The sequence below is a fragment of the Nocardia sp. IBHARD005 genome, from assembly GCF_052814245.1.
This window is the reverse complement of record NZ_CP199935.1, coordinates 4,517,116-4,574,786: the sequence shown is the minus strand read 5'-3', so window position 1 is coordinate 4,574,786 and position 57,671 is coordinate 4,517,116. Positions and strand designations below refer to the sequence as shown.

Sequence of the window (57,671 nt, the reverse complement as noted above, 5' to 3'; positions counted from 1 at the left end):
GCGGCATCACCTGGTTGAACATGCTCAACGACCAGTCCGCCGGCCTGTCGGCCAAGGTCGTATCCGGGACGCCGCGCGACTCGTTGAATTTCATCGATGTCGTGCAACTCCAGCAGGGCGGGAAGCGGCCTGACGACATCATTACCGATACTGGTTCTTATTCCGACATCGTGTTCGGTTTGGTGCATTTGATCGGCAAGCGGTACCGGCCGCAGTTGGCGAACCTGCCCGATCAGCGGCTGTGGCGGTTCGACCCGGGTGCCGACTACGGGCCGCTCAACCAGGCGGCACGGGGCCGGATCGATATCGACAAGATCGCAGCCCACTGGGAGGACATGTGCCGGGTCGCGGTGTCGATCAATGAATGTGAGGTCTCCTCCGCCCACGACGTCACCCGCATGATCTCCCGCGACGGGAACCCGACCCCATTGGGGCAAGCGATCGCGCATTACGGGCGGATCTTCAAAACCCTGCACATCCTGCGCCTGGCCGACGACGAACCGTACCGGCGCGAAGGCAAAGTCCAGGCCAATCTCGTCGAGGGCCGCCACGACCTGGGGCGCCGTATCTACCACGGCAAGAAGGGAGAGATGACCCGCACCTACTACGAGGGCATGGAAGACCAGCTCTCCGCGCTCGGGCTCGTCCTCAACTGCACCGTTCTGTGGAATACGTTCTACACGAACCGAGCCCTGGAACAGCTACGCACCCACGGCTATCCGGTGCTCGACGCCGACGCGGAACGGCTCTCGGCGTTCATCCGCACACACATCGGCATCGACGGCCACTACGCCTTCCACCTGCCCGATCTCGGCGGAATGCACAGACCGCTACGCGATCCCGATGCCCGCAACGACGAATGATGCGGTCGGCACTGCCAGCTCCCTGAACGGCCGAGCCCGGCCTCACGCGCAGGGCGCGAGGCCGGGCTCGGCGGTAGTCGGTGATGTCAGTGCGGTGCGGTGGGCCAATTCTGCGGTAGATCCAGTGCGGCGCCGATGATCTGTATTGCGCTGATCAAGGCCTGAACTTCATCGAGCCCAGGTGCTGAACCGCCCCGACGGCCTTCGATGCCATACGGGCAGACGAAGTTCCGCGGTCGCTGCGGATCCGGACCGGGGCGGCCGATGACGACACGTACCGGTCCGTCGGCAGTGAGGACGGTGCGGGAGGCCACCGGGTGATCGATGTCGTCGATGTTCATCGGCTGACCCCCGAACCCGACGACGCGACCGGAAATCCGAGATCGCTTTGCCCGAAAACCGTGAAGTTCGCGCCAGCAGCGTTGGCGCGCTCGAGTTCGGCGCCGACCTCGGTCAAAGCCGAGTACAGGGCCGCGAGAGCATCCGTTCCCGATGCCGAGGAGGTGCGCACACCCTCGATGCGGAACCCGCATCTGAAGCCGTCGCCGGATGGCGTGGGTGCGCCGAATTCGATCAGCACGGGCCGATCTCCGTCGGCCACAGTCCGCGACGCGATCACTTCACCGATCTCTTCACTCACCAGCGTCTCCCTCGAAAGGTCGTCGGAGCTCAGATGTTTCCCAAGCACTGTTGGTACACGATCCAGGCGTTCTCCCGGCAGAACTGCGTGAGCTGTTCGTCCGGAATGCCATAGCAGTAGTTCATTTGGTCGTTGTAGAGGGCGTCGCAGTTCTCCTTGGGACCCGCTGCCAGCACCAACAACACCCGAAGTGGGTCCGGCTCGGCAGCAGCGGCGGCCGGAGCGGCCGACAATCCGGTCAGCGTCGCGGCGACCACGGCGAGCGCACTGAATCCGACGAACAACCTGGTAATCATGAAATCCCCCGATCATGTTGAGCTGCTATCGCAGCTGAGTGTACGGGTCTCTGGGCATGACGGTCATGAGTTCCAGCGCCTTCCGGGCATGTCCCGCGCCCCGCCGCGTTCGATCCTGGGAATCAGTGGCCACGGCGTCGGCGCGCAGCCGGGTCACTGTCGGCTTGGAACTTCCGCAGCCCCTCGTCGGACACACGCGCATACTTGGCGAGGCTCCGCACCGAGGTATGTCCGGACAGTTTCATCAATACGGGTGTCGAGGCACCGTCCTCCGCGGCATGGGTGAGCCGGGAATGGCGCAGCTGATGCAGTGTGTACGGGCCACCGTCGAAGACGGCGGTGTGTTCCTCGAACAACTCGGCCGCGCGCCGGTAGGACAGCCTCGCCCGACCGGTCGACGGATCGACATCGTTGGCCGCCACTGAGGGTCGCGCCTTGCGGTCGGTGAGAAACAGCGGTCCGGTCTTGCGCCCGGCCAGCATCCGCGGGAGCAACCTCGCGGTGCCGGTCTGCCACGCGATGACTTCGCGGGCCCCACCCTTCCGGGTCACCACCGCGCACCGGTTGCCGGCATCGAGTTCGGGTATGTCGAGCGTCAATGCTTCCTCCGCGCGGGCGGACGATTCGTAGAGCAGATGCCACAGCACCCGGTCCCGCAGTGGTACATCCGATCTCAGGATCTGCGCGACCCGCTCCCGGCTCAACGCCTTGCTGGTGTCCGGCGGCGCGGGACGGGCCCGCAACCGCATCAGCGGATCACCGTTCAGCCAGTCCTGCTCACGCCAGTAGCCGAACGCCGAACCCAGCGCGGTCAATCGGATATTGAACGTCTTGGCGGACTTGGCGCCCCACACGTAGGTGAACCAGCCGCTGACCCGATCCGGTTCCGAACCCAGCACCGCCACATCAGTATCGGCACCGAAATCGGCGACGAGGCGATCCAACGCCGCCGCGTACGTCGCGCGGGTGTTGGACACGGAGATGGTGTCGAGATAGATCCGCGCCGCATCGGCCAGCCGCACACCCGTCACCGGCCGCGGCAACGTCCGAATCCGCCTCATCATGCCTCTCCATCTCGATATCGCACATAGTTTCCCGAGTCGCTGGCGTATGGAACGCGCATCGCACCAGGACGACTCGGGAGTTAGCGCACATAGTATGTCACTATCTGCGGTAACTCCTTAGCGCCGGATTGAGCAGATTTGCTCCTCGACCCCCGATGACCGGCGGGGCGGTGCGCGTCGTCGTCGGGGCGGGGCAAACAGATTTCGTCCCGAGCGGGATGGACAAGGGCACCGGTCTGCGCGCACTGTCGGCTCGGCTCGGCGGTCATGTCGCGCTGGCTGTCGGTGACACCGGCGAAGACCTGCCGGTCTTCGCCGGGGCCGTGATCTCACGAGCGCCACGCAACGCGGACGACGCGGTGCGCGCCGCCGGGATTCCGCTGACCAGGGGCTCCTACCAGTCCGGACTCACCCAAGCGTGCGCCGCGCTGCTCGGGCACCGTCCCGGCAGCTGCCCGCTGTGCCGCCTGCCCGTCCTGGCTCCACGGACTGCCGCGCTGTGCGGGGTGCTCGGGCTGCGGGAGAACGGTGTGCGCGGGCTGGCCACCCGCACGGCTCTTCTGACCGCTGCCACGGCCACTCACAATCGCAGATGACGTTCGACGATCGCCCGCGCCACCGCCTGCACGGTGACATGGTTGCTGCGGGCATGGTTGCGGATCAGCGCGAACGCCTGGTCCATATCGATGGTGTTCTCGTTGGCGAGGATGCCCTTGGCCTGCTCGATCACGATCCGGGTGTCCAGGGCGCGCTGAAGCTGCTCGGTGAGCTGGCGCTGGTGGTGCTGGACGGCGAAGTTGACGAGATACCCGCCCGCGATATCGGCCAGCGCCCGTGCTGCTTCGAGGTCGGCTCTGCACCATGTTCGCTGTTGGGCGGCGTAGAGGTCGAGCACTCCGACCCCTTCGGTGCCGTGGGTGATCGGGATGGCGGCCACCGCGGCGATACCGACTCGGCGTGCGGCGGCCACGTAGCCCGGCCACCGCACGGTGTATTCCCCCACATCGGTGACCGGCACCGTCGCATGGGTCGTGTGCGCGACGCAGCACGGCCCCGACCGCAACTGCTCCTGGCATCGCTCCAGCTCAGCGGCGGGTTCGGAAGCCGCGGTGACGTAACGCAATTGTCCGTCGGTAGCCAGATTGACGCCGGCTCCCGTCAGGTCGAGAAGCCCGGTGACGGTCTGGGTCAAGTCGAGCAACACCGCATCGGTGTCGTTCGAGACAGGCAGGCGGGCCAACCGTGACACCGCCCCGATCAACGATTCGATGTCATACACGCGCACTGTCCTCAGCTCGCACAATCAGCTATCTCACCGTTACCATCGGCGAGCGCGGGAACCCCATTACATCGGCTGTGTCGCCGAAGGCTGCCGCCGATCGCTGTACCGCCGACCCGCACGCCCGGACCATGCCGGTCAGCTGTTGCTGCCTGCCGCGCCGGTGTGCAGGTCGAGGGTCCAGTTCTGGCCGACGAGATCGTGGCCGAAGCTGCGGTGATGTTCCTCGTCGGCGAGGGTGAAGCCAATGCTCTGGTAGATCTTGCGGGCCGCCACGAGCACGTCGTTGGTCCACAGCGTCACCTGCTCGTAGCCCGCCTCACGGGCGAAGGACAGGCACTCCTCGACCAGGCGCGTCCCGAGACCGAACCCCCTGCCCTCCGGCATGACGAGCAGCAATCGCAGCTTGGCCACCGTCGGGCGGTCGCCGGCGACCAGGAAGGTGCAACCCACACGCCGGCCGTCGAGTTCAGCGATCCATGCCGCCTCGCGGGCCGGGTCGCGCTTGGCGCCGTAGTCGGCGACGATCTCGGCGACCAGGACCTCGAAGTCGCTGTCCCAGCCGAACTGCTGGTCATAGCTCTCGCCGTGGGCCATCACCACCCATCCCAGGTCGCCGGGACGGTCGGCGCGGCGCACGACGACCTTCTTCTGATGTTGCTGCGACATGAACCGGTCTCCCGTCTTCCCGTGATCAATCACTGAAACGACTGTTTCAGTTAGGCTAGCCGCATGCCCCAGCAAGCGCCAACCCCCTCCACCCGGCAGACCGAGCTGCTGGAGGCGGCCTACCAGTACGCCCTTGACCACGGCCTGACGGACCTGTCGCTGCGTCCACTGGCGCAGGCCATCGGCTCCAGCCCGCGGGTCCTGCTGTTCCTCTTCAAGAGCAAGGACGGCCTGGTGCGGGCGCTGCTGGCGCGGGCCCGCGCCGAGGAGCTGGCGTTCCTGGACCGGGCCCGGCAGCCCGATCGCCCCGCCGGGCTGGTCCCGGCCGTCGAAGGGGTCTGGGCGTGGCTCGCCGCGAAGGAGCACCGGCCACTGCTTCGGCTGTGGGCAGAGGCGTACGCGCGCTCTCTCGTCCAGCCCGACGGGGTCTGGGCCGGGTTCGCCCGCGCGACGGTGGAGGACTGGCTCGGCGTCCTGGCCGGCTGCCAGCCGCAGGCCGAACGCGACAGCGAGGACGGTGCCGCCCGCCGCACCCTGGCCCTGGCCGTACTGCGAGGTGCCCTCCTCGACCTCCTCGCCACGGATGACGAGAAGCGGATCACCGCCGCCGTCGCGCACCAGCTCGCCCTGCTGCGCGACTGAAACGGTGCCTGGTACGCGGGTTCGGGCCGCGCGTGCGGGGGGCTGACCCGGTTATCGACCCGCTGTGCGGCACGCACAAACCACCTGGACTCAGATTGTCCGAGTCAGGATGTGGCGGTACCAGCGGCAGACGCCCAAGGCGAAGCGTAGTTCGAAGGTGTCGGTGTCGACCGCGATGCCGTAGCGGCCGGTGACCTGCTGGATGCGGTATTGGACGGTGTTGCGGTGGACGTCGAGGACGCGGGCGGTGCGCGAGTAGCTGGCACCTTCGGCGAGGAACACGTCGAGGGTGTTCCGCAGTAGCTCCACCTTGGCACCATCGCCGGCCAGTGGGCCCAGAACGCGGTGGACGAGGCCGGCTAGTTCGTCCGGGTCGTCGGACAGCAGCGCGAAGGGTGCGATCGTGTCGTAGTCGATGACCGTAGGTGCGGCCTCCCCGGCCGAAATGACCAGCGCCTTCGTTCGTGCCGCACTGCGGGCCGAGCGCCGGAACCCGGGCAGCCCGTCGCCGACCGGGCCGAGAGCGACGCGCACCGGCAAGCCGGAGGCCTCGACCTGTTCGGTGAGTTCGCCGAGCACGCACGGCTCCTCGACCGGGAACCAGATACACATGGCGCGGTCCCCCGACGCCGCGACCAACTCGGTGCCACCGGTCCGCATCGCCGTGGACAGCAGCTGTCGTGCCTGCTCGAGCGCGCGCACAGCGTCCGTGCCGGTGACCGTCGACCACACTTCGGCCGCGTGGTGGCGCTGGTCGAGTCGATAGTCGAGCACTTCCTCGGCCGCCGCGACGTCGACATCGTCGTTGTCGAGCAGTCGTGCGATCCACTGCTGGCGAGCGGCTTGGCGACGGCTGAGCCAGCGATCGCGTTCCGCCTCGTAGATCCGGCCCATCGACGAATTGAGCCGATCCAGGTAGGTCCCCGCGAATTTGAGCAACTCCGCGATCCGGGCGGGTTGGTCAGGGCCCGGAACGGCGAGGATCAGCCCGATCGCCGCGTCGAGGACCCGGTACTGCCCCAGCCCGTAGGCGCGCAGCAGAATCGTCAGCGGTACACCGCGCCTGGCCAGGCGTTGGGCGTAGGCGGCAGCACCGGCGGGCGGGTCGACGGTGGCCGGGTCGACACTGTTCGCCAGGACGTACTGCACGGCGGCGATGTTCTCCGCGATGCTGGCGGCCCGCATCTCGGCCAGGTCGGCGGCGACGTCGTTGAGCGGGATCATCTGCTCGGTCACCCGGATGAGGTCGTCGGTGATGGCGTCGACCCGTGGACCGAGGGCCTGTCCCACCCACACCAGAGATCCGTACGCTGCCACGGCCGCTTCCATTTGTTGAACAAAAACTGTCGAGAGCATTGTGCCATCAGCACAAATTTCTGATGGATTAGGTCTGGGTGTCGGTAAACAAACCGGTCATGTGGTCGTGACAGCGTGACATGTGGTGTCATGGTCGCCGAACGCCCCGATATCGACTCCTTCTTGCTTGTTCGACACTGGTCCGCCCCGGTAGGCCGAATCCGACAGGGTTCGTGGGTCATCGCAGAGCTGTGGGCCGGATAGACGAAGGATGTTGTACTCGAATGCGTGAAGTGCGCACCTCTCCACGTGAAGCTCGTCGTGCGCCGCGCGGTCGAGGCAACCGAAAGTCGAGTACTCCTCTCTTCACCCAGCTGCTGACCGCGGCGGTCGACACCGCGGGCGACGCCGTCGCCGTGTCCTACTCGCCCGTCGACGGTGAACGCCGCGAACTCACCTACACCCAGCTCGACGAGTACTCCTCGCAACTGGCCAGAGATCTGCTCGAGCGCGGGATCGGCCCCGGCGATGTCGTCGCGCTCGGATTCACCCGTTCGATCGAATCGGTGGCGGCGGTGTGGGCCGTGGCCAAGACCGGTGCCGCCTACGTCCCCGTCGATCCGGCGCTGCCCGCGGAGCGGATCGCCTACCTCCTCGAAGACTCCGCCACAATCCTCGGACTCACCTGCACGGCACATCGGGACACCCTCGGCGAATCCGTGGAGTGGCTCGATATCGACGCCACGGCCCACCGCGACCGCATCGCGGCGCACCCCGCCCACCCGATCTCCTACCTCGACCGAGTCCGCCCGCTGACCGATCAGCACCCGGCCTATGTCATCTACACCTCGGGTTCGACGGGCAGGCCCAAGGGTGTTGTCGTCACCCACACCGGTCTGGGCGCCCTGGTCGCGGCCGCCAGGCAACGCTATGGGGTCGACAGCGGCGACCGGGTCCTGCACGTGTGTTCGCCGAACTTCGACGTCTCCGTACTCGAGCTGCTGCTGACGTTCAATTCCGGTGCCACGCTGGTGGTTTCACCGCCGACCGTCTTCGGCGGCCCCGAACTCGCCGAGCTGCTCCGCCGCGAACGGGTGACCCACCTGCTGATCACCCCGGCGGCGCTGGAATCTGTCGACGCGCACGACCTCGAAGCGCTGCGGGTGGTAGTCGTCGCGGGCGACGCGTTCGGCCCGACCCTCGTCGACCGCTGGGCCGTGAACCGCGCCTTCTTCAACGGCTACGGCCCCACCGAGGCCACCATTCTCGCTACCGGCACGACAGAACTACTGCCGGGCCAGCTCATCACGATCGGTTCGGCCTTCGCCGGCGTCGGTGCGACAGTGCTGGATTCGCGCCTGCGCCCGGTCCCTGTGGGCGTGGCCGGTGAGCTGTATCTGTCCGGTCCGGCACTGGCCCAGTGTTACCAGGGCAGGCCCGCTCTCACCGCCGAACGATTCGTCGCCTCACCCTTCAGCAGTTCCCGCATGTACCGGACCGGCGACCTGGTCCGGCGCACCGTGGACGGCGATTTCGAGTACCTGGGCCGTTCCGATTTCCAGGTGAAGATCCGCGGTTTCCGTGTCGAACTCGGCGAGATCGACGTCGCCCTCACCGCCCACCCCGACATCGAGTACGCGGTCACCCTTGGCACGAAAGCAGACTCGGGCGCGACCGTCCTGGTGTCGTACATGCTTGCCCGGCACGGGCTTTCGATCGACACCGAGGAAGTAGCCCGCTTCGTCGGCACGTCGTTGCCCAGCCATATGGTGCCGACGGTCCTGATGACCCTCGACGAAATCCCGTTGACCCCCAACGGCAAACTCGACCGAAATGCCCTGCCCACACCGGTTTTCGGTGCGGTCGGCTCCCGTGCGCCCGAGGGGCCGGTCGAGACCGCCATCGCCGAACTGTTCGCTCAGATCCTGGGTCTGGAGCAGATCGGTGCCGAGGATTCGTTCTTCGCCGCAGGCGGCGACAGCATCCTGTCCATCCAGCTCGTGTCGCGAGCGCGCACTGCCGGCATTTCCTTCACCCCACAGGCGGTGTTCGAGCACCGGACCGTTGCCGGGTTGGCGCGGGTGGCGGTGCTGGGTGCGGAGTCCGCGCCCACCTTGACCGAACTCCCCGGCGGTGGTGTCGGTGAGATGCCGTTGACGCCGGTGCTGGCCGCCTCGCTGGCCGGTGGTCGTGTGTTCGGCCGGTTCACCCAGCAGATGGTGTTAGCCCTGCCTGCCGGTATCGATCGAGACGCCCTGGTGGACACCCTCACCGTGGTGCTCGATCACCACGACATGCTCCGTGCCGGTCTGCGCCGGGTCGAGGGAAAGTGGGAGCTGCACGCACTGCCGCCAGGTGCGGTGGATGTGAACGACCTGCTCATCCGCGTCGATGTCCCGTCAGGCACCGACCGGCTCGATGACATCGCCGACAGCGCGATGGATTCGGTGCTCGCGTCGCTGGATCCGCAGGCGTACCGGATGATCGGCTTCGCCTGGCTCGCCCGCGAGGACGGCCCGGACGGGCTGATCGTCGCGGCGAACCACGCGGCGATCGACGGCGTTTCGTGGCGAATCCTGTTGTCGGACTTGGTCGCCGCGTGGGCCCAGGCCGGTCAACGGGTCGTCTTGCCCCCGGTCGGCACGTCGTTCCGTCGATGGGCGCACGGGCTGACCGACGCGGCGACGAGCAGGCGCGAGGAACTGGACCACTGGCAGCAGACATTGTCGGTGCCCGACCCGCTGCTGGGCGATCGTCGGCTCGGCCCCATCGATACCGCGTCCACGGTGCGATCCATCAGCGTCGAAGTGCCCGCCGACATCACCCAGGCGGTCCTGACCGACCTGCCGACGAGGTATCGCGCCGGCGCCGAGGACGGCTTGCTCGCCGCCTTGGCCATGGCCGTGCGCACGTGGCGGGCCCGACGTGATGTCGACGCACCCGCGACACGAGTCCGTCTGGAAGGTCACGGCCGCGAACAATCCGCGGTCGACGGTGCCGATCTGACCCGCACGGTCGGCTGGTTCACCAGCATGTATCCGGTCGCGCTCGATCTGAGCGGGGTCGACAACGAAGCCGCCTGGCACGGTGGCGATGCCACGGCCGCCGTGATGAAGGCGATCAAGGAACAGCTCCGCGCGGTGCCGCACAAGGGCATCGGTTTCGGCATGCTGCGCCAGCTGGACCCGGATTCCGCCGCGCTGCTCGATGGCTCCCTCGGCCAGGTCGGCTTCAACTACCTGGGACGTGTTTCCGCCGGCGAGGTGGCCGGCGCCGACCACAGTTGGCTACCCACCGCCGACTGGGGCGAGCCCGTCGCGGAACAAGACCCCGCCCTGCCCGCTGCCGCCGTCATCGACATCAACGCCCTCGCCACCGGTACCGACACCGGGCTGCGACTGCGCGCGTCGTTCTCCTATGCCGCCGGGATCATCGACGAGGCGTCGGTGCGGGAACTGGCCGACTGCTGGACAGCGGCCTTGTCGATCCTCGCCGACCACCTGCGCGATCCGGCAGCGGGTGGGCTGTCCCCGGCCGACGTGCCGCTGGTCCAGGTCACCCAGGCCGAACTCGACACCTGGCATCGCGAACGCCCGCGCTTGACCGATGTGCTGCCGTTGGCACCATTGCAGCTCGGGCTGATGTTCCTCGCGCAGGTGTCTGCGGCCGACCCGTATCTGGTCCAGCTCGCGGTGGAGCTGACCGGCGAGGTCGACACCGGCCGCCTGCGCCGAGCAGCCCAAGCGGTCCTCGACCGCCACGCGATTCTGCGCACGGCCTTCGGCTCGTCGGCCACGGGTACTCCGGTCGGTTTCGTGGCCGAGGGTGTCACGGTGCCGTGGCGGATCGTCGACACCGACCGTGCCGACGCCGACGAGTTCCTGGCCGCCGAAGCGCGGATCGGTTTCGAACTCTCCGTCGCGCCGCTGCTGCGTTTCACCCTGTACCGCCGCGCCGACGGCATGCACCTGGTGTTGACCGCGCACCACCTGCTGGTCGACGGCTGGTCGATGCCGCTGCTGATGCGCGAACTGCTCCTCTGCTACGCCACCGACGGCGCCCCCGCGGTGCTCCCGCGCGTGCGCCCCTACCGTGACTACCTCGCCTGGCTCGCCGACCAGGACCGCTCCGCCGCGGTGCGGAATTGGCGCGAAGCGCTGTCCGGACACGAGCCGAGCCTGCTCACCGCCGCGGTCACGGCACCGGCCGAGACGACCGAGGGGCACGGGATGTGCACCGTCGAGCTGTCACCGGCCGAGGCCGAGGAATTGGCGGTCTGCGCCGCGGCCAACGACGTCACGGTCAACACCCTGTTCCAGGCGGCGTGGGGTGTGGTGCTGGCCGGTGTGTTCGGTCGCGGCGATGTCGTGTTCGGTGCGGTGGTCTCGGGCCGCCCACCGCAGCTGGACGGTGTCGACGGCATGGTCGGACTCTTCGCCAACACCATCCCCGTCCGAGTCCACTTCGACAAAACCGAACCACTGCGCAACATGTTGTCGCAGCTACAGTCCGAACAAATCGCCGTGCTGGACGGTCATCACCTCGGCCTCGCCGAGATCCAGCGGGCCGCAGGCACGGGCGAGCTGTTCGACACGCTGATGGCCTACGAGTCCTACCCCGTCGACACCGAGGGAATGCGGCGGGCGCACGGCTCTGTCGACGGCCTCGAGATCGTCGATGTCCGAGCGGCCAACGCCACCCACTATCCGGTGGCAGTCGGTGTCGAGGTGGGCGACGGGATCCGCGTCGGTGTCCAGTACCGGCTCGACCTGATCGACCGCGGCATAGCCGAAGCCCTCGCGCACCGCCTGCGTGCCACCCTCGACGCCTTCGTCCACACACCGGACCACACCGCCGCGCGGCTGCTGGACACCCTCGACCAGCGCAACGACCCGATCGCGGAGTCGACCTATTGGCGTGCTGTCCTCGCGGACCTCCCTGCGGAACTGAACCTCCCGACAGATCGCGCCCGCCCCGCGACTCCCGTGTCAGCCGACGCCCGCGTCTGCTTCGAGATCCCCACCGAACTCCATCACCGAATGCGGGCCTTCGCCGATTCCCGCGACACGACAGTCTTCAGCCTCGTGCACACAGCCTTCGCGGTGCTGCTGGCCCGACTGTCCAACACCGAAGACATCGCGATCGACACCCCGTGCCCGCGGTCTCCGGATGCCCACCGGGTGTTGCGACTGCCGGTGTGCGGCGCCACCCCGGTCGACGAACTGCTGGCCGAGGCGACCACCGTTGCCCAGCGGGCATTCGCGCGAAACAGGTTGTCGCACAAGATGTCGAGTGTCGGGGCTGTCGGCGATGCGGCGCAGCCATTGGTGCGGGTCACGCTGGTGCCGGACGAATGCCCGAACCTCCTGGAGCGCGACCTCGTGCTGTCGCTGCGCGCCCCGAGCTCTGCCCGCGCCGACTGTGCAGGTGGCAGCCATCTCGACCATCGACGATCGGGCGCCGCAGCTGACCACCGGCCCGGTGTCGCCGCTGTGGGACGAGCCGACAGCGACAGCCCTACCGGTGCCATTACCGCCGAGTTCGTCTACGCGAGTGCGCTGTTCGACCGGGCAACGGTCGAGTTGTTCGCACAACGGCTGGTTCGCCTGCTGACGAATGCGATCGAGCACCCCCGTTGCCCTGCCGGTGACCTCACGGTGCTCAGCGCCGTGGAAGCAGCGAGCATCACCGTGCGCGACGCTGACACCGTCACCCCCACCGCGTTGTTCCCCGACCTGGTCGCGCGTGGCAACGCACTGGGCCATGACCGGATCGCCGTGCGGCACGCGGGCCGTTCGATCACCTATCGGGAACTGACCGAGCGGACCGCCCGATGGGCCCGCGCGCTGATCTCCCGTGGCGTCGGTCCCGAAGTCGCTGTCGCCGTTGCCCTTCCGCGGTCATACGACATGGTTGCCGCCGCACTCGCCATCGCCGCCGCAGGTGGGGTGTACGTGCCGATGGACCCACGCAATCCCGCGCATCGCCTCCAGCACCTGGTCAGCGACTCGGGTGCGACACTCGGCATCACCGCCGGCGCGTACCTCGAAGACCAGCCCGACGATCTGGCCTGGCTGACACCCGACGACCTCGACCGCGTTTCCGCCACCCACCCGACGACGCCGATCACCGACGCCGACCGCCTCTCGCCCCTGCGCATCGACCATCCCGCCTACATCATCTACACCTCCGGCTCCACGGGTCTGCCCAAAGGCGTCACCGTGACCCACGCCGGTCTGGCAGCGCTGGTCGACGAGGCGATACACCGCTACCACCTCGAGTCCGGCCACCGCATCCTGCACATCTGCGCCCCCTGGTTCGATCCTTCCGTCCTCGAATGGCTGTGCGCCTTCGCCACGGGAGCGACGCTGGTCGTCGTCGCGTCCGATATCGCGGGCGGCGTCGAACTCGCGGACCTGCTGGCCGCCGAGTCCGTCACCCACGCCATCATCACCCCCGCCGTCCTCGGCACCCTCGACCCGGCCGGACTGGACGCACTGGAGTCGTTGTCTGTCGGCGGTGACGTGACCACCCCGGAACTGCTCGCGAAATGGCAGCCCGGTCGCCGCTACCTCAACGGGTACGGTCCCACCGAGACCACGATCATCTCGTCCTACGCCGAACTCACTGCCGGACAACCCATCTCGATCGGCAAACCCGTGCGGGGCACGCACGCGATGATCCTGGACGCCCGCCTGAACCCGGTGCCGCCGGGCGTCACCGGTGAGCTGTATCTGACCGGTCGCGCGCTGGCACGCGGCTACCGCAATCAGCCGACGACGACCTCGACCCGATTCGTCCCCGACCCGTGGGGTGCGCCCGGCACCCGCATGTACCGCACGGGCGACCTGGTGCGCCTGCGCGACACCGGCGACATCGATTATCTCGGCCGCGCGGACACCCAGTTGAAGGTGCGCGGTTTCCGGATCGAACCGGGTGAGATCGATGCCGTGCTCGTCAGTCACCCCGACGTCGAGTTCGCGGTGACCGTGGGCAGGCAGACCCCCGCCGGATCGACAACGCTGGTGTCCTATGTGCTCGCGGCACAGGATCATTCGGCCGACCCCCACGCGCTCACCGAGTACGCCACAGACCGCCTGGCCGCGCATGCGGTGCCGTCCGCGATCGTGGTCCTCGACAAGCTGCCCCTGACCTCCAACGGCAAACTCGACCGCAATGCCCTGCCCGAACCGGCCATCGCAACGGAGCCCGCCGCCGCGCCGACGGGCACGATGCAAACCCTCCTGGCCGAGCTGTTCGCCCGTGTCCTCGGCGTGCCCCGGGTCGGTGTGCACGATTCGTTCTTCGCGATCGGCGGCGACAGCATCTTGTCGATCCAGCTGGTTTCGCTGGCCCGCACGGCAGGCATCGTCTTCAGCACCCGTGACGTGTTCGAACACCGCACGGTGGCAAAGCTGTCCGATATCGCCGCCCTCGACAGCCCGAACGCGCCCGTGCTGGCAGAACTGCCCGGCGGCGGCATCGGCGAGGTCGCGGTGACGCCGGTACTGGCCGAGTTCCTGACCACCGGTTCGAGTGACCGCTTCGCCCAGACCATGGTCCTGGCACTACCCGAAAACATCGATCGTGCGGGCCTGAAGACAACCATCGCCGCGGTCCTGCGCCACCACGACATGCTGCGCTCGCGCCTGCGACGCGACGGCGACGGTTGGCGGTTGGCGGTCCTGCCACCCCACGCGATCGATGTGGACTCGCTGATCACCGAGATCGAAGCCCCACAATCAGCGTCGGACGCTGGTGCCCGAACGGGAAGCGCGGCAACGAACTCGGCGTTCGAGGCCGTAACATCACTCTCCCCCGGCGACCCTGCGACCGCGCCGGATGCGCTGACCCGAATCGGCAGCACCGCTTTGGATTCAGCTCTCTCAGCGCTGGATCCTGCCGAAGCCCGGATGATCGCCTTCACCTGGATCCGCAGGAACGGCGCACGCGATGTTCTCGCGGTGGCCGCCCACCACTACGTGATCGACGGCGTCTCCTGGCGAATCCTGCTACCCGACCTCGTCGTGGCGTGGGCCCAGCACGCGGCAGGTCAACAGGTCGCCTTGCCGCCGGTCGGCACCTCGTTCCGCCGTTGGGCGCACGGTCTCGCCACCGCCGACCGCACCGCCGAACTCGACCACTGGCAGCAGGTCCTGGCCACCCCCGACCCGTTGCTCGGCGCCCGCGCGGTCGACAGCCGCTTCGACACCGAGGCGACGATGCGGTCGATCACGGTGCAGATACCGACCGAGATCACCGAAGCCCTCCTCACGACCCTGCCCGCGCAATACCGGGCGGGCGCCGACCACCCCCTGCTCGCCGCGCTGGCCTTGGCCGTGCGCGTCTGGCGTGCGCGTCGCGGTATCGACTCTCCCACGCTGCGACTGCGACTCGAAGGCCACGGCCGCCAGGAGGACGCCGTACCCGGTGCGGACCTGACCCGCACCGTCGGCTGGTTCACCACCGTCTACCCCGTCGCCCTCGATCTCAGCGCCGTCACGCCGGCGACCTTCGACGACGAAGCCCTCGCCGCGACAGTGCGCACCGTCAAGGAGCAGCTCCTGGCTGTGCCCGGCAACGGCATCGGCTTCGGCCTGCTGCGCCGCGACCCGCAAACCCGAAACCTGGTGTCCGGCAACATCGGCCAGATCGGTTTCAACTATCTGGGTCGCGCGACCACCGCAGCCGAACCCACCGGCGACGCCGCGTGGCTCCCCACCGCCGATCTCGGCGATATCGAAGTCGACTACGACCCGGCCCTGCCCGCGCACACCGCGCTCGACATCAACGCGATCGCCGTCACCACCGACACGGGTCTGCAACTGCGGGCGAATTTCCGCTACGCCACCGGCATCCTCACCGAGTCCGAGGTCGAGGAACTGGCCGAGGACTGGACGAGCTGGCTCACCGCCCTCGCCGACCACACCCGCCACCCGTGCGCGGGCGGGCTCACCCCGTCCGACGTTGCGCTGGTACAGGTTTCGCAAACCGACCTCAACACCTGGCGCCGAACCCATCCGGGCCTGTCGGAGGTGCTGCCGCTATCGCCGTTGCAGCACTCGCTGCTCGCGCTGGACGACATGCTGGACGAGTCGGTCCACGCCTACGTCATCCAGCTCATGGCCGAACTGACCGGCGAGCTCGACACCGACCGGCTACGCCACGCGGCCGCGACCGTGCTGCACCGGCACGCCAACCTGCGCTCGGCCTTCGTCACCGCACCCGATGGCACCCCGGTCCAGCTCGTCGCCGATGCCGTGGAAGCGCCGTTGCGGATCGTCGAAGCCGCCGATGCCGAGCTGCCCGCCCTGCTCGCCGCCGATCAGCAAGCCGGCTTCGACCCCACGATCGCGCCGCTGCTGCGATTCACGGTGTACACCACCGGTTCCGGGCACAGCCACCTCGTCCTGACCTGCCATCACATCCTCCTCGACGGCTGGTCCATGCCGCTGCTGATGAAGGAACTGCTCGTCCTCTACGCCACCCACGGCGACGCGACCCCGCTACCGCCGGTGCGTCCCTACCGCGACTACCTCGAGTGGCTCACCCGCCAGGACCGCCCCGCCGCCGAGCGCGCATGGTCGGAGGTCCTCGACGGGGTTCGCACCACCATGATCGTCCCCGAGCTGACCTGGCCACCCGCGACCGGCAACGGCTACGGCCTGTGCGAGTTCGACCTCGACGCCGCGCGCACATCGGAACTGACCAGCTTCGCCGCGGCCGCCGAGGTCACCGCGAACACCGTGTTCCAAACGGCCTGGGGCCTGGTGGTCGCCGCGAGCACCGCACGCGACGATGTCGTGTTCGGCGCCACCGTTTCCGGCCGCCCGCCGCAGCTCGACGGCGTCGGCGACATGATCGGCCTGTTCGTCGACGCGGTCCCGGTGCGTGTGCGCATCGATCCCGCAGGCAACGTCGGTGACCTGGTCCGCGCCGTCCAGGCCGAACAGGCCTCCCTGCTCGACCACCACCACCTCGGCCTCGGTGCTATCCAGCGCGTCGCAGGACTCGGCGAACTCTTCGACACCATGCTCGCTTTCGAGTCCTACCCCGTCGACGTCGAAGGCCTCCAACAGGCAGGCGGCGCACTCGACAATCTGAGCATCGACGACCTGCAGGGCGCCGACCACACCCACTACCCGATCACGGTCCTGGTCTTCCTCGGTGCCCGCACCCAGGTACAGATCAAGTACCGCCGCGACCTCGTCTCCGACGCTGTCGCGCAGGCGATCACCGACCGGCTCCGCACCGCCATCGACCACCTCGTCGCGACGCCGAACACCCCCGCCGCCACCATCGCCGAACAACTCGCCGCCGACCCCACCGACCCGATCACGCGTTCCCGGTTCTGGCGCCGAACCCTGGCCGACCTACCCACCCGCTTGACCCTGCCCACAGACCACCCAGTGTCGCCCACACAACGCGACCGTGGGCCCGCGAGCTCGCTCGCCCCGGCCGATCGCCGCGAAAACGACCAGACCAATCCGCACAGTCGCACCCAGGTCGCGATTCCCGCGACGGTGCACCGCGACCTTCGCCGACTCGCCGACACCGCGAACGTGAGCTGGCAGTCACTGGTCCGCACAGCCTTGGCCGTGCTGCTCGCACGACTCACCGCTTCCGACGACATCGTGATCAGAACCTGCACTCCTGATCTGTTGCTACGCAACGCCATCGATCCCACGGCACCGTTCCTCGAGCTGCTCACCCAAGCACACGAGTCCGAGTCCCGGGCGCTGGCCCATGCGGGAATCCCGCTCGCGGACTTCGCCGACCTGCTCGGCGTCGAGCCCCATTCCTTGGGACAGGTGTCGCTGGAGATCCACTCCGGCAACTCGGCGACGCGCGAATCCGCCGGCTCATCGGCGAGTTCGGACACCCACCTGCCCGACGGCGTCCTCGCCATGGCGGTGACCGAGGCCGGTTCCGATGCACGGCGTCGCCTGCCGGGCGATGACGCCGAGTCCGCCGGCGAGCTCACCGTGACGGTGGTCGAGGCAAGGTCGAGCATGACAATCGAGTTGTCGTTCGCCCGAACCCTTTTCGATGACCACGAGGCCGGTACCTTCGTCCGGCGCCTGGTCCGGCTGCTCACCGCCATCGCGGCCCACCCGCGCACCCCGGCGGGCGACCTTCCCCTGTCCGACCACGCCGAGTACACCTTCCTCACCCACCTCGGCGACGGCACAACCTCCTCGACCACTTGCACCCTGCCCGAGCTGCTCGTGCGTGGCACCGGCTACGGCCAGCATCGAATCGCCGTGCGCGACAACGCGAACAGCTACACCTACGGCACCCTCGACGCCGACTCCTCACGCCTGGCCCGGGTCCTCGTCGCCGAGGGGATCGGCCCGGAAACAGTGGTCGCCTCGGCCATCCCGCGCTCCTACGAGTCGATCCTGGTCTTCTGGGCCGTCGCCAAAGCCGGTGGCGTGTATCTCCCGGTCGATCCGAACTACCCCGAAGACCGTGTCCGTCACATGCTCGACGACTCCGGCGCGACCATCGGCCTCACCGTCGCGGCCAGGGCGAACGGACTCCCCGGATCCCTGCGCTGGTTGATCCTCGACGAGCCGACCGTGCGGGGCCGCATCGCCGCCTGTTCGTCGACCCCGGTGCGTGATCGCGACCGCCGAGCACCCCTGCGCCGCGACAACATCGCCTACGTGATCTACACCTCCGGCTCCACCGGCACCCCCAAAGGCGTTGCAGTCACCCATGCGGGACTGGGTGCCCTCGTCGCCCACTCGGCAGCCCTGATGCGCCTGCGTCACGACCACCGCATGCTGCACGTCTGCTCGCCCAGCTTCGACCAGTCGATCGAGGAACTCGGCACCGCCTTCCACCGTGGCGCCACTCTGGTCATCGCACCACCGGACACCTTGGGCGGCACTGACCTCGACGACCTGCTGCGCACCGAACAGGTGACGCACACGATCATCACCCCCGCCCTGCTGAGCACCCTGGATCCGGCCGCCCTGCCCGACCTCCAGTGCGTGTCGGCAGGCGGCGAAGCCACCACCCCCGAACTCCTCGCCACCTGGCAACCGGGCCGCAGCTTCCTCAACGGCTACGGTCCCACCGAAGCAACCATCGGCGCGACCTACTCGGCATTGCGTGCCGGGGACCGCGTCACCATCGGTCGCCCCGTGCCGGGCATGCGTGCCGTCGTCCTCGACGCCCGCTTGCATCCGGTTCCGGTGGGCGCCACCGGTGAGCTGTACCTGGCGGGTCCCGCACTCGCACGCGGGTACCGCGGCCGCAGCGCCGCCACCGCCGACCGTTTCGTCGCCTGCCCGTGGGCCGGCCCCGGCGAACGCATGTACCGCACCGGCGACCTCGTCCGCTGGGTGCACGGCGACACCTATGAGCTGGAGTACCTGGGCCGCACCGACTTCCAGATCAAGATCCGCGGTTTCCGGATCGAACCCGGCGAGATCGACGCCGTCCTGCTGCGGCACCCGCAGGTGAGTTTCGCCCTCACCGTCGGCGCCGAGAATCCCGCCGGTGACACCGCGCTGGTGTCGTATGTGACGGGCCGCGACATCGATCCCGGCGCCATCGCACGGTGGTCGTCATCGATGCTGCCCGCGCACATGGTCCCGGCAGCCGTCGTCGTCCTGGACCGCATCCCGTTGTCGGCCGCCGGAAAGATCGACCGAAATGCCCTTCCCGCACCGGAATTCGCGACGCGCACCTACCGCGAGCCCGCGACCGGGCTGGAACGGACGGTCGCCGAGGTGTTCGCCGAGGTGCTCGGTGCCGAACGCGTCGGTGCCGACGACAACTTCTTCGATCTGGGCGGCAACTCACTGCTCGCCACCCGCCTGACTGCACGCCTGAGCGCCGCGGTCGACATCCGGGTGCCGGTGCGTGTGCTGTTCGCCGCACCCACCGTCGCCGAATGCGCACGCGAGATCGCCGGATTGACCCGCGCGGCCCATCGCCCCGCCCTGCGGGCGCGGCCGCGACCGGCCCACATCCCTCTCTCACCCGCCCAGCAGCGGATGTGGTTCCTCAACCGCTTCGACACCGGGACCGCCGCCTACAACATTCCGGTCGTGCTCCGCCTGACCGGCGCGCTCGACACCACCGCGATGCGGCGGGCATTCACCGATCTCGTCGCACGCCACGAGATCCTGCGCACGGTCTATCCGACCGTCGACCACGCACCGGCGCAGATCGTCTTGCCGATCGACCACCCGAACGTGCCACGCCTCCAGGTCACCACGATCGCCCGGGACGGCAGCTCGGCGTCCGAGGGCACCGGCGACGGCCCCCGGACCTGCAACACCGCCGACGTCAGCGACGAAGACGTGACAACCGCCGTGGCAGCACTGGCTTCGACAGTCTTCGACGTCACCGCCGAGGTCCCGCTGCGCGCCACCCTGTTCGAATTGGGCCCGGATGACCACGTCCTGGCCATGGCGGTGCACCACATCGCAGGCGACGGCTTCTCCGGTGGCCCCCTCACCCGCGACCTTGTCCTCGCCTACACCGCGCGCACGCGAGCAAATGCCCCCACCTGGGCACCGTTGCCCGTGCAGTACGCCGACTACGCGATCTGGCAGCAAACCCTGCTCGGCGACGAAACCGACCCCACTTCGATGTCGGCTGCCCAGCTCACCTATTGGCAGCAAGCCCTGGCAGACCTGCCCGACCAGCTCGAACTACCCCGCGACCGGCCACGACCGGCGATCCAGTCCTATGCGGGCGGCCGAGTCCCGTTCACCCTCGACACCGCCACGCACGCCGCGCTCGCCGAACTGTCCCGCACTCACAGCGCGACCCTGTTCATGGCCGTGCACACCGCCCTCGCGGTGGTTCTCGCCGAGCTGTCGGGCACCACCGACATCGCCATCGGTACCCCCGTCGCAGGCCGCGGCGACGCCGTCCTCGACGACCTGATCGGCATGTTCGTCAACACTCTGGTGTTCCGCACCCGCGTCGATGCCGGTGCGAGCTTCGCCGAACAGCTGACCCGCCAACGCGAAACCGACCTGGCCGCCTTCGCCAACGCCGACATCCCGTTCGAGCGGCTCGTGGAAGTGCTCAACCCCGCCCGCTCCACCGCCCGCCACCCCCTGTTCCAGGTCGGGCTGTCGTTCCAGAATCTGGCCGAGGTGCGGATGGAGCTGCCCGGCATGAGCGTGTCGTCGGTGGAGCTCGACCGTGAGCTGTCCCAGTTCGACCTGCACCTGATCCTGGCCGACCGCTACACCGCCGAGGGTTCTCCCGCCGGCATCACCGGCTACTGCACCTACGCCACCGATCTGTTCGACGCGGCCACGGTAGAAGGCTTCCTGACCAGGCTCACCCGCCTCATCACCGCGGTGGTCACCGACCCCGGCGCACCGCTGCACACCATCGATCTGCTCGCCCCCGCCGAACGAGTCCAGATCCTCGACACCTGGAATCACACCGCGCGACAAGCAGATCCGACCACCACCCTCGTCTCGATGCTCGACGCCACCGTGTCCTCGGCACCGGATGCCGAAGCTCTCGTCGCCGACGATGTGCGCCTGACCTATGCAGACCTGGACGCCCGAGTGAACCGCCTGGCCCGCTACCTCATCGCGGCAGGCGTGTGCCCGGAAACCCGGGTGGCACTCGCGATGCGGCGATCGATCGACCTGGTCGTCGCGATGTACGCAGTCAGCACCGCAGGCGGCGCCTACGTCCCGATCGATCCCGATCAACCACAGGTACGCACCCAATACATCGTGGACACATCGGCACCACTGTTGATCCTCACCAGCGCCGACACCTGGCTCGGCGCCACCGATTCGCCCGTCTACTGCAGCAGCGGAGACGACCGCACCACCGCAGCATCCGGTGATCTGGGCAGTAGCCTTCCGATGGCACCACGCTCCGCCGCAGGCAACCGCCCTGGCCCCGATACCGTGAGGGCGACCCCGGTTCTTGCTATCGAGCAGCTGGACCTGTCGACATACAGCCCTGCCCCGGTCGCCGACCGCGACCGCCGCGCTCCCTTGCGCCCGGCGAATACCGCCTACGTGATCTTCACCTCGGGATCGACGGGCCGCCCGAAGGGTGTGGCCGTCTCGCACGCGGCGATCGTCAACCAGTTGCGGTGGAAGACCGACGAATTCGGTCTCACCGCACAGGACACCGTGCTCCTGAAAACAGCCGCCACCTTCGACTTGTCGGTCTGGGAATTCTGGTCGGCAGCGGTCTGTGGCGGCCGGCTGGTGCTCGCCGCACCCGACGGCCACCGGGATCCGGCGTACCTCGCCGACCTGATGCGACGTGAAGAAGTGACGACCCTGCACGCCGTGCCGTCGATGCTCGACACCCTGCTCACCGAAACGCTCCCGCCGTCACTGCGCCGCGTCCTGGCCATCGGCGAAGCCCTCCCGGTCGCGCTGACTCGCCGATTCGCCACCGTGGCACCGAATACCGCCCTGTTCAACGTCTACGGCCCCACCGAGGCCGCGGTTTCGATCACCAGCCACCGGGTGAGCGCCGCCGACACGACCACTGTCCCGATCGGCACGCCGGTCTGGAACAGCCAGGTCTACGTCCTGGACGCACACTTACGCCCGGTTCCCGCGGGCGTCCCGGGTGAGCTGTATCTGGCAGGCGCCCAGCTGGCCACCGGTTACCTCGCCCGTCCCGACCTCACGGCCGAACGCTTCGTCGCCAACCCGTTCCACGCGGGCACCCGCCTGTACCGCACCGGCGACCTCGCCGTCTGGAGCGAACACGGCGAGCTCGAATACCGTGGCCGCACCGACTTCCAGCTCAAGATCCGCGGTTTCCGTATCGAACTCGGGGAGATCGACGCCGTCCTGGCTTCCCATCCCGATGTCGGTTTCGCCGTCACCGTCGGCCGCGAGAACCAGGCCGGGGCAACAGTCCTGGTGTCCTATGTCGTCGCCGCACCAGGTCAACAGGTCGACGTGGACAGCGTCGGGCAGTGGGCAGCCCGGGCCCTGCCCAGCCACATGGTCCCCACCTCGATCATGGTCCTCGACGAAGTACCCCTGACCCACATCGGCAAGCTCGACCGCGCGGCGCTGCCCGCCCCCGAACTCGCCACCGGCACCTATCGCGCCCCGGAAACGGTCATCGAACACACGGTCTGCGACATCTTCGCCGACGTCTTACAGGTGGACCGTGTCGGCATGGACGATCACTTCTTCGAACTCGGCGGTACCTCCCTGAGCGCGACCCGACTATCCACCCAACTCGGTGCGGCCACGGCCGTCCCCATCCCGGTCACCTGGATCTTCACCACCCCCACCCCGGCGGGCATCGTCGCGGCGTTGCGCACCGACAGTGCGAGTACCGATGCCGCCTTCGACGTGCTCCTGCCCTTGCGCGCCGAGGGTACTGGCGAGCCCCTGTTCTGCATCCATCCCATCAGTGGCATCGCCTGGTCGTTCAGCGGCCTCGCGGCCCACCTCGACCGAGCGCTGTACGGTCTCCAGTCACCCGCGTTGAGTTCTGCTGAGCCCCTTCCGGATTCGATCGAGGAATGGGCGCTGCTCTACCTCGAGGAAATCCGCGCGGTGCAGGCCGAAGGTCCGTACCACCTGCTCGGGTGGTCCCTGGGCGGTGTCATCGCCCACGCCATGGCGGTGCAGCTGCAGGAAGACGGCGAGGAAGTCGCGATGCTGGCCATGCTGGACAGCACGTTGTCGTCGGCATCGACGGCGGTCGCGACCACCGTGACCGCCGCTGACCTGCTCGGCGGGTTCATCGGCGCCGACTACGTGGACGCGGCCGAACCGGTCGACGTTCACCAACTCACCCGAACACTGTTGGGACTTGCCGCACCGCAGGCTTCACTCGACCCCGCCCGTATCGACCGCATCGTCGACGCGGCGATCACCTCCGTCGCCCTCGACGCCGCCTATCACCCCCGCCGTTTCGACGGCACCATCACCTATTTCACCGCGGCCGACGGTGATCCGACCGGAACCACCGGTGCCTCGTCCTGGGCCGGGGCGGTGACCGGCGCTGTCGAGAACCATCTGGTGGACGCAACCCATTGGCGGATCACCGAGGACCGGGCCCTCGCCGTCATCGCCGACACGTTGCGGGAGGAACTGAGCTAGCCGAACCGACCACCAGCGTATCCATGACGCGACACCTGAGTGACCCACCCTCAGATCTGATGCACCCACGCCACGAAGAACAGCGCGCCCGACGCCGCGAGGACCAGGGCGATCGGAATCGCCCACCACGATCGGTCACCGCCGAGCACCGTCCGGGTCACCCGCAGCTGCAACCGGCCGAACAGGGCGATCATGCCGACGAACACCGGCGCGATCAGCACGCCGAGCACCGCGTGCACCGCCCACGCTCCCACCAAGGTGGGCCCGCCCCAAGAGTTCTCGTAACCATCGGCGACCAGCGGATAGGCCAGACCGCGCACGAGAACCAGCACGCTGAGCATCGCGAGGAACCAGCCGAGGAGCCCGACACCCCCGGACAGCACCGACTGGATCAGGCACCGCGCGAGCGAAACATTCTGGGCGTCAACAGGTTCGCGCAGCAGTAGTCGCGGTACCCGCAGCCGGGTCCGCACGCGGGTGAATGCCAGTGGCAGTGCCAGCAGTTCATAGATCGCCGACCGTGCCACCGCGCCGATCACCGCAGTGACCCGGCCGCCGCGAGGTCGTCGAACAACAACTGGTCGACCGGTGGAACCAGATCGCGGTCGCCGAACCCGAACCAGGCCAGCGCCTCGATCTCGTTGCTGGCCGTGAGCACCCCACGGTAGTCGGCGGTATAGCACGCCATCCGGACGACAGCGTGGTGCCCGTCGGCGAGCGCGGCCTCGTAGGTGCCGACGTGGACGGCGCTCTCGGGCGCGAGTTCGACGGTCAGTTCCTCGGCGACCTCACGGACCAGGGTCTGCAGGTCGGTCTCGGCACCCTCGCGTTTACCGCCCGGGATGAAGAACACGTCCTTACCGCGTGGGCGGGCACACAGGATGCGACCGTTCTCGATCAGCACCCAGGCCACCGTATCGACGAGCTGCTGTTGCGCAGGTTCCACCACGGCCCGCAGCATAGTGGGCGCAGACCGCGCAGCGTTCCTGAACTGCGCGTGGCCGGAGCGAATGCGGCATCCGGCGGTCAGTGACCGGGCAGCACGCACACGGTGTCCAGCCCGAGGACACGATTGAGGCGGCCGAACGCCAGCCAGGAACCGATGCTCATACTCAGCTCCACCACCTCGGCCTGGGTGTACTGCGCGAACATTCTGGCCCAGAATTCGTCATCGAGGCCGTGATGGTCGGTGGCATAACGCTCGGCGTATTCGGCGGCGAGCCTGGTGCGTTCGTCGAACCGGTCGGTCTCACGCCAGTGGGTGACGGCATCGGCGAATTCCGCTTCGACCTTCTGCCCTTCGCGTTCGGTGCGCCAGTCCTGACAGAACAGGCACCCGTTGATCTGGGCGATCCGCAGCCGGGCCGCTTCGAATTCACGCAGGCCGAGGGTGGAGTGCTCGTAGACCGACAGTGAGAACGCCGCGGCGGCGACCCCGATGCCGGGCACCATCTCGCCCCAGACGAAACCGATGGGATCTTTGCCCTCGGGAATGTCGATGATCATTGTGGTGTCCTTCCGAGTTTGCCGACCGCAGCACGCAGCGGCACATCCAGTGCGTCGTACAGACCCGGTGGCGCCTCGACCAGCCAGTCGATGGCATTGACCAAACGTCCCACCGCCGTAGCGTTTCCGCCGGCCGCGCGATTGCCGCCCTCGTCGGTCGCTTCGACGCTGACCTCGATGTGCGGCGAACCCTCGATGATCACCCGGTGGGCACCGTCACCGTCGGGTGGTGTGGGCCAGTCCGGTGCGCAGCTCGGGTGAATGCGGGTGACATGCTCGATCACGATGCGCGCCTGCCCATCGACGATGCCTTGCACCTCGAACCGCACCGCCCCCTGCGTGCCGGCGTCGAAGGCCCCCATCTGCTTGGTCTCCACTGTCGCGTCGAGGGCTCGACGGTCGACGGTTTCGCGGATCTCGTCGAGTTCGACACCCAATGCCCTTGCCATCAGCCGAATCTGGCCGCCCCAGACCATCGTCGGCACGCTGGGCATCAGCATCGGTGGCTGGTAGTCCATCGGTTGGCCCATCCCGACGAGGTAGCGCACCGAGTCGGGTTGGTCATAGGTGGAGTAGTCGAAGATCTCCTGGCAGCGCACCACGTCGATGGTGCCGCCGAGCCCGCTGATCAACAGCGGCAGCACATCGTTGCCCCAGCCGGGATCCACCCCGGAGACGAACAGCGAACCACCGCCCGCCGCAATGGCTTCCAGTACCGGCTCGCGCATTTCGGCCGGTGCGTTGCGCGGGTCGTAGAGGGCGTAGAGCGCGGGGGTGACGACGACCGCGCCGGCGCGGATCGCCCGCACGATATCGGCGAGCGCGTCATCGGGGCGGATATCTCCGGACGCCGCGTACACCACCGCTCGGGGACCGGCGGCGAGTAGTGCCTCTATGTCGTCACTGGCCGCGACCCCCAATTGGGTGTCGAGTCCCGCGAGCGTGCCCGCGTCTCGGCCGACTTTGTCGGGGTTGTGCACGAGCACCCCGGTGAGAACCAGCGCTGGATGGGCAGCCACGGAACGGATGGCCGCGCGGCCGACATTTCCGGTGCCCCAGACGATCGTGGGGATCATCGAGCCACCGTAGCAAGCGCTTGGTTTGCCGGAGGGGAAATCTGAAATCTCAGACCGCGCGGATGCCGAGCCCGCCTACACCGATCGCCTCGGCCAGCCGATCCAGCGCCCCGGACAGCTCCCGCTTCGAGAGCTTGCGCCCGTCGAACATCGACACCACGACCTCATCGCCGACCTGTTCCCAGGTGCCCGCGATCCGCCCGTCGACCAGCGCCAGCGGCGAGATCCAGCCCGCCGCCCGACTCACCTTCGACCGGTGCTCAGCGGGCAATAGCACGGTGTCAGCGGTGCCGGGCCCCAGCACGTACTGGTCGAAAGGGCCGAGCAGATAGACGTCGTCGCCGAGAGTCGCCGCGGCGAGATCGTCGGCGAACTCGCTCGGAATCCAGCCGATCCTGCCCTCGACGTCGACCTCGGTGAGCGCCTCGCTCATAGCCGCGAACCAGCCACGCACCACGGCTTTTCGCACGCTGTTACGACTGAGCCACGCGTCGAACGCCTCCGGTGTCGCGGGACCGTACGCGCCGAGGTAGGAGCTGATCATTGTCGAGGCGGCGAGGTCGGGTTCGGGTATGCCCGTCCACCCGGGCGTCAGGCGGGCCGGTGCGGTGAAGGTGACCTTGGTGCCGCGCGCGGGACCGTGGCACAGCGCGCCCTGCCAGGCCAATGGTTTGAGCACCGCACCCCACCCGGACCGCAATTGCTCGCCGAGGTGGGCGAAGCCGGGTTCGGCGAGCACTGCCTCGACCAGTTCGTCACGGGACAGGACCTGTTCGGCCAGAATGCCCGACACCACCTCTACCAGGGCGGCCACCTGCTCAGGAGTCGCGCCGAAACTCTTCTGCCACGACGGCTTCTCCCACGTGCGGGCCGAGCCGATCAGTGACAGTGCCGCCGCGGCCTGCTCTGGCACCATCGCGTGCAAGGTGCCGCGCATCGCCCATGTCTTCATGAGCGTGCCCGCACCCAATGCCTCACCGACACCGCGTGCGCGGGAATCGGAACTACGTACCGCCACCGCCATCTCCGCCGCCGACGCGACCTGCGCCTGGACCCCGGCCAGCCTGGTCGCGACATCCTCGGCCGAGCCCGCGGTCGGTGCCGCGACGAACTGACGACCCAGCCGCCAGGCGAACACCTGATCCCATCCGACACTCAGCATGCGTCCCCATCCCGTGGCCGATCCCGTTGGAGTCCCCATCAGATCAGATCACTGCGACACGGTGGAGCTAGCTCGCCTCGGTCCGTCGCGTGGCGACACGGCGCAGCGCCGCGCGCAGTCCTGCGAATTCGTCTTCGCTGATCCGGTCGACGAAATAGTTGAGAACGAGGTCGGATCGCCCGCCGACACCGAGCGCTTCGTGCATGAGCCGGGCGCTGTGTTCCTCGCGGGTCATCGTCGGCCAGTACCGGTACGCGCGCCCCTCGCGCTGCCTGGCCAGCCAGCCTTTGCGGTGCAGATTGTCCATGGTCGACATCACGGTGGTGTAGGCGATGTCGCGTTCGGCCGCGAGTTCGTCGAACAGTTCGCGCACCGTGGTCGTGTCCACATCGCGGTCCCACAGCCGATCCATCAGCACCGCCTCGAGATCCCCGAAACCACGCACCGCCGATCGACTCCTTCACCTTGCCCGAACCGGCTTCACAGTACCGGCACTGCCGCGGTGAGAGTCGCGAGCATGGCCACCTGTCTGTACTCGGCATCGCGCAACCGCTCCTGCTCGACCAGGCCGGGCGCCTGTCGGTCCAGGAATGGGCCGACCGGGTCGACCACATCGTCGATGTCAGCGACGCGGTTGCGCCGACTCGCTGTCGCCCGGAATCATCGGCGTATGAGGTTCGTAGCGGTGGCCCGATGACCGAGCTCGACACGTTCGCCACATTCCGGCCACTGCTGTTCACGATCGCCTACGAAATCCTGGGCTGCGCCGCCGACGCCGAGGATGTGTTGCAGGACAGCTATCTTCGCTGGCGCGACGCGACGGAGGTGACGCATCCGCGGGCGTATCTGGTGCAGATCGTCACCCGGCAGGCGATCAACCATCTCCGCTCGGCGCGGCGCCGCCGCGAGGACTACGTCGGCACCTGGCTCCCCGAACCGATCCGCACCACGCCCGACGCGGGCCACGATGTGTTGCTGGCGGAGTCGGTGTCGATGGCCATGTTGCTCGTGCTGGAAACTCTCGGCCCCACCGAACGTGCGGTGTTCGTCCTGTCGGAGGTGTTCGGGCACAGCCATAGCGAGATCGCGGAGATGATCGACAAGTCCGATACGGCCGTGCGGCAGATCGCCCACCGGGCCCGCGCGCACGTGGCGTCACGGCGCCGCCGCTTCGAACCCGACTCCGATACCAGCCGTGCGGTGATCGGGCGTTTCCTGCTCGCCGCCCACACCGGTGACGTGCGCGCCCTCATGGCGGTGCTCGCCCCCGATGTCGTCGAGATCTCCGATGGCGGCGGCCGCGTTTCCGCCGCACGCCGCCCGATCATCGGCGCCGAGCCCGTCGCGCGGTTCCTGATCGGGCTGACACAGAACTCGATGGCGGGTGCGACGGTCGAATTCGGCAGTTTCAACGCGCAGCCCGCGGTACTCGCCCGATCGACGAACGGCGAGCTGGACACGGTGCTGGTGATCGAGCTGGCCGACGACCTCATCACCGGCCTCTACGCGATCCGCAACCCCGACAAATTGCGGTCCATCGATGTGTTCCGCACCCTCGACATCGCCGCCGACCTGCCCTGACCACAGACTGTGACGCAGGACACAGCGCGGCCGTGTCACGCTGAGCCTTCGAGCGGTGTCTCCGAGAGTGTCCAGCAAGGCAGCGGAACGAAAGGACCATCCCCATGAAGGTCATCCTCGTGTGCAAGTCGGTGTCACACGGCAACACCCAGCGCGTCGCCGAGGCTATGAGCCAGGTGCTCGGTGGCCGGGTCGTCGCCCCCGCCGACATCGATCCGGCCGAGCTCGCCGACTGCGACCTCGTCGGCTTCGGTTCGGGCATCTACAACATGGATTTCCACCCGGAACTGCGCCGATTCATCGCGTCGCTGCCGGCCGGGCACCAGGGCACCGCGTTCGTGTTCCGCACCAGCGGATTCCCGGAACCACCGTTTCGCCGGTATGTCACCACCCTGACCCGCAACATCGAAAAGAAGGGTTTCGACGTGGTCGACGCCTTCGACTGCCGTGGCTTCGACACCTGGCTACCGCTGCGCCTCGTCGGCGGCATCCGTCAAGGCCACCCCGACGCCACCGACCTCACGGCCGCCCGCGCGTTCGCCGAAAACCTGCGGGCCAGGACCACCGCCACACCCTGATCGGCCGAACTCGTCATACCCCGATGCGAACATATGTTCGTGTCCGATTCCGCCGCCCCACGTCGCCCGCGTATCCAGTCCCGCACCGAGGCCTCGATCCTGCACGCCGACCTCGACTCGTTCTACGCCTCCGTCGAACAGCGTGATCAGCCGTGGCTGCGTGGCAAACCGGTCATCGTGGGCGGCGGGGTGGTGCTGGCGGCCAGTTATGAGGCCAAGGCGTTCGGTATCCGCACTCCGATGAACGCGGGTCAGGCGCTGCGCTTGTGCCCGCACGCGATCGTGGTGCCGCCGCGAATGTCGGCCTATGCCGAGGCGAGCAAGGCGGTTTTCGCGGTCTTCGGTGACACCACCCCGGTGGTGGAGGGTATCTCGATCGATGAGGCGTTCCTCGACGTCAGCGGGTTACGGCGGATCAGCGGCGAACCGATCGACATCGGCCACCGGCTACGGGCGCAGGTGGCAGAGCGCGTCGGCCTGCCCATCTCCGTGGGTATCGCCCGCAACAAATTCCTCGCCAAGGTCGCCTCCGCCGTCGCCAAACCCGACGGGTTACGCCTCGTCGAGCCGGGCAAGGAACTCGATTTCCTGCATCCACTACCGGTGGAGCGATTATGGGGCGTCGGCAAGGTCACCTCGGCGACCTTGCACGCCAACGGCATCACCCGCATCGGCCAGCTCGCCGAACTCGGCGAACCCCATCTGCGCGCGATCCTCGGTCCCGCCGCGGCCCGTCACCTGTTCGCGCTGTCGTGGGCTCGCGACCCACGCCACGTGGAAACAGGCACACGGCGGCGCTCGATCGGCGCCCAACGCGCACTCGGGCGACGACCCCGCGAGCCAGCGGAGATCGCCGCCTACCTCGACGGCCTCACCGACCGGCTCGGCCGCCGCCTGCGCGCCGCCGACCGCGTGTGCCGAACAGTGGTGCTGCGCTTACGTTTCGACGATTTCACCCGCGCCACCCGCTCGCACACCCTCGTCGAAGCCACCGATGCCTCCGCCGTGATCCGCCACGCCGCCCGCCTTCTGCTGCACACTGCCCAACCACTCATCGCCGAACGCGGCATCACCCTGATCGGTCTGTCGCTGACCAACCTCGACGACGCCGACACCATGCAACTCACCCTGCCCCTGGAGGCACGCGCCGAGAACACTCTCGACGCCACCCTCGACGACTTGCGCCGCCGCTTCGGTTCCACCGCCGTCACCCGTGCCGCCCTCCTGCGCAGCGGCGAAGGGATCTCGGTCCCACTGCTGCCCGACTAGCCGTGTCGGGTGCGCTCCCCGAATCGGTCGGCGACGGATCCACCGTGCGAGCCGACGTGGAATAATCGCCGAATGCCTTACGCCGTCATCGGCTTTCTGACTCTCGCCCTGTGGGTGTACTGCCTGGTCGACATCATCACCAGCCCCGACGCGGGCATCCGGCACCTACCGAAAATGGGATGGATTATCGTCGTCGTCCTGATCCCGACGATCGGCGCGCTGCTGTGGTTGTTCGCGGGTAGGCCCGTCGGCGAGTCACGACCTGCCTCCAATACCCGGTTCGGTGAATACGATCGCCCCGGCCGCCGGGTCGCGTCGAATCCCGACGACGACGAGGCCTTCCTCCGCGGCCTGCGTGAGCGCGCCGAACAGCAGCGTCGCGAGGCCCGCAGGCAACAGGAAGAACGCGACCAGGACCCGGCCTGATCACCCCGAAAAGCACCGGGCGGCCACGCGTCTACGTGCGCTGGTCGTGCTTGGCGGGCAGGAACAGTGATCGCGTCCCGAACAGCGAACTGTCGAACCGCTTGCCCGCGTCCGGTTCCCGGTGGTAGCGCTCGATACGCAACACCTCGTTGCGCGAACCGAAGATGAACGGCACCCGCTGATGCACCTGGGCCGGGGGGACCTCCATCATGCGCTCGTGCCCGGTGGTCGCCGCCCCACCTGCCTGCTCGACGATGAACGCGATCGGATTGGCCCCGTATAACAGCGAGACCCGGCCCGGCAGTGCGGGATTGCGGGTGTCTCGCGGGTACAGATACAGCCCGCCCCTGGTCAGGATGTGGAACGTGTCGGCCACCAGTGACGCCACCCATCGCATATTGAAATCGCGCCCGCGCGGCCCCTCCACTCCCTCCAGGCACTCGAGCACGTACCGGCGCACCGGCCGCTCCCAGAACCGCTCATTGGCGGCATTGATCGCGAATCCCGAAGTGTCCTGGGGGATACGCATCTGCGGGTGGGTCAACACGAACGCCCCGATCTCGCGATCGAGGGTGAACCCGTCGACCCCGCTGCCGGTGGTGAGCACCAGCATGGTCGCGGGCCCGTACAGCGTGAACCCCGCACACACCTGCTCCACGCCCGGTTGCAGGAAGTCGGTTTCGGCGGGTTCCGCGGCGCCGGCGACAACCTCTTCGGGCGCCCGCAGAATGCTGAAAATCGAACCGACAGGCAGGTTCACGTCGATGTTGCTCGACCCGTCCAGCGCGTCGTAGGCCAGTAGATACTTGCCCCGCCGCTGAGCAGCGGGCAACACCGTCGCGTGCTGCTCGGACAACAACCCCGATAAATGCCCGGACCACCGCGTCTGCCCCACCATGATCTCATCGGTCAGCACATCGAGCCGCCCACTCACCGACGACTCGTCGTCGACCCCCGACCCGATGATCGCCCCACGCGTCACCTGATTGGCAATGATCTTCGCCGCCGTGGCCACCACATTCACCAGCGCGGAGAACTCCCCCGAAGAACCGGGATGCCGATGTTCTTCCTCGATCGTGTAGCGAGTAAGCGTTTTCAGTCCATTCGGCATCCGGCAACAACCCCTATGAAATCCGGTGTGTCCCTTGCCCGTTCCAGAATGGCTCACAACACGCTCACAATCAATGTGAACCCGCCCGGCAACATGGGCCGTGCCTTGATCGGCCGTCGTGCTTGACCTTGCCCCTGGGGGCAGCGTTTACATTCGCTGTATGAGGATCGGAGAGCTTGCGCGGCTGGCTCAGCTCAGCCCCAAGGCCATCAGGCGGTACGAGGCTTTGGGGCTGGTCGCGCCGGAACGTCACCCCAACGGCTTCCGCGAATACGACGACCACACCGTCCGGCTGGTGCAGGAAATCCGATCCCTGAATCGTCTGGGAATCCCGGTGGAGGAGACACGTCCGTTCCTGGACTGCCTGGCGACAGGCAGCGAACACGTCGACGACTGCCCCGCCTCACTGGCCGAATACCAGCGGACCATCGACGCACTGAACGCAGAAATCGAAGCACTCACCGCCCGCAGAGACGCCCTCACCGATCGGCTCCGCACCGCCGCGCACCGCACCACTCGAATGCTCCCGTGGCCGGAGGCGGTCTTCGCTCGGCAGCCCCCATCAGACCGCGATCGGGCGACCGAACGGCACGCCGAGCAACCACACGACAACCCCACCGAACTGAAGGAATCACGATGACCCAGAGTTCCGCGATCGCCGGCACCGTCGCGGTGACCGATGAATCATTCGACCGCGACGTCCTCACCCACCCCGGCCTTGTCCTCGTTGACGTCTGGGCCACGTGGTGCCCTTCGTGCAAAATGATCGCCCCCGTGCTGGCCGAAGTCGCCCGCGAACGCGCGGACACCCTCGCCGTTCGCACCCTCAACGCCGACGAGAACCCGCTCACCGCCCGCACTTACCACGTGATGGCGGCCCCGACGCTGCTGCTCTTCCGCGACGGCCAACTGCTGCGCACCCTCGTCGGCGCCCGCTCCAAAGCCCGGCTCCTAGCCGAGCTGGACGACGCAGCGAGCCACTGACCCCGATAGACGGATGTCAGTGCCGCCGGTACGGTCGTCGCCACTCCCGAAGGCCTGCGGTGGAGATCCTTGCGCCGCAGGCCAACTGCCGGATCCGGCGAACCTGCCACGGTGGCGCCACACCCGGACGTACGATCCGAGCGTGGCCGAATCCCATGGTTCCACCCCTCTGCGTGTGCTGGTCTACAGCAACGATGCCGATACCCGTCAACAGGTGATCCTGGCGCTGGGCCGTAGGCCGCGTGCCGATCTACCCGAGCTCGACTTCTTCGAGGTCGCCACCGCACCGGTGGTCATCGAGCAGATGGATGCCGGCGGGATCGATCTGGCCATCCTCGACGGTGAATCCGCCCCGACCGGTGGCCTCGGTATCGCCAAACAGCTCAAGGACGAAATCGATCATTGCCCGCCGGTGGTCGTGCTCACCGGTCGGCCCGATGACGCCTGGCTGGCCAACTGGTCGCGTGCCGAGGCCGCCGTCTCGCACCCGATCGACCCCATGCAGCTCACCAACGCGGTCGCCGGGGTCCTGCTCGCCCGCTGACCGGGAGCGTCCGGACATCGTCCCGAACCGTCGGATAGTCCGCCTAGCACCATTCTGTCTATCACCACTGGTAATGCCCGTGGTTCGCTGTCGCATGCCCGTAGGCGATTACCCCCGTATCGCTCATGAATCGCGGTTCCGATATCGATCAAACCCCGCCCCGGAAACGTGCGGCGGAGCCCCGAAACGGCGGTAGTCTGTGCTCTAGCTCACACGAGCACGGGCTCTTGTATAACGCTCCGCCATCGCTGCACAGCCTTGCGCGAGCCCCGGTTCGGCGGACAACGTTCCTCGGCCCCGTCTCGCCGAAAGCTGCCGTCCGCGGCCTGGCCACACGGCTCGGCCTGCTCCAGCGAGGAGGGGAAGTGCAGTCGTGAATATCGAGGTGCCCGCACTCGTACTCGGCGCCATCGCCGCGGCGTTCGCGGTGTTCTCCGTCATCATGGCGTCGCTGATCGGCCCGAAACGCTACAACCGGGCCAAACTCGAACCCTATGAATGCGGCATCGAGCCGACCCCGCACGCCATCGCCGGTGGCCCGGGAAATGCAGCGGGACAGCGCTTTCCGGTGAAGTACTACCTCACGGCGATGCTGTTCATCATCTTCGACATCGAGATCGTGTTCCTCTACCCGTGGGCAGTGCATTTCGACACGCTCGGGCTGTTCGGTCTCGCCGCGATGGCGCTGTTCATCGTCAATGTGTCTGTCGCCTACGCCTATGAGTGGCGTCGCGGCGGCCTCAGCTGGGAATGAGTGGGAAATAATGGGTCTCGAAGAGAAACTGCCAAGCGGGTTCCTGCTGAGCACCGTCGAGGATTTCGCCGGCTACCTGCGTAAGGGCTCGGTCTGGCCCGCGACGTTCGGGTTGGCGTGCTGCGCGATCGAGATGATGGCCACCGGCGCCGGACGATTCGACATCGCCCGATTCGGCATGGAAGCGTTCCGCGCCTCCCCACGTCAGGCCGATCTGATGATCGTGGCCGGCCGGGTGAGCCAGAAGATGGCGCCGGTGCTGCGTCAGGTCTACGACCAGATGACCGAACCGAAATGGGTGCTGGCCATGGGGGTCTGCGCGTCCTCGGGTGGCATGTTCAACAACTACGCCATCGTGCAGGGCGTCGACCATATCGTCCCGGTCGACATCTACCTGCCCGGCTGCCCGCCGCGCCCGGAGATGCTGCTCAACGCGATCCTGGCGCTGCACGCGAAAATCGCCGAGATGCCGATGGGCGTCAACCGCGAGGAAGCGATCCGCGCCGCTGAAACGGCCGCGCTGGCCAGCACACCGACCATCCGGATGGAGGGGCTGCTGCGATGACCTTCGACTCCCCCGACAACACCGACAGCACTGCGGGCCAAGAAATTCCGGAGGAACCGCCCGTCCAGCCGCAACCGAAACCGCCCGAGGACGAGGTGATCGGCACCCGTCGCGGCATGTTCGGCGTCAGCGGCACCGGCGACACCTCCGGCTATGGCGGCCTGGTCACCCCGGTCGCCCTGCCCGCGGGCACCCCGCCCCCGTACGGCGGCTGGTTCGACTCGTTCGTCGGCACGTTGCGCGCCGCACTCGTTGGACGGGTCATCGCCTTCGACACCGTGATCGAGAGGATCGTGGTGTTCCGCGACGAACTCACCCTGCACGTGCGGCGCGAACATCTCGTCGCCGTCGCGAGCACGTTGCGCGACGACAGCTCCCTGCGATTCGAACTGTGCCTCGGCGTCAACGGCGTGCACTATCCCGACGACAACGGCCGCGAACTGCACGCCGTCTACCCCTTGATGTCGATCACCCACGGCCGCCGCATCCGGCTGGAAGTGTCCGCGCCCGACGCCGATCCGCACATCCCGTCGCTGTTCTCGGTGTATCCGACAACCGACTGGCACGAACGCGAAACCTACGACTTCTTCGGCATCCTCTTCGACGGGCACCCCTCCCTGACCCGCATCACCATGCCCGACGACTGGCGCGGCCATCCGCAGCGCAAGGACTACCCGCTCGGCGGGATCCCGGTGGAGTACAAGGGCGCGCGCATACCGCCGCCCGACGAGCGGAGGACCTACAGCTGATGACCGACACCGACTTCCGCCGCGACGAACCACCCGTAGTGACTGTCGCAGGCCAGGACTGGGACCAGGTCAGCGAAGTGATCGACGGCGGCGCCGAAGAACGCATCGTGGTGAACATGGGCCCCCAGCACCCCTCCACGCACGGGGTGTTGCGCCTGATCCTCGAGATCGAGGGCGAGACCGTCACCGAGGCCCGCTGCGGCATCGGCTACCTGCACACCGGCATCGAGAAGAACCTGGAATTCCGCAACTGGACCCAGGGTGTCACCTTCGTGACCCGGATGGACTACCTGTCCCCGTTCTTCAACGAGACCGCCTACTGCCTCGGCGTGGAGAAACTCCTCGACATCACCGAGCAGATCCCCGAACGCGCCACCGTGGTGCGGGTGCTGCTGATGGAGCTCAACCGCATCTCCTCGCATCTGGTGGCGCTGGCCACCGGCGCCATGGAGCTGGGCGCGCTCACCCCGATGCTGTTCGGCTTCCGTGAACGCGAACTCATCCTCGACGTCTTCGAAACCATCACCGGCCTGCGAATGAACCACGCCTACATCCGCCCCGGCGGCCTGGCCCAGGATCTCCCCGACGACGGCGTCACCAAAGTCCGTGAACTGCTCGACCTCCTGCCCGGCCGGCTCCGCGATATGGAGCACCTGCTCAGCGCCAACCCGATCTGGAAGAAACGCACCCAGGACATCGGCTACCTCGACCTCACCGGCTGCATGGCACTCGGCATCACCGGCCCCGTCCTGCGCGCCACCGGCCTGCCGCACGATCTGCGCAAATCAGACCCGTACTGCGGTTACGAGAACTACGAATTCGACATCCCGACCACTACCGGCTGTGACTGCTACGGCCGCTACATCATCCGGGTCGCCGAGATGAGCGAGTCGATCAAGATCGTCGAACAGTGCCTGGACAAGCTGCGGCCTGGACCGGTGATGATCGACGACAAGAAGATCGCCTGGCCCGCCGACCTGGAACTGGGCCCCGACGGTCTGGGCAACTCGAACAGGTACATCGGCAAGATCATGGGCACCTCCATGGAATCGCTGATCCACCACTTCAAGATCGTCACCGAGGGCATCAGGGTGCCTGCGGGACAGGTGTATTCGGCGGTGGAGTCCCCGCGCGGGGAACTGGGTGTGCACATGGTCAGCGACGGCAGCACCCAGCCGTATCGGGTGCACTACCGCGACCCCTCGTTCACGAACCTGCAAGCGGTGGCGGCGATGTGCGAGGGCGGCATGGTCGCCGACGTGATCGCCTCGGTCGCCAGCATCGACCCCGTCATGGGCGGAGTGGACCGATGAACACGGAACACCGTCCGGGCACTGACCTCTCATTGGGCGGAGTAGACCGATGACTATCGAACAGCCCTCCACCACACCGATTCTCCTGAAGCTCAGCACGCGCCCGGAACCGTACCCACCGCACGTGCGCGAACGCCTCGAACTGGACGCGAAGGAGATCATCACCCGCTACCCACACCCCCGCTCCGCGCTGCTCCCGCTGCTGCACCTGGTGCAAGCCGAGGAAGGCTGTGTGACCGGCACCGGCATCGACTTCTGCGCCGATCACCTGAACCTCACCGGCGCCGAAGTGACCGCGGTAGCCACGTTCTATTCGATGTACCGGCGCACCCCCACCGGCGACTACCACGTGGGCGTGTGCACGAACACCCTCTGCGCCGTCCTCGGCGGTGACGCCGTCTACGAAGCACTGCAACAACATCTGGACATCGGACACGGCCAGACAACCCCCGACGGCGCCATCACCCTCGAACACATCGAATGCAACGCCGCCTGCGATTACGCACCGGTCATGATGGTGAACTGGGAATTCTTCGACAACCAGACTCCTGAATCGGCAGTCGCTATCGCCGATGCCCTGCGCGCGGGCCACCAGGTCCGTCCGACCCGCGGCGCACCACTGTGCACGTTCCGTGAGACGGCCCGCATCCTCGCCGGATTCCCCGACGAGCGCCCCGGCGCGCTCGAAGGAGCACCGGGCGCACCCACCTTGGCAGGGCTCGAAATCGCCGCACAAGATGACACGGCAGGGGGATCGCGATGACGACGCTCACCCCGGTACTCAGTGAACACTGGGCAACCCCGCGGTCCTGGACCCTCGAGAGCTACCGCGCGACCGGCGGCTACGACGGACTCCGCGCCGCCCTGCGCAAGACGCCCGACGAGGTGATCCACACCGTCAAGGACGCGGGTCTGCGCGGTCGCGGCGGCGCGGGCTTCCCCACCGGGATGAAGTGGTCGTTCATCCCACAGGGCCCCGGCCCCGACGGCACGACGAAACCGCACTACCTCGTCGTCAACGCCGACGAATCCGAACCCGGCACCTGCAAAGACATCCCGTTGATGCTGGCCACCCCGCACACCCTCATCGAAGGCATCGTGATCGCCGCGTATGCGATCCGGGCCGCGACCGCGTTCATCTACGTCCGCGGCGAAGTGATCCCGGTGCTGCGCAGACTCCAAGCCGCCGTCGCCGAGGCCTATTCGGCGGGATTGCTCGGCCACGACATCCTCGGCTCGGGTTTCGACCTGGACCTGATCGTGCACGCCGGTGCGGGCGCCTACATCTGCGGTGAGGAAACCGCCCTGCTCGATTCCCTGGAAGGCAGGCGCGGACAGCCCCGGCTGCGCCCACCGTTTCCCGCGGTCGCCGGCCTGTACGCGTGCCCGACCGTGGTCAACAATGTGGAATCCATTGCCAGCGTGCCCTCGATCCTGCGCCACGGCACCGAATGGTTCCGCTCGATGGGCAGCGAGAAGTCACCCGGCTTCACGCTGTACTCCCTGTCGGGACACGTCGCCCGCCCCGGCCAGTACGAGGCCCCGCTCGGCATCACCTTGCGCGAGCTGCTCGACTACGCGGGCGGCGTGCGGGCCGGGCACACCCTCAAGTTCTGGACCCCCGGTGGTTCCTCGACACCGATGTTCACCGACGAACACCTCGACGTCGCCCTCGACTACGAAGGTGTCGCCGCCGCCGGATCCATGTTGGGTACCAAGGCCTTACAGATCTTCGACGACACCACCTGTGTGGTGCGCGCGGTCCTGCGCTGGACCGAGTTCTATGCCCACGAATCGTGCGGCAAATGCACACCGTGCCGGGAAGGCACCTACTGGCTCGTGCAATTGCTGCGCCGACTCGAAGCGGGCCATGGCACCGAAACCGACCTGGACAAGCTCGCCGACATCGCCGACAACATCAACGGCAAATCGTTCTGCGCGCTCGGTGACGGCGCGGCCAGCCCGATCTTCTCCTCGCTGAAGTACTTCCGCGACGAATACCTCGCGCATCAGCGACTCGGCGGCTGTCCGTTCGATCCGGCCGCCTCGACCGTGTGGGCATCAGCGAAAGAGGACCGATGAATCCAGCATCGCGCAGCGATTCCTTGACGGGCGGCGGTCGGGTGGCGGGTGGGCCGGCCATTGCCACCAGTAGCAGCAGCGGCGTGGTGCCCGCCGACATGGTGAGCGTCACCATCGACGACACCACCATCGAGGTGCCCGCCGGAACCCTGCTGATCCGCGCCGCCGAACTGATCGGCGTGGAGATCCCCCGCTTCTGTGACCACCCCCTGCTCGACCCGGTCGGTGCGTGCCGACAGTGCCTCGTCGAGGTGGAAGGGCAGCGAAAGCCGGTCGCCTCCTGCACTATCCCGGTCACCGACGGCATGATCGTGCGCACCCAGATGAGCTCCCCGGTCGCCGAAAAGGCTCAGCGCGGGGTGATGGAGTTGCTGCTCATCAACCATCCGCTGGATTGCCCGGTCTGCGACAAGGGCGGCGAGTGTCCGCTACAGAACCAGGCGATGTCCACCGGCAGCGCCGAATCCCGTTTCGACGGTGAAAAGCGGACGTATCCGAAGCCGATCCCGCTGTCGACGGCGGTGCTGCTGGACCGGGAGCGGTGCGTGTTGTGCGCACGCTGCACCCGGTTCACCCAGCAGGTCGCCGGCGACCCGTTCATCGAAATGATGGATCGTGGCGCGCTGCAACAGGTCGGCATCGCCCAGGCCGAGCCCCTCGACTCCTATTTCTCCGGCAACACCGTGCAGATCTGCCCCGTGGGCGCGCTCACCGGCACGTCCTACCGTTTCCGGGCGCGCCCGTTCGACCTGGTCTCCACACCGAGTGTTTGTGAGCACTGCGCCTCGGGGTGCGCGCAACGCACCGACCATCGCCGTGGAAAAGTGTTGCGTCGCTTGGCCGGTGACGATCCCCAGGTCAACGAGGAATGGAACTGCGACAAAGGCCGCTGGGCCTTCGCCTACGCCACCGAACGCGACCGCCTCACCACACCGATGGTTCGCGGCTGGGACGGTGTCCTCGCCCCGGCCTCCTGGCCCGAAGCCCTCACCGCCGCCGCCGCGGGCCTGAGCGCCGCGATCGGCAATGCCGGAGTGCTCGTCGGCGGACGAGTCACCGAGGAAGAGGCCTACGCGTACAGCAAATTCGCGCGAATGGTCCTCGCGACCAACGACATCGACTTCCGCAGCCGGGTGCACTCGGAAGAGGAGCAACGATTCCTCGCCGCCCGCATCGCCGGACGCGGTGTCCAGGTCGACTTCGCCGCACTCGACAGAGCACCGGTCGTGCTGCTGGTCGGGTTCGAACCGGAAGAAGAATCGCCCATCGTCTACCTGCGGCTGCGCAAAGCCGCACGAACACGCGGGCAGCGGGTGGTGTCGCTGGCACCGTTCGCCTCCCGTGGCCTCGAACGCATGTCGGGCGCGCTCATCCAAACACCGCCCTGCGGCGAAGCCGATGTCATCACCTCGATCATGGCTGAAACTTCGGCTGATGCCACCGAACTCATGGCGATGCTGAACACGCCGGGCGCAGTCGTCATGGCGGGCGAACGTCTCGCGGGCAGCCCCGGCGCGCTGACGGCGGTGACCCGGCTGACCGATGTCACCGGTGCCGCGCTGGCGTGGGTGCCGCGTCGTGCCGGCGAACGTGGTGCGCTGGAAGCGGGCGCGCTGCCCGGCCTGTTGCCCGGCGGCAGGCCCGTGGTGGATCCCGCTGCGCGCCAGCAGGTTCGACATCGGTGGCAGTCCGGAGAACTCCCGGTCACGCTGGGGCGCGATGCCACCGCGATCCTGTCGAGCGCGGCCCAGCTTGGTGCGCTGGTCATCGGCGGTGTCGATCCGGCCGATATGCCGGACCCGGCGGCCGCACTGTCCGCCATCGACGCGGCCCGGTTCGTCGTCAGCCTCGAAATGCGGCACAGTGCCGTCACCGAACGTGCCGACGTCGTCTTCCCGGTGGCGACCGCGATGGAGAAGTCCGGCACCTTCCGCACCTGGGAAGGCCGACCACGCCCCTTCGCCGCGGCCGCGCTCGACACCACCCGCCGCGTCGCCGCCCCGCTGTCGGACCTTCGGGTATTGCACTCGCTGTCCGCTCAGATGGGCGTCCCGATCAACCTGCCCGACACCGCCGCCGCGCGCACCGAACTCGACTCGCTCGGCCCCTGGAACGGCACCCCCCTCCCCGCACCCGAACTGACCAGCCAGACCCGCCCCGTACCCGGCCCCGGAACGGCGGTGCTGGCCGGGTGGCGAATGCTGCTCGACGCCGGTCGCATGCAGGACGGTGAACCCAACCTCGCCGGCGTCGCCCGCCCGCCGGTCGCACGCCTGTCGGCCGCGACCGCCGCCGAGATCGAAGCCGACGATGCCGATCACGTCATCGTCTCCACCGATCGCGGCGAGATCTCGGTGCCGCTGATGATCACGGACCTGCCCGACCGGGTGGTGTGGCTGCCGCTGCACTCGCCCGGCTCGACGGTCGCCGCCGAACTCGGTGTGACACCCGGCGCCGTAGTGCGCCTGCGTCGCGCCGACGACAGGATGAAGGAACACCGTCATGAGTGATCGAGTGCTACTCCTCGCGGCAGACGCCGGACCTGTCTTCGGCACCGACCCGCTGTGGCTGGTGGTGGTCAAGGCGCTCGGCGTGTTCGTCTACCTGATGCTGGTGCCGTTGATCGCGGTGTACGCCGAGCGCAAAGTCGTCGCGTGGATGCAGATGCGGATCGGCCCCAACCGGATCGGGCCCGGCGGCATGCTCCAGTCCGTCGCCGACGGCGTGAAGATGGCGCTCAAGGAAGACATCATCCCGGCCATCGTGGACAAGCCGATCTTCGTGCTCGCCCCGATCATCTCGGTGATCCCGGCGTTCATGGCGTTCGCGGTGATCCCGATGGGCCCGGAGGTGTCGATCTTCGGAACGCGAACCGCGTTGCAGCTCACCGATATGCCTGTCGCCGTGCTCTACATCCTCGCCATCACCTCCATCGGCGTGTACGGCATCGTGCTGGCCGGCTGGTCGTCGGGCTCGACGTATCCGCTGCTCGGCGGCCTGCGCTCGACGGCGCAGGTGATCTCCTACGAGATCGCGATGGCACTGACCTTCGCCACGGTGTTCTTGCTGTCGGGCACCATGGCGACCTCCGGGATCGTGAGCGCGCAGGAGGGCACCTGGTACGTCTTCCTGCTGCTGCCCTCGTTCCTCATCTACTGCGTGTCGATGGTCGGCGAAACCAACCGGGCGCCGTTCGACCTGCCCGAAGCCGAAGGTGAACTCGTCGGCGGCTTCCACACCGAGTACTCGTCGCTGAAGTTCGCGATGTTCATGCTCGCCGAATACGTGAACATGGCAACGGTGTCGGCGCTGGCGACGACGCTGTTCCTCGGCGGCTGGCGCGCACCGTTCCCGATCAGCCTGTGGGAGGGCGCCAACTCCGGCTGGTGGCCGCTGCTGTGGTTCACCCTCAAGGTGTGGACGTTCCTGTTCGTGTTCGTCTGGCTGCGCGGCACTCTGCCCCGGCTGCGCTACGACCAGTTCATGAACCTCGGCTGGAAACTGCTCATCCCCACCTCGCTCGTGTGGGTGATGGTCGTGGCCGCCGCACGGGTCATCGATCTCGAAGGCCTCCCCGGACAGAACCTGATCCTGGTCGGTGTGGGTCTGGTGATCACCGCGGCGATGATCGCGATGTTCCTGCGCGCCGGCCGCAGCAAGGGTCTACCGCCGTTGCCGCCACAGCAGCCCTCGACCTCGTCGGTGTTCCTCGGATTCCCGGTTCCGCCGATGCCACCACGGCCCGCGAACGACGAACCACGGATCGGCTTGTTCGAACCGCTCGCCGGTTTCGCTGTTACCGCGGCCACGATGTTCAAGAAGCCCAATACCGAGTCCTACCCCGAAGAGAAGGTACCGACCGCACCGCGCTATCACGGCCGCCACCAGCTCAACCGCTACGAGGACGGACTCGAGAAGTGCATCGGCTGCGAACTGTGTGCGTGGGCGTGCCCGGCCGACGCGATCTTCGTCGAAGGTGCCGACAACACCGAGGACGAACGCTTCTCCCCCGGTGAACGCTACGGACGCGTCTACCAGATCAATTACCTGCGCTGCATCGGCTGCGGCCTGTGCATCGAGGCCTGCCCGACGCGCGCGCTGACGATGACCAACGAATACGAGATGACCGACGACAACCGCGCCGACCTCATCTACGAGAAGGACCAGCTGCTTGCCCCGATGCAGCCGGGCATGACTCCCGCGCCACACCCGATGGCACCGGGCACGGACGCGGCCGACTACTACCTGGGCCGAGTCGGTCCGGCACCGTCGGAGCAGGAGGTACTTCGATGAGCACCGCACAGATGCTGGCCGCCGAGATCGCCGGCACCTCCACCGGTGAGGCCGTGTTGTTCTGGGTGCTCGCCCCGATCGCGGTGCTCGGCGCACTGGGTATGGTGACCGCGGCCAAGGCCGTGCATTCGGCAATATGCTTGGCCGCCACCATGATCGCGCTCGCCGTGTTCTACATCGCGCAGGGCGCGCTGTTCCTCGGCGTCGTGCAGATCGTGGTGTACACGGGCGCGGTGATGATGCTGTTCCTGTTCGTGCTGATGCTCGTCGGCGTCGACTCCGCGGAATCGCTGCGGGAAACGTTGCGTGGTCAGCGCATCGCCGCGGCGATCGTCGGGGTCGGATTCGGGTTGCTGTTCATCGGCGGCATCGGCGCGGCCCTGCGCGAGCGCGGAACCAGCTTCCCCGGCCGCGGGTTCGGCGACCGTGACGTGATCGCCGAACTCGCCGAGTTGATCTTCCTGCGCTACGTGTGGGCTTTCGAACTCACCGGCGCACTCCTGATCACGGCCACTATCGGTGCGATGGTGCTGGCCCACCGCGAGCAGTTCACCCCCAAACGCGGGCAACGCGAAATGTCGCGCGACCGCTTCCGCACCGCGGGCGAACGGGCGACTCCGCTACCGACACCGGGTGTTTACGCGCGGCACAACGCTGTCGACAGCCCCGCCCAGCTCCCCGACGGCTCCTTCGCCGAACTCTCGGTGAGCACGATCCTGCGTCACCGCCGCACTCGCGCCCACACCGAGGCTCTATTCCTGGCGGCTGGTGCCGCGGGTTCTCGGCCCGGAAGCCTCGATTCTTCCCTCCCTGCGGGCACTCCTTCGTCGCACCCTCCGGTCAGTCCAGAATCAAGGCGGCCGAGAACCGTCGTAGTAGACACCCCGATCGACGACGAGGAAGGCAAGCGGTGAACCCCCAGAACTACCTGTTCCTGTCTGCGCTGCTGTTCACCATCGGCGCCGCGGGAGTGTTGTTGCGCCGCAACGCGATCGTGGTGTTCATGTGTGTGGAGCTGATGCTCAACGCGGTGAATCTGGCGTTCGTCACCTTCGCCCGGTTGCACGACAACCTCGACGGTCAGGTGATCGCGTTCTTCACCATGGTGGTCGCCGCCGCCGAGGTCGTCGTCGGCCTGGCCATCATCATGACGATCTTCCGTGCCCGCCGGTCGACCTCGGTCGACGACGCCAACCTGCTGAAGTTCTGACATGGGTACCGCGATGCTGTGGCTGCTGCCCGCCCTCCCGCTCGCAGGCGCGATCGTCTCGCTCCTGTTCGGCCGCCGCACCGACCGCTGGGGCCCGTATCTGGCCACCGCGGCCGCGCTGGCCTCGTTCGCTGTCGCCGTTTTCGCGTTCGTCGGCATGCTCGGCCGCGCCGACGCCGACCGCGCCGTGCACAAGGAACTGTTCAACTGGGTGCCCGTCGGTGATCTCCAAGTCGGCTTCAGCTTGCAGCTCGACCAGCTGTCGATCTGTTTCGCGCTGCTCATCACCGGTGTCGGGTCGCTGATCCACCTCTACTCGATCGGCTACATGAGCCACGATCCGGGCAGGCGCCGGTTCTTCGGCTATCTCAACCTGTTCCTGGCCGCCATGCTCGTGCTGGTCCTGGCCGACAACTTCCTCGTGCTGTACCTGGGCTGGGAAGGTGTGGGCCTGGCGTCCTATCTGCTGATCGGGTTCTGGTACGAAAAACCTTCGGCCGCAACGGCAGCCAAGAAGGCGTTCGTGGTGAACCGGGTCGGCGACATGGGCCTGGCCATCGCCATGATGGTCATGTTCGCGACGTTCGGGTCCTTCGACTTCCGGACCGTGTTCGCGGCGAGCCCCGGCGCGAGCGAAAGCACGCTCACCGCGATCGGACTGCTGCTGTTGCTGGCCGCCTGCGGTAAATCCGCGCAGGTGCCGCTGCAGTCGTGGCTCGGTGACGCGATGGAAGGCCCCACCCCGGTCTCGGCGCTCATCCACGCCGCCACCATGGTCACCGCGGGTGTGTACCTGATCGCCCGCTCCAACCCGATCTACGATCTCGCTCCGAACGCGCGCACCGCGGTGCTCGCTGTCGGTGCGGTGACGTTGCTGTTCGGCGCCATCATCGGCTGCGCCAAGGACGACATCAAGAAGGCACTGGCCGCCTCGACGATGAGCCAGATCGGTTACATGATCCTGGCCGTCGGCCTCGGCCCCGCCGGCTACGCGTTCGCGATCATGCACCTGCTCACCCACGGCTTCTTCAAAGCGGGGCTGTTCCTCGGTGCCGGTTCGGTGATGCACGCGATGAACGACGAAACCGATATGCGCCGCTACGGCGGCCTGCGCACGCTGATGCCGATCACGTTCGTCACCTTCGGCCTCGGCTATCTCGCCATCATCGGAGTGCCACCGTTCTCCGGGTTCTTCTCCAAGGACAAGATCATCGAGGCGGCCTTCGATCACGGCGGGTCCACCGGAATCGTGCTCGGCGTGGTCACGCTCCTCGGTGCCGCACTCACCGCCTTCTACATGACCAGGGTCATGCTGATGACGTTCTTCGGCGAGCGCCGTTGGAAGCCCGACACCCATCCGCACGAGTCACCAACAGTGATGACCGGGCCGATGATCCTGCTCGCGTTCGGATCTGTCTTCGCAGGCGGACTGTTCGTGTGGGGTTCGTCGCTGGTGAACTGGCTCGAACCCGTCGTCGGCTCTCATCACGCGGAACCGGTGATCCCCGCGGCGGTGGTGACCGGGCTGGCACTGACGGCTGTCGCGATCGGCGTGGCCATCGCCTACCGCAAGTACGCAGAAGATGCCATTCCCGAGGTCGCGCCGGAGCCGGTCGGCGTGCTGACCGTAGCCGCGCGGAGCGACCTCTACGGCGACAAGATCAACGAAACCGTGTTCGAGCGCCCCGGTCGCCATCTCACGAGGGCGCTGGTGTTCCTCGACGCGAAGGGTGTCGACGGAATCGTCAACGGGACCGCCGCCGCGATCGGTGGGCTGTCGGCGCGAATCCGCAAGGTGCAGACCGGTTTCGTGCGCTCCTACGCCCTGTCCATGTTCACCGGCGCAGCCCTGGTGGCCGCTGCCCTGCTGGCGGTGAGGTTCTGGTGAACTCGTTTCCCTGGCTGACGACACTCTGGCTCGCCCCCGCGATCGGGGCGGGTGTGGTGCTCGTCGTGCCCGCCGCCCGCCGCAATGTGGCGCGCGGCGTCGCGTTCGCGGTGTCGATCGGTGTGCTCGCGCTCGCCGTCGTCCTGACGGTACGGTTCCAACCCGGCGGTGCGCAGTACCAGTTCGTCGAATCCCACGAATGGATCCCGGCATTCGGCGTCGGTTACACCCTCGGATTGGACGGCATCGCCACCGCGCTGGTCCTGCTGACCGCGGTGCTGGTTCCCCTGCTGATCCTGGCGGGCTGGAACGACGACACCGCCACCGGCGACGGCGGCAAGACCATCCACATCTACATGGCGTTGATGCTGCTGGTCGAGGCGATGGTGCTGATCTCGTTCCTCGCCCTCGACATCCTGCTGTTCTACGTGTTCTTCGAAGCGATGCTGATCCCGATGTACTTCCTCATCGGCGGTTTCGGCACCCGCACCACCGACGCCGCGATCCGCGCCCAGCGTTCGCGCGCCGCGGTGAAGTTCTTGCTCTACAACCTGTTCGGTGGGCTGATCATGCTCGCCGCGGTGATCGGGCTGTACGTGCTGACCGCCACGGCAGGCCTCGGCGAGGGATCCGCGGGCACCTTCGATCTGCGCGTCGTGGTCGCCGCGGCCAACAATGGCGAACTCGGGGGCAGCACCGCGGTGCTCAACGCGCTCTTCCTGGGTTTCATGTTCGCCTTCGCGGTGAAAGCGCCGCTGTGGCCACTGCATACGTGGCTGCCCGACGCGGCGGTCTCGGCCACCCCGTCCAGCGCGGTGCTCATGATGGCGGTCGTCGACAAGGTCGGCACCTTCGGCATGCTGCGCTACTGCGTGCTGTTGTTCCCCCTGGCATCGGACACCTTCGCACCCTTGGTGATCACCCTGGCCGTGATCGGCATCGTCTACGGCGCGCTGCTCGCGATCGGCCAAACCGATGTGATGCGCCTGATCGCCTACACCTCGATCTCGCACTTCGGGTTCATCATTCTCGGCATCTTCGCCATGACCAGCCAGTCCCAATCCGGGGCGACGCTGTACATGGTCAACCACGGATTGTCCACGGCCGCACTGTTTCTCATCGCCGGGTTCCTCGTCTCCCGGCGTGGAACCAGGATGATCGCCGAGTACGGCGGCGTGCAGAAGGTCGCGCCGGTGCTGGCGGGCACGTTCCTCATCGCCGGCCTTGCCACTCTGTCACTGCCGGGTCTGGCGCCGTTCATCAGCGAATTCCTGGTCCTGGTCGGCACATTCCCGAAGTATCAGGTGGCGGCGGTGATCGCGACAGGTGCTCTGGTGCTGGCCGCGATCTACGTGCTGTGGCTGTATCAGCGGTTGATGACCGGCCCGCTGAAGAAGGGCAACGAGCACCTGCGTGATCTGGTGCCGCGCGAACTGGCCGTGGTGGTGCCGCTGCTGGTAGCCCTGCTGGTGCTCGGGTTCTACCCGAAACCGATCCTGGATCTGGTGGATCCCGCGGTGGGACACACCCTGTCGACGATCGGTAAGCACGATCCCGCTCCGACGGTCCGCGCTCCCGCAGCAGGTGCGGCCACCCCGCCCGCGGGCGGCCACAAATGAGGACGGACTCCGTGACCATCACCGAGCTCGCGGCCATCGCGCCCGCACCGAGCATCGAATACCACCTGCTCGCCCCGATGCTGATCGTCTTCGCGGTCGGTGTGGTGGGGGTGCTCGTCGAAGCGTTCGTGCCACGGCCCTACCGGTATCTGACGCAGGTGGTGCTCGGGCTGGCCGGTGTCGTCGGCGCGTTGGTGGCGGTGGTGCTGCTCGCGGGATCCGAAGGCACGGCGGTGGTGGGTGCGGTGGCCATCGACGGGGTCACGTTGTTCCTGCAGGGCACGATCCTGCTGGTCGCGCTGCTGGGTCTGCTCCTGATCGCCGAGCGCGGTGCGGTGCCGCGGGCGCGCAGTGGGCCGGGCACGTGGAACCGGGCGGCGGCGGCGTTGGATCGAGGGGTCGACGCGTTCACTCCGCAGGCTTCCGCGGTGCCCGGCAGCGCGCACGAACTCGCGGCGGTGCGTTCCGGTGTCTCGACCACCGAGGTGTTCCCGCTGACCATGATCGCGGTGGGTGGTCTGCTGCTGTTTCCCGCGTCGAATGATCTGCTGACGATGTTCGTCGCGCTCGAAGTGCTGTCGCTGCCGCTGTATCTGCTGTGTGGGCTGGCTCGCCGCAGACGGCTGCTCTCGCAGGAGGCGGCGATGAAGTACTTCCTGCTCGGTGCGTTCTCCTCCGCGTTCTTCCTCTACGGCGTCGCGTTGCTCTACGGGCAGACCGGCACGGTGTCACTGCCGGGAATCGGTGCGGCACTGGACAAGCAGCCCGAGAACGCGACACTGGCTCTGCTCGGGATCGGGATGCTCGCTGTCGGTCTGCTGTTCAAGATCGGTGCTGTCCCGTTCCAGGCCTGGGTGCCCGATGTGTACCAGGGTGCGCCGACACCGATCACCGCCTTCATGGCCGCTGCTACCAAGATCGCCGCTGTCGGTGCGACCATGCGGGTGCTGATGGTGGGAGTGAATGCGCTGAGCTCGGATTGGCGACCGGTCATCGCCGCGGTCGCGGTAGCGACGATGGTCGTCGGTGCGGTCATGGCGATCACCCAGACCGATGTGAAGAGAATGCTGGCCTACTCCTCGATCGCCCACGCCGGGTTCCTGCTCGTCGGTATCGTCGCCGCCGACACCGCCGGTGTCGCGGCCGTGCTGTTCTACCTGCTGGCCTACGGCTTGGGCACCGTCGGCGCGTTCGCGGTGGTCAGTCTGGTCCGCGACGCGTCCGGTGACGAAGCCACCGCGCTGTCGCTGTGGGCGGGCCTCGGACGCCGATCCCCGTGGCTCGCTTCGGCATTCGCCCTGCTACTGCTGTCGTTCGCCGGTCTGCCACTCACCAGCGGGTTCGTCAGCAAGTTCGCCGTCTTCGCGGCCGCCTCCGGTAGCGGCTACACCTCGCTGGTCATCATCGGTGTCCTCTGCAGCGCTATCGCAGCCTTCTTCTACGTCCGCGTCATCGTCTTGATGTTCTTCACCGACCCCCCGTCCGACGCACCCATCGTGACCGCCCCCTTCGCGACCACCTTGGTAGTTGCCTTCAGCGCGGGCGCCACCGTGCTGCTCGGCATCTTCCCCCAGCCGGTTCTCGATCTCGCCGACCGCTACGCCCTGTTCATCCGCTGATGCCGTCGACTCCCCGGCCCGACCCTCGCCCACCGACCAGTCACGAACGCCACGCAGGCCATCCGTGGAACGCGTCCTATCTCGACGGCCCAGCACCGTGGGACATCGGCGCCCCGCAACCGGCTGTTGTCCGCCTGGCCGAGGTAGGCGGATTCTCCGGACCTGTCCTCGACGTAGGTTGCGGCACCGGCGACAACGCACTGTTCATCGCCGCTCGTGGCCTGCCGGTGTTCGGCGTCGACGTGGCCGAAACGGCGCTGGCCATCGCCAGGCAAGCAGCCGATGACCGCGACGTCGACGTCGACTTCGCCATGGCCGACGCCCTCCACCTGCAACGCCTGTACCGCCGCTTCGAAACGATCCTCGACTGCGGCCTCTTCCACACCTTCGACGAGGTCGAACGCGTCGAATACGTCGCGAGCCTGGCCTCGGTCGCCGACGACGGCGCCACCCTGTATGTGTTGTGCTTCAGCGACATCGGAGCCGACACGGGCCCCCATCCGGTCAGCAGGGAAGCCCTCACCGCCCCCTTCGCCGACAGTCCCGCATGGCAGATCACGACCATCGCCCCCGAACACCTCCGAACCCGCTTCCACGATTCCACCCCCGCCTGGCTCGCGACCATCGTGCGCAGGTAGATCCTCCGGGCCTTGACCTGAAGAGAAGTTGAGCTTCTAGTGTCCGTTCCATGAGTGGATACGAAAACGCACCGGCAGTCGCAGTTCTGGGTTTGGGCGAGATGGGGTCGGCACTGGCCGCTGTCCTCGTGGACGGCGGTCACCCTGTCACCGTGTGGAACCGGTCGGAAGACAAAGCACATCCGCTGGTGGCCAAGGGAGCGCGGTGGGCCGCGACCGCCGCGGAGGCTGTGGGCGCGGCCGAGGTCGTGATCGTCAATGTCGCAGGTGGTGCGGTGGCAGCGGAACTGTTGCGCACGTCGGGGGCGGAGCTCGCAGGGCGAACCGTGGTCGACCTGACCGACGGGACTTCCGAACAGGCCACTGCGACTGAAAGATTGGTGCGTGAACACGGTGCGGACTACCTGCACGGTCAGATCATGACCATCGCTCCGGCCATCGGCGCCCCGGAAACGCTGGTGTTCTACGGCGGCGCCCGCCCCGCCTTCGACCGTTACGAAACCTTGCTCCAAGTCCTCGGCGGCCGCGCCACTTTCGTCTCATCCGACCCGGGTGTGCCCGCGCTGTACGGTATGGCCGTCCACGACATCATGTGGGGTCTGCTGAACGGATTCCTCCACGCCGCAGCGCTTCTCGGCGACGCCGGCCTTCGGATCGACGAGTTCCACCAGCTGGCACAGCCGTCCTTGTCGGCACTACCGACCTTGTTCCCGATGCTGGCGAACGAAATAGATCACGCACAATTCGCCACCCCGTTCGGCGCCCTGAACCACCACCTGCCCTCCCTCGATGACCTGATCGCCGAAAGCCGGGCACGAGGCATCGACACAGATCTGCCCACCTACACACGAAACCTGGTCGCCGACGCCATCACCGCAGGCCACGGACACGACAGCTACGCCCGACTGGTCGAATACTTCAGCCGTCGATGATCACGGCGCTGCCGCACCTGAAACCTCGAGGACCGAGGTCACGTATCCAACTGTCGCGGGTTGTCGATAGTTCTCACGCGGTGTCACCTCGCTACACCACGCAGGTGGACTCGACCCCGGGCTACCGCGGGAAACTGGCAGACGGTGGTATGTATGAAGACTCGCAGCACACCATCGCGGGCATGATCACGAGAGAGGTCGGGTACGAGATGGCGTCGAGGAACCATCTCCATCTCTCGCCGACAGCTTCGCGGCGAGGCTTCCTGTTCGGTGCGGTGGGCGTGCTCGCGCTGGGCGCCACGGGATTCGCGCAGGCCGACACCACCCCCTTCCCACCCGCCCTGTTGCCCTTGCCGCCGGTGCCGCCGCCCACCTACACCCCGCTCAACTATCATTCGCCGCCGCTGGAGCCGTTCGTCGATGCTCTACCGATTCCCGACATCCGGCCCGCCGCAGGAGAACTGGTCTCGATGTCGGGCATGCACCGATACCACCGCGACCTGCCCGAAACCCGCACGTGGGGCTATTCGCAGCCACTACTGGGTCCGATCCTGGAAGGACACCGGGGCCGACCGGCGCACATCACCTTCCGCAACGACCTCGGTAGTCACGTGCTCAGCCCACACGTCGATGTCACGATGCACGCCACCACCGAACTCGACCGCACCGACCCGCGCTCGACGGTGCACCTGCACGGAGGTGTCAACGCCCCGGACTCCGATGGGCACCCGATGATCTCGTGGCGCAACGGTGGTAGCCAGCGCAACGTCTACAGCAACCGGCAGGAGGCAGCCACACTGTGGTACCACGACCACGCGATGGGCATCACCCGGCTCAATGTCCAGGCCGGCTTGGCTGGGCTGTACTACCTGCGCGACGAGTACGACACCGGGACCGCCGATAACCCGCTGGGATTGCCGACCGGCGAGTTCGAGATCCCGCTGATCGTGCAGGACCGCACCTTCAACCCCGACGGCAGCCTGCAGCCGATGGTCGGTACCTATATCCCGCAGGGCTACAACCAGTCCGGCCAGTTCGGGGACGTGGCCTGCGTCAACGGAGTGGCATGGCCGAACCTCGATGTGCGCCGCACCCTCTACCGCTTCCGGCTGCTGAACGGATCCAATTCGCGCACCTACGGCTTCGGGCTGAGCAACGGGATGCCGTTCTGGGTGATCGGTAATGACCTCGGACTGCTCGACGCCCCCGTGCCGACCGCGCTGGTTCGGTTGGGTCCGGGCGAACGCGCCGACATCCTCGTTGATTTCACCGGCCTACGCGACGGTGAGCGGTTCGAGTTGATCAACACCGAACTCAACGACTTCGGCAACGCCGTGTTCATGGTCCCGGAATTGCGGCCCATCATGCGATTCACGGTCGGCGGCGAAGGCTCGCCCGCCCGGGTGCCCGCCGTGTTGCGCGGCGGACCCGGCCTGCCCGATCCCCTTCCGCCACTGAGTGATCCAACCCGCACACGCACGATGACGCTGATGGGTTTGAACGACTCCGACCGCGGGGCGGCGAACTTCCCGACGATGATGGCGATCAACAATCTGCCGTTCCTCACCGACGACATCGAAGTGGCACAGGCGGGAACTGTCGAGCGTTGGGACATCGTCAATGTGACTCCGTTCGACCACCCCATCCACCTGCACCTGGCCCGGCAGCGTATCGGCTCGCGCCAGTCGATCCTCAGCTCGGCCTACTGGGCGGCGCACCTGCCGCCCGCCCAGCTGGGTGTGCGCTGGAACCCGCCCGTCGACGGGTTCACCTTCGGTCCCGACCTGCCGCCCGCACCGTGGGAGGCAGGCTGGAAGGACACCGTGCATTGCCCGGCCGACACCGTCACCCGCGTCTACGTGTACTGGCCCTCGGTCGAGGAACTCGGTTTCGACCCGGATCAGCCGCTGCGGATCCCGGCCGGTGCGGAAGTGGTGGCGCCGCACGCCGCCATGGGCCACGACGCAGCCGATGCGCCGCCCGAGATCCGCGGCTATGTCTGGCACTGTCACAACCTCGACCACGAGGACCACGACATGATGCAACGGATCCGCGTCACCGGTTAGCCCCGCGGCCAGTGTTTCGGCCACCCCTTCGGCGCGCTGAACCACTCATGCGCCCGACTCACCGACCCTGATCCAATACCGCCGTGCCGTGCCGAGTTCGGTGTCCTGGATGCTTTCGAGGACACCACCATGGCGCTCGATCGTCTTCACCGACCCGAGATTCTCGGCTGCACAGACAACCAGCACGCGGCCCATGCCGGACGTTCTCGCCTCCGCGATGATCGCCCCCAATGCCCATGTAGCCAGCCCGAGCCTGCGTGCGGAAGGACGGATCCCGTAACCGATATGGCCGACCCGCTGCACAAGGTCGCTTGTCCCATGCCTCAACGCGATCCCGCCGACTACCCGATCACCCTCGACTATCCAGCGATACGAGCATCGCCCGTCGCCACCCTCCACCGACGCGGCGGCGAGCCGAGCAACCCAGCTCTCGAACCCCGCCAAGGAGCCGACGTCGTCACTCGGCAACAAGCCGAAACCGTCCTCGTGAAGACCGGGGCCCCACTCGATATGCGCCTCGACCCAGGCGCTGTACAGATCGACAGACGGCGTGATCAACACGGGCACACCCCGGACCGTACCTCGAATCGGCTCGGGGAATCTTTGGTGGAGCTGTGCCGGCGGGCGCCATCGGCGAAATCATGGTGAAACCAGCCGGGTTCGGCATCTACTGTCACGCGTGTGCTCGTCCTCTGTTCGATGCTTGCAGCAGGCACCCGGCGAGGGGCGGCCAGGCCTTTTGGAATGGCAGCTGCCGAATGGAGGGCTGGCCTTCTTGTCTTGTCAGTTCCGCTTTCCCGCACCGATGCTGCCCACGATCAGATCGGTCAGCGCCGAGACCGCTTCCTGGGCTCTGCACTACGCCCAGGACCGCGGACTGCCCTACCTCAGCATCTCCAGCGGCCTCCTCGACATCGGCCCGGAGATCATCGCGGGCGCGCAACGGTCGAGTGCGGCACCGGTTCTGGTCGCCAGCCACTTGATGGCGGGAATAGTCGTGCTGGCCGCACTGGATTCCGCGCGCGAGTTCGACCGGGTCGACACGGTCCGCGCCGGTGTCGCGCTCGATGACACCGACACCGGCGGACCTGCGGGAATCGCCGACCTGGAGCGCTGGTCGGCGGTCACGTCAGCGGGTCTGGTGCGGCGCGACGGCGTGTTCACCTGGCTCGCCGAAGCCGACGCACGAGCCGACGTGCCCACCCTGGATGGCACCGCGCTGCCCGGTCAGAGCATCCCGGTTCTCGATGTGCCGAGTCTGGCGCTGGCGACCGGCGCACCGAACGTCCGAGTCGACTTCGCGGTCGGTGAGACCCCGAGCAGACGTCGTGGCGAACCGGCCTCCATCGAGATCCGGATCGATCTCGCCGGAACCGACCGGACCGGCGAACCGCTCGCCAGGACGCAGCATCTCGTCCATCGGGAAGGGCAGCGACCGCTGACTGCACTCGGCATCGCGCTCGGCGTCGAACGGCTGCTCGGCCTGCGCGGCGATCGGCCGGCCCCGGGCATCCACACCCCCGAGGCATTGGTCGACCCCGCCTACGCGGTCGAGCGGCTGAACGAAATCGGTGTCGTGTGGCATCGCGTCAGCGGTGACCCCCGGCGATGACCGGGGGCCACCGAGCCCTACCGCAACGAACGGAAGAACTCGCGCACATCCTCGATCAGCAGGTCGGGCGCTTCCATCGCGGCGAAGTGCCCGCCGCGCTCGTATTCGGTCCAGCGAACGAGGTTGTTCTGTTTCTCGGCGATGCCGCGAATCGTGGTGTCGCCGGGGAAGACCGCGACAGCGGTCGGCACTCCGGAGCTGAGTAGGTCGGCGCCCCACTGCTGGGATTCCTTGTACAGGCGCATCGAGGAGCCCGCGGTGCCGGTGAACCATAGGATCGCTGTTTCGGCGAGCATCGCGTCGCGGTCGAGGGAGTCCTCGGGCAGCGCGGCGGCGGGGTCCTTGTAGGTGTTGACGACATCGACGATCCAGGCGAGCAAGCCCGCCGGCGAATCGGTGAGCGCGTGGGCCAGGGTGTGGGGGCGGGTGCTGTGCACGCCCGCGTAGGCGGAGGTCTCGTTGCTGCTCCAATCCTGGAGTGCGGCAAGCTTTTCCTGATCCTGCTCGGTGTATCCCGCGCCGTCGTCGTTCCAGGCGGGGATGGTGATCGCGGCGTTGAGGTGCACGCCGGCGACCCGCTCGGTGTCGACGCGGCCCAGGTGTGGGGCGATGAATGAGCCCGCGTCGCTGCCTTGCGCGCCGTAGCGTGCATAGCCGAGTTCGCTCATCAGCCGAGCGATCAGTTCCGCGGATCGCTCGGTCGCGGCATGGCCGGGCTGATGTGTTGGTCCGGAGAAGCCGAACCCTGGCAGGGTCGGGACGATGACGTCGAACGCGTCGCGTGGGTCGCCGCCGTGTGCGCGAGGGTCGGTCAGCGGTCCGATCGTCGCGCCGAAGTCGGTGAACGGCCAGCCGTGGACCAGAACCAGCGCGAGCGCGTCCGGTTCGGGTGAGCGGACGTGGGTGAAGTGCAGGCGCTGTCCGTCGATCTCGGTGACGAACTGCGGGTGGGCGTTGCGTGCGGTCTCGGCGGCGCGCCAGTCGAACCCGGTCCGCCAGTAGTCGGTGAGGTCGCGCAGGTAGGCGGTGGGCAGGCCATAGGTCCAGCCGGTACCGGGCAGGTCATCGGCCCAGCGGGTGCGGGCGAGCCGCTCGTGCAGGTCGTCGAGGTCGGACTGCGGGATGTCGATCCGGAAGGTGTCGATGTCGGTCATACCGACAACGCTAGAGACAACTTAGGTCAGTATCGTTCCTAAGTTCCCGGCATTATGGAGCGATGGCTGAAACATCCGCCCGGCTGCTGCGCCTGCTGTCGCTGTTGCAGACCCACCGCGCGTGGTCCGGTGCCGAACTCGCGACCAGGCTCGATGTCACCGCGCGCACCGTGCGCCGTGATGTGGAGCGGCTGCGCGGCCTCGGCTATCCGGTGCAGGCGTTGCAGGGCAGCGCGGGCTATCGGTTGGGGGCAGGCGCGTCGATGCCACCGCTGCTGCTCGACGACGAGGAAGCCGTGGCCGTCGCCGTCGGCTTGCGCACCACCTCGGGCGGCACCGTCACCGGCATCGAGGACGCATCGTTGCGCGCGCTCGCCAAGCTGGAGCAGGTGCTGCCGTCTCGGCTGCGGCACCGGCTCACAACATTGCAGCAGTCGATGGTGCGGGTCGGCGCCGACGCACCGAGGGTGGCGCCCGAGACCCTGCTGACGATCGCGCAAGCCTGCCGACGCCACGAACGTTTGCGGTTCGACTACACCGACCACGCCGGTCACACCTCGCGCCGCGATGTCGAACCCGATTCGCTGGTCAATGTGAGCAGGCACTGGTATTTGGTCGGTTGGGATGTCGACCGGGCGGATTGGCGGTCGTTCCGCATCGACCGGCTCCAGCCGCGTGTCCCGACCGGCCCACGATTCACTCGGCGCCCGGTGCCCGACGGCGACGCGGCGACCTATCTGTCACGCAGGCTGTCGGTCGCGTCGTGGCCGTGGCGCACCGTCGTCACCCTGCACGGGCCGGCCACCGAGCTGGCCGATCGTGTCTGGCCGGGAATGGGTGTCCTGGAAGCGGTCGACGACATCAGCTGCCTGCTGCACCTGGGTGCCGACACCCCTGCCTCGCTGGCCTGGATGATCACCGCCCTGGACATCGAATTCACCGTCACCGACCCGCCGGAGCTCATCACGGCGCTGCGGACGGTGGGCGAGCGCTGCCGTGATGCGATCGTGAATGCACCCGATGCCGATGTGCATCCTGTGCCACCAGTGCGCTGACACACTGCCCTTCTCCGATCAGTTGCGGCGCAACGCGAGCACCGGAATG

General features: G+C 67.5%; 47 protein-coding genes (2 of these 47 only partly in view). 29 read left to right on the top strand and 18 right to left on the bottom strand.

Features of this window, described 5'->3' with window-relative positions; translation table 11 throughout:
• On the top strand, positions 1–863 hold the 3' portion of the coding sequence (locus ACTWPB_RS21585; protein WP_446222386.1) for a transposase. It extends 616 nt beyond the left edge of the window; the window shows 863 of its 1,479 coding nt (coding positions 617–1,479); its start codon lies off the left edge, out of view; it ends in the stop codon at positions 861–863.
• Positions 864–949: 86 nt separating this feature from the next.
• Here the strand turns inward: ACTWPB_RS21585 and ACTWPB_RS21580 are convergent, their stop codons facing one another.
• The 4 genes from ACTWPB_RS21580 to ACTWPB_RS21565 all read right to left on the bottom strand — a co-directional run bounded on the left by ACTWPB_RS21580 (position 950) and on the right by ACTWPB_RS21565 (position 2,863).
• A complete protein-coding gene (locus tag ACTWPB_RS21580) occupies positions 950–1,204 on the bottom strand; it encodes a DUF6968 family protein (RefSeq protein ID WP_446222385.1) in 255 nt (84 codons plus the stop codon).
• The gene (locus ACTWPB_RS21575; protein ID WP_446222384.1) at positions 1,201–1,503 is read right to left on the bottom strand and encodes a DUF6968 family protein; all 303 of its coding nucleotides are present in this window, start codon (positions 1,501–1,503) and stop codon (positions 1,201–1,203) included. Before ACTWPB_RS21575 ends, ACTWPB_RS21580 begins: the two co-directional genes overlap by 4 nt.
• A 29-nt stretch (positions 1,504–1,532) precedes the next feature.
• Positions 1,533–1,799, bottom strand: a complete 267-nt coding sequence (locus ACTWPB_RS21570) for a hypothetical protein (protein WP_446222383.1) — start codon at positions 1,797–1,799, stop codon at positions 1,533–1,535.
• 122 nt (positions 1,800–1,921) lie between these two features.
• A complete protein-coding gene (locus ACTWPB_RS21565) occupies positions 1,922–2,863 on the bottom strand; it encodes a tyrosine-type recombinase/integrase (protein ID WP_446222382.1) in 942 nt (313 codons plus the stop codon).
• A 155-nt stretch (positions 2,864–3,018) separates the two neighbouring features.
• On the opposite strand from ACTWPB_RS21565, the gene ACTWPB_RS21560 reads away from it, so the two are divergent.
• The gene (locus ACTWPB_RS21560) at positions 3,019–3,459 is read left to right on the top strand and encodes an HAD family hydrolase (protein WP_446222381.1); all 441 of its coding nucleotides are present in this window, start codon (positions 3,019–3,021) and stop codon (positions 3,457–3,459) included.
• Here ACTWPB_RS21560 and ACTWPB_RS21555 read toward each other — a convergent pair.
• Entirely contained in the window at positions 3,444–4,142 is a 699-nt protein-coding gene (locus ACTWPB_RS21555; RefSeq protein WP_446222380.1) for an ANTAR domain-containing protein, read from the bottom strand. The two genes, ACTWPB_RS21560 and ACTWPB_RS21555, sit on opposite strands and share 16 nt — an antisense overlap.
• A 138-nt stretch (positions 4,143–4,280) precedes the next feature.
• The gene (locus ACTWPB_RS21550; protein ID WP_446222379.1) at positions 4,281–4,811 is read right to left on the bottom strand and encodes a GNAT family N-acetyltransferase; all 531 of its coding nucleotides are present in this window, start codon (positions 4,809–4,811) and stop codon (positions 4,281–4,283) included.
• Between the two features lie 63 nt (positions 4,812–4,874).
• Here ACTWPB_RS21550 and ACTWPB_RS21545 point away from each other — a divergent pair, with 63 nt between their 5' ends.
• The gene (locus tag ACTWPB_RS21545; protein ID WP_446222378.1) at positions 4,875–5,453 is read left to right on the top strand and encodes a TetR/AcrR family transcriptional regulator; all 579 of its coding nucleotides are present in this window, start codon (positions 4,875–4,877) and stop codon (positions 5,451–5,453) included.
• 90 nt (positions 5,454–5,543) lie between these two features.
• Here ACTWPB_RS21545 and ACTWPB_RS21540 read toward each other — a convergent pair whose 3' ends face one another.
• A complete protein-coding gene (locus tag ACTWPB_RS21540; protein WP_446222377.1) occupies positions 5,544–6,770 on the bottom strand; it encodes a PucR family transcriptional regulator in 1,227 nt (408 codons plus the stop codon).
• 263 nt (positions 6,771–7,033) lie between these two features.
• Between ACTWPB_RS21540 and ACTWPB_RS21535 the strand changes: the two genes are divergently transcribed.
• Positions 7,034–23,836: an amino acid adenylation domain-containing protein gene (locus tag ACTWPB_RS21535; protein WP_446222376.1), complete on the top strand. Its 16,803-nt coding sequence runs from the start codon at positions 7,034–7,036 to the stop codon at positions 23,834–23,836.
• 50 nt (positions 23,837–23,886) lie between these two features.
• Here ACTWPB_RS21535 and ACTWPB_RS21530 read toward each other — a convergent pair whose 3' ends face one another.
• From ACTWPB_RS21530 to ACTWPB_RS21500, 7 genes are all read right to left on the bottom strand, one after another.
• A complete protein-coding gene (locus tag ACTWPB_RS21530) occupies positions 23,887–24,375 on the bottom strand; it encodes a hypothetical protein (protein ID WP_446222375.1) in 489 nt (162 codons plus the stop codon).
• A complete protein-coding gene (locus ACTWPB_RS21525; RefSeq protein WP_378924499.1) occupies positions 24,372–24,785 on the bottom strand; it encodes an NUDIX hydrolase in 414 nt (137 codons plus the stop codon). Before ACTWPB_RS21525 ends, ACTWPB_RS21530 begins: the two co-directional genes overlap by 4 nt.
• A gap of 77 nt (positions 24,786–24,862) precedes the next feature.
• Positions 24,863–25,342, bottom strand: coding sequence for a carboxymuconolactone decarboxylase family protein (locus ACTWPB_RS21520; protein ID WP_446222374.1), 480 nt, complete (start codon positions 25,340–25,342; stop codon positions 24,863–24,865).
• Positions 25,339–26,418 carry an NAD(P)H-dependent amine dehydrogenase family protein gene (locus ACTWPB_RS21515; protein WP_446222373.1) on the bottom strand — a complete coding sequence of 360 codons (1,080 nt, stop codon included), beginning with the start codon at positions 26,416–26,418 and terminating at the stop codon, positions 25,339–25,341. Before ACTWPB_RS21515 ends, ACTWPB_RS21520 begins: the two co-directional genes overlap by 4 nt.
• A 49-nt stretch (positions 26,419–26,467) precedes the next feature.
• Positions 26,468–27,580 carry a winged helix DNA-binding domain-containing protein gene (locus ACTWPB_RS21510; protein WP_446222372.1) on the bottom strand — a complete coding sequence of 371 codons (1,113 nt, stop codon included), beginning with the start codon at positions 27,578–27,580 and terminating at the stop codon, positions 26,468–26,470.
• 67 nt (positions 27,581–27,647) lie between these two features.
• On the bottom strand, positions 27,648–28,025 hold the full coding sequence (locus tag ACTWPB_RS21505) for a BlaI/MecI/CopY family transcriptional regulator (RefSeq protein ID WP_446222371.1): 378 nt from the start codon (positions 28,023–28,025) through the stop codon (positions 27,648–27,650).
• A gap of 35 nt (positions 28,026–28,060) precedes the next feature.
• Positions 28,061–28,192, bottom strand: a complete 132-nt coding sequence (locus ACTWPB_RS21500; protein ID WP_446222370.1) for a hypothetical protein — start codon at positions 28,190–28,192, stop codon at positions 28,061–28,063.
• An 81-nt stretch (positions 28,193–28,273) separates the two neighbouring features.
• Here ACTWPB_RS21500 and ACTWPB_RS21495 point away from each other — a divergent pair, with 81 nt between their 5' ends.
• The 4 genes from ACTWPB_RS21495 to ACTWPB_RS21480 all read left to right on the top strand — a co-directional run bounded on the left by ACTWPB_RS21495 (position 28,274) and on the right by ACTWPB_RS21480 (position 31,434).
• Entirely contained in the window at positions 28,274–29,161 is an 888-nt protein-coding gene (locus tag ACTWPB_RS21495; protein ID WP_446222369.1) for an RNA polymerase sigma-70 factor, read from the top strand.
• Between the two features lie 104 nt (positions 29,162–29,265).
• Entirely contained in the window at positions 29,266–29,739 is a 474-nt protein-coding gene (locus ACTWPB_RS21490; protein ID WP_446222368.1) for a flavodoxin family protein, read from the top strand.
• Between the two features lie 33 nt (positions 29,740–29,772).
• Complete coding sequence (dinB, locus tag ACTWPB_RS21485; RefSeq protein WP_446222367.1) at positions 29,773–31,008, top strand: DNA polymerase IV; 1,236 nt, start codon at positions 29,773–29,775, stop codon at positions 31,006–31,008.
• A 72-nt stretch (positions 31,009–31,080) separates the two neighbouring features.
• A complete protein-coding gene (locus tag ACTWPB_RS21480) occupies positions 31,081–31,434 on the top strand; it encodes a PLD nuclease N-terminal domain-containing protein (protein WP_378913687.1) in 354 nt (117 codons plus the stop codon).
• Positions 31,435–31,465: 31 nt separating this feature from the next.
• Here the strand turns inward: ACTWPB_RS21480 and ACTWPB_RS21475 are convergent, their stop codons facing one another.
• The gene (locus tag ACTWPB_RS21475; RefSeq protein WP_446222366.1) at positions 31,466–32,545 is read right to left on the bottom strand and encodes a class 1 fructose-bisphosphatase; all 1,080 of its coding nucleotides are present in this window, start codon (positions 32,543–32,545) and stop codon (positions 31,466–31,468) included.
• Between the two features lie 160 nt (positions 32,546–32,705).
• Here ACTWPB_RS21475 and ACTWPB_RS21470 point away from each other — a divergent pair, with 160 nt between their 5' ends.
• The 19 genes from ACTWPB_RS21470 (at position 32,706) to ACTWPB_RS21380 (ending at position 53,801) form a co-directional block, all read left to right on the top strand.
• Positions 32,706–33,185, top strand: a complete 480-nt coding sequence (locus tag ACTWPB_RS21470) for a MerR family transcriptional regulator (protein ID WP_446222365.1) — start codon at positions 32,706–32,708, stop codon at positions 33,183–33,185.
• Positions 33,182–33,529: a thioredoxin family protein gene (locus tag ACTWPB_RS21465; RefSeq protein ID WP_446222364.1), complete on the top strand. Its 348-nt coding sequence runs from the start codon at positions 33,182–33,184 to the stop codon at positions 33,527–33,529. Before ACTWPB_RS21470 ends, ACTWPB_RS21465 begins: the two co-directional genes overlap by 4 nt.
• Before the next feature lie 142 nt (positions 33,530–33,671).
• On the top strand, positions 33,672–34,073 hold the full coding sequence (locus ACTWPB_RS21460) for an Rv3143 family two-component system response regulator (protein WP_446222363.1): 402 nt from the start codon (positions 33,672–33,674) through the stop codon (positions 34,071–34,073).
• A gap of 373 nt (positions 34,074–34,446) precedes the next feature.
• A complete protein-coding gene (locus ACTWPB_RS21455; RefSeq protein WP_056819816.1) occupies positions 34,447–34,827 on the top strand; it encodes an NADH-quinone oxidoreductase subunit A in 381 nt (126 codons plus the stop codon).
• Positions 34,828–34,837: 10 nt separating this feature from the next.
• A complete protein-coding gene (locus ACTWPB_RS21450) occupies positions 34,838–35,392 on the top strand; it encodes a NuoB/complex I 20 kDa subunit family protein (RefSeq protein WP_378913693.1) in 555 nt (184 codons plus the stop codon).
• The gene (locus ACTWPB_RS21445) at positions 35,389–36,141 is read left to right on the top strand and encodes an NADH-quinone oxidoreductase subunit C (protein WP_446222362.1); all 753 of its coding nucleotides are present in this window, start codon (positions 35,389–35,391) and stop codon (positions 36,139–36,141) included. Before ACTWPB_RS21450 ends, ACTWPB_RS21445 begins: the two co-directional genes overlap by 4 nt.
• Positions 36,141–37,454: an NADH dehydrogenase (quinone) subunit D gene (gene nuoD / locus ACTWPB_RS21440; RefSeq protein ID WP_446222361.1), complete on the top strand. Its 1,314-nt coding sequence runs from the start codon at positions 36,141–36,143 to the stop codon at positions 37,452–37,454. Before ACTWPB_RS21445 ends, nuoD begins: the two co-directional genes overlap by 1 nt.
• 49 nt (positions 37,455–37,503) lie before the next feature.
• A complete protein-coding gene (nuoE, locus tag ACTWPB_RS21435) occupies positions 37,504–38,217 on the top strand; it encodes an NADH-quinone oxidoreductase subunit NuoE (RefSeq protein WP_446222360.1) in 714 nt (237 codons plus the stop codon).
• Positions 38,214–39,536, top strand: a complete 1,323-nt coding sequence (gene nuoF / locus ACTWPB_RS21430; RefSeq protein ID WP_446222359.1) for an NADH-quinone oxidoreductase subunit NuoF — start codon at positions 38,214–38,216, stop codon at positions 39,534–39,536. Before nuoE ends, nuoF begins: the two co-directional genes overlap by 4 nt.
• A gap of 98 nt (positions 39,537–39,634) precedes the next feature.
• The gene (locus tag ACTWPB_RS21425) at positions 39,635–42,046 is read left to right on the top strand and encodes an NADH-quinone oxidoreductase subunit G (RefSeq protein WP_446226437.1); all 2,412 of its coding nucleotides are present in this window, start codon (positions 39,635–39,637) and stop codon (positions 42,044–42,046) included.
• Entirely contained in the window at positions 42,039–43,829 is a 1,791-nt protein-coding gene (nuoH, locus tag ACTWPB_RS21420) for an NADH-quinone oxidoreductase subunit NuoH (protein WP_446222358.1), read from the top strand. The genes ACTWPB_RS21425 and nuoH overlap by 8 nt, the downstream gene beginning before the upstream one ends.
• The gene (locus ACTWPB_RS21415) at positions 43,826–44,743 is read left to right on the top strand and encodes an NADH-quinone oxidoreductase subunit J (RefSeq protein ID WP_446222357.1); all 918 of its coding nucleotides are present in this window, start codon (positions 43,826–43,828) and stop codon (positions 44,741–44,743) included. The genes nuoH and ACTWPB_RS21415 overlap by 4 nt, the downstream gene beginning before the upstream one ends.
• Positions 44,740–45,039, top strand: coding sequence for an NADH-quinone oxidoreductase subunit NuoK (gene nuoK / locus ACTWPB_RS21410; protein ID WP_056819797.1), 300 nt, complete (start codon positions 44,740–44,742; stop codon positions 45,037–45,039). The genes ACTWPB_RS21415 and nuoK overlap by 4 nt, the downstream gene beginning before the upstream one ends.
• 1 nt (position 45,040) lies before the next feature.
• The gene (gene nuoL / locus ACTWPB_RS21405; RefSeq protein WP_446222356.1) at positions 45,041–46,927 is read left to right on the top strand and encodes an NADH-quinone oxidoreductase subunit L; all 1,887 of its coding nucleotides are present in this window, start codon (positions 45,041–45,043) and stop codon (positions 46,925–46,927) included.
• A complete protein-coding gene (locus ACTWPB_RS21400; protein ID WP_446222355.1) occupies positions 46,924–48,546 on the top strand; it encodes an NADH-quinone oxidoreductase subunit M in 1,623 nt (540 codons plus the stop codon). The genes nuoL and ACTWPB_RS21400 overlap by 4 nt, the downstream gene beginning before the upstream one ends.
• Positions 48,543–50,165 carry an NADH-quinone oxidoreductase subunit NuoN gene (gene nuoN / locus ACTWPB_RS21395; RefSeq protein ID WP_446222354.1) on the top strand — a complete coding sequence of 541 codons (1,623 nt, stop codon included), beginning with the start codon at positions 48,543–48,545 and terminating at the stop codon, positions 50,163–50,165. Before ACTWPB_RS21400 ends, nuoN begins: the two co-directional genes overlap by 4 nt.
• Positions 50,165–50,803 (top strand): class I SAM-dependent methyltransferase, encoded by a 639-nt coding sequence (locus ACTWPB_RS21390; protein WP_446222353.1) that lies wholly within the window; start codon positions 50,165–50,167, stop codon positions 50,801–50,803. The genes nuoN and ACTWPB_RS21390 overlap by 1 nt, the downstream gene beginning before the upstream one ends.
• A 50-nt stretch (positions 50,804–50,853) precedes the next feature.
• Positions 50,854–51,735 carry an NAD(P)-dependent oxidoreductase gene (locus tag ACTWPB_RS21385; RefSeq protein ID WP_446222352.1) on the top strand — a complete coding sequence of 294 codons (882 nt, stop codon included), beginning with the start codon at positions 50,854–50,856 and terminating at the stop codon, positions 51,733–51,735.
• A 182-nt stretch (positions 51,736–51,917) separates the two neighbouring features.
• Positions 51,918–53,801, top strand: coding sequence for a multicopper oxidase family protein (locus tag ACTWPB_RS21380; RefSeq protein WP_446222351.1), 1,884 nt, complete (start codon positions 51,918–51,920; stop codon positions 53,799–53,801).
• Between the two features lie 45 nt (positions 53,802–53,846).
• Here the strand turns inward: ACTWPB_RS21380 and ACTWPB_RS21375 are convergent, their stop codons facing one another.
• Complete coding sequence (locus tag ACTWPB_RS21375; protein WP_446222350.1) at positions 53,847–54,368, bottom strand: GNAT family N-acetyltransferase; 522 nt, start codon at positions 54,366–54,368, stop codon at positions 53,847–53,849.
• 238 nt (positions 54,369–54,606) lie between these two features.
• On the opposite strand from ACTWPB_RS21375, the gene ACTWPB_RS21370 reads away from it, so the two are divergent.
• Positions 54,607–55,413 carry a saccharopine dehydrogenase gene (locus ACTWPB_RS21370; protein ID WP_446222349.1) on the top strand — a complete coding sequence of 269 codons (807 nt, stop codon included), beginning with the start codon at positions 54,607–54,609 and terminating at the stop codon, positions 55,411–55,413.
• A gap of 17 nt (positions 55,414–55,430) precedes the next feature.
• Here the strand turns inward: ACTWPB_RS21370 and ACTWPB_RS21365 are convergent, their stop codons facing one another.
• Positions 55,431–56,567 carry an epoxide hydrolase family protein gene (locus ACTWPB_RS21365; protein WP_446222348.1) on the bottom strand — a complete coding sequence of 379 codons (1,137 nt, stop codon included), beginning with the start codon at positions 56,565–56,567 and terminating at the stop codon, positions 55,431–55,433.
• Positions 56,568–56,629: 62 nt separating this feature from the next.
• Here ACTWPB_RS21365 and ACTWPB_RS21360 point away from each other — a divergent pair, with 62 nt between their 5' ends.
• A complete protein-coding gene (locus ACTWPB_RS21360; protein ID WP_446222347.1) occupies positions 56,630–57,622 on the top strand; it encodes a helix-turn-helix transcriptional regulator in 993 nt (330 codons plus the stop codon).
• 18 nt (positions 57,623–57,640) lie between these two features.
• On the opposite strand, the gene ACTWPB_RS21355 is transcribed toward ACTWPB_RS21360, so the two are convergent.
• Positions 57,641–57,671 carry the 3' portion of a nitroreductase/quinone reductase family protein gene (locus tag ACTWPB_RS21355; protein ID WP_446222346.1) on the bottom strand. The gene runs 398 nt beyond the window's last position, so the window shows 31 of its 429 coding nt (coding positions 399–429); its start codon lies off the right edge, out of view — the gene reads right to left on this strand; the stop codon is at positions 57,641–57,643.

Excerpts from the sequence above, each read along its gene's own strand:
- ACTWPB_RS21545 (WP_446222378.1), top strand. The coding sequence starts at position 4,875 with ATGCCCCAGCAAGCGCCAACCCCCTCCACCCGGCAGACCGAGCTGCTG.
- nuoL (WP_446222356.1), top strand. The coding sequence starts at position 45,041 with ATGGGTACCGCGATGCTGTGGCTGCTGCCCGCCCTCCCGCTCGCAGGC.
- ACTWPB_RS21365 (WP_446222348.1), bottom strand. The coding sequence starts at position 56,567 with ATGACCGACATCGACACCTTCCGGATCGACATCCCGCAGTCCGACCTC.
- nuoE (WP_446222360.1), top strand. The coding sequence starts at position 37,504 with ATGACTATCGAACAGCCCTCCACCACACCGATTCTCCTGAAGCTCAGC.
- ACTWPB_RS21515 (WP_446222373.1), bottom strand. The coding sequence starts at position 26,418 with ATGATCCCCACGATCGTCTGGGGCACCGGAAATGTCGGCCGCGCGGCC.
- ACTWPB_RS21470 (WP_446222365.1), top strand. The coding sequence starts at position 32,706 with ATGAGGATCGGAGAGCTTGCGCGGCTGGCTCAGCTCAGCCCCAAGGCC.
- ACTWPB_RS21570 (WP_446222383.1), bottom strand. The coding sequence starts at position 1,799 with ATGATTACCAGGTTGTTCGTCGGATTCAGTGCGCTCGCCGTGGTCGCC.
- ACTWPB_RS21425 (WP_446226437.1), top strand. The coding sequence starts at position 39,635 with ATGGTGAGCGTCACCATCGACGACACCACCATCGAGGTGCCCGCCGGA.
- ACTWPB_RS21510 (WP_446222372.1), bottom strand. The coding sequence starts at position 27,580 with ATGCTGAGTGTCGGATGGGATCAGGTGTTCGCCTGGCGGCTGGGTCGT.
- ACTWPB_RS21465 (WP_446222364.1), top strand. The coding sequence starts at position 33,182 with ATGACCCAGAGTTCCGCGATCGCCGGCACCGTCGCGGTGACCGATGAA.
- ACTWPB_RS21580 (WP_446222385.1), bottom strand. The coding sequence starts at position 1,204 with ATGAACATCGACGACATCGATCACCCGGTGGCCTCCCGCACCGTCCTC.
- ACTWPB_RS21475 (WP_446222366.1), bottom strand. The coding sequence starts at position 32,545 with ATGCCGAATGGACTGAAAACGCTTACTCGCTACACGATCGAGGAAGAA.
- ACTWPB_RS21535 (WP_446222376.1), top strand. The coding sequence starts at position 7,034 with ATGCGTGAAGTGCGCACCTCTCCACGTGAAGCTCGTCGTGCGCCGCGC.
- ACTWPB_RS21360 (WP_446222347.1), top strand. The coding sequence starts at position 56,630 with ATGGCTGAAACATCCGCCCGGCTGCTGCGCCTGCTGTCGCTGTTGCAG.
- nuoN (WP_446222354.1), top strand. The coding sequence starts at position 48,543 with ATGAGGACGGACTCCGTGACCATCACCGAGCTCGCGGCCATCGCGCCC.
- nuoF (WP_446222359.1), top strand. The coding sequence starts at position 38,214 with ATGACGACGCTCACCCCGGTACTCAGTGAACACTGGGCAACCCCGCGG.
- ACTWPB_RS21520 (WP_446222374.1), bottom strand. The coding sequence starts at position 25,342 with ATGATCATCGACATTCCCGAGGGCAAAGATCCCATCGGTTTCGTCTGG.
- dinB (WP_446222367.1), top strand. The coding sequence starts at position 29,773 with ATGTTCGTGTCCGATTCCGCCGCCCCACGTCGCCCGCGTATCCAGTCC.
- ACTWPB_RS21550 (WP_446222379.1), bottom strand. The coding sequence starts at position 4,811 with ATGTCGCAGCAACATCAGAAGAAGGTCGTCGTGCGCCGCGCCGACCGT.
- ACTWPB_RS21490 (WP_446222368.1), top strand. The coding sequence starts at position 29,266 with ATGAAGGTCATCCTCGTGTGCAAGTCGGTGTCACACGGCAACACCCAG.
- ACTWPB_RS21415 (WP_446222357.1), top strand. The coding sequence starts at position 43,826 with ATGAGCACCGCACAGATGCTGGCCGCCGAGATCGCCGGCACCTCCACC.
- ACTWPB_RS21370 (WP_446222349.1), top strand. The coding sequence starts at position 54,607 with ATGCTGCCCACGATCAGATCGGTCAGCGCCGAGACCGCTTCCTGGGCT.
- ACTWPB_RS21450 (WP_378913693.1), top strand. The coding sequence starts at position 34,838 with ATGGGTCTCGAAGAGAAACTGCCAAGCGGGTTCCTGCTGAGCACCGTC.
- ACTWPB_RS21480 (WP_378913687.1), top strand. The coding sequence starts at position 31,081 with ATGCCTTACGCCGTCATCGGCTTTCTGACTCTCGCCCTGTGGGTGTAC.
- ACTWPB_RS21445 (WP_446222362.1), top strand. The coding sequence starts at position 35,389 with ATGACCTTCGACTCCCCCGACAACACCGACAGCACTGCGGGCCAAGAA.
- ACTWPB_RS21495 (WP_446222369.1), top strand. The coding sequence starts at position 28,274 with ATGACCGAGCTCGACACGTTCGCCACATTCCGGCCACTGCTGTTCACG.
- ACTWPB_RS21380 (WP_446222351.1), top strand. The coding sequence starts at position 51,918 with ATGATCACGAGAGAGGTCGGGTACGAGATGGCGTCGAGGAACCATCTC.
- nuoD (WP_446222361.1), top strand. The coding sequence starts at position 36,141 with ATGACCGACACCGACTTCCGCCGCGACGAACCACCCGTAGTGACTGTC.
- ACTWPB_RS21560 (WP_446222381.1), top strand. The coding sequence starts at position 3,019 with ATGACCGGCGGGGCGGTGCGCGTCGTCGTCGGGGCGGGGCAAACAGAT.
- ACTWPB_RS21565 (WP_446222382.1), bottom strand. The coding sequence starts at position 2,863 with ATGATGAGGCGGATTCGGACGTTGCCGCGGCCGGTGACGGGTGTGCGG.
- nuoH (WP_446222358.1), top strand. The coding sequence starts at position 42,039 with ATGAGTGATCGAGTGCTACTCCTCGCGGCAGACGCCGGACCTGTCTTC.
- ACTWPB_RS21385 (WP_446222352.1), top strand. The coding sequence starts at position 50,854 with ATGAGTGGATACGAAAACGCACCGGCAGTCGCAGTTCTGGGTTTGGGC.
- ACTWPB_RS21390 (WP_446222353.1), top strand. The coding sequence starts at position 50,165 with ATGCCGTCGACTCCCCGGCCCGACCCTCGCCCACCGACCAGTCACGAA.